Here is a 57,671-nt window from a genome sequence, read left to right as displayed (position 1 = left end):
GGTGCGGCATCATGATCGTTACGCGACCATCGCGGCTGGTGAGGCCGGTGATCCCGCGCGGCGAACCGTTCGGGTTGGCCGGGTAGGCTTCGGTGACCTTGCCGTGGTTGTCGACGAAACGCATCGCCACGCAACCGGACAGATCGGCTTCGAGCAGTGCCTCTTCGCTTTCGAATTCGGCATGGCCTTCACCGTGAGCGATGGCGATCGGCATGCGCGAACCGGCCATGCCCTGCAGGAAGATCGAGTTCGATTCCTGAACCTGAACCATCGCCACGCGCGCTTCGAACTGCTCGGAGCGGTTGCGCACGAAGTGCGGCCAGAACTCGCTGCCCGGGATCAGCTCGTGCAGGTTGGACATCATCTGGCAACCGTTGCACACGCCGAGGGTGAAGCTGTCGTTACGCTCGAAGAAGCCCTGGAACGCATCGCGGGCACGGCTGTTGAACAGTGCGGACTTGGCCCAGCCTTCACCGGCGCCGAGTACGTCGCCGTAGGAGAAACCACCGCAGGCCACCAGACCTTTGAACTCGTTCAAGTCGACACGGCCGGCCAGAATGTCGCTCATGTGCACGTCGATCGCGTTGAAACCGGCGCGGTCGAACGCGGCCGCCATTTCCACCTGACCGTTGACGCCCTGCTCACGCAGCACGGCAACCTGAGGGCGGATGCCTTTCTTGATGTAAGGCGCGGCGATGTCCTGGTTGACGTCGTAGCTCAGCTTGACGCTCAGGCCCGGATTGTCTTCTTCCAGCAGGACGTCGAATTCCTGCTGAGCACAGTCGGCGTTGTCGCGCAAACGCTGGATCTGGTAGCTGGTCTCGGCCCACTGACGCTGCAGCAGACGACGCTGGCCTTCGAACACGGTGTCACCGTTGAAGGTGATGTTGATCTGGCCGTTGTTGATCGGCTGACCGATCACGGAAACGCAGTCGCCCAGACCGGCCGCGCTGAATTGCGCGAGGATGTCCGGCGTGGCGTCCTGGCGAACCTGGATCACCGCACCCAGTTCTTCGTTGAACAGGATGGCGGCGATTTCAGCGGCGTTTTCCGCAACGCTGTCGAGGTTCAGGCTCAGGCCGCAGTGGCCGGCAAAGGCCATTTCCACCACGGAGGTCAGCAGACCACCGTCGGAACGGTCGTGGTACGCCAGCAGGTGACCGTCGGCGTTGAGGCCCTGGATCACGGCGAAGAACGCTTTCAGGTCTTCGGCATCGTCGACGTCCGGAGCCTGCTTGCCGAGCTTGCCGTGAACCTGCGCGAGGATCGAGGCGCCCATGCGGTTCTGGCCGCGACCGAGGTCGATCAGGATCAGGTCGGTGGTGCCCTTGTCCATGCGCAGTTCCGGAGTCAGGGTCTGACGGATGTCAGCCACTGGCGCGAAACCGGTCACGATCAGGGACATCGGCGAAGTAACGGTCTTGTCTTCGCCGTTGTCGTTCCAGCGGGTGGCCATGGACATGGAGTCCTTGCCCACCGGAATGGTCAGGCCCAGCTCGGGGCACAGTTCCATGCCGACCGCTTTCACGGTGTCGTACAGACGCGCATCTTCGCCCGGGTGGCCGGCAGCGGACATCCAGTTCGCCGACAGTTTGATGTCGGAGAGCTTGTTGATGCGCGAGGCGGCAATGTTGGTCAGGGTTTCGCCGATGGCCATGCGGCCCGACGCCGGAGCGTCCAGCAGCGCCAGCGGAGTGCGCTCGCCCATTGCCATCGCTTCACCGGTGTAGACGTCGAAGCTGGTGGCGGTGACGGCAACGTCGGCCACCGGAACCTGCCATGGGCCGACCATCTGGTCACGGGCCACGAGGCCGGTGATGGTGCGGTCGCCGATGGTGATCAGGAAGCTTTTGCTCGCCACGGCCGGGTGATGCAGGACGCGCTCGATGGAATCGGCGATGTCGAGGTTCGACGGATCGAAGTCATCGCCCAGCTCGGCTTCGCGAACCACCGAACGGTGCATGCGCGGCGCCTTGCCCAGCAACACTTCCAGTGGCATGTCCACCGGGTTGTTGCCGAAGTGGCTGTCGGTCACGGTCAGTTGCGGCTCGGCGGTGGCTTCACCGACGACGGCGAACGGGCAACGCTCACGTTCGCAGATCGCCTTGAAGCGCTCGAAGTCGGCCGGGCCGACCGCCAGAACGTAACGTTCCTGGGATTCGTTGGACCAGATTTCGTGCGGGGCCATGCCCGGCTCGTCGTTTGGAATGTTGCGCAGTTCGAAACGGCCACCGCGGTCGCCGTCGTTGACCAGTTCCGGGAAGGCGTTGGACAGACCGCCCGCACCCACGTCGTGGATGAAACTGATCGGGTTCTTGTCGCCCAGCTGCCAGCAACGGTCGATGACTTCCTGGCAGCGACGTTCCATTTCAGGGTTTTCACGCTGAACCGAAGCGAAGTCCAGATCCGCCGAGCTGGTGCCGGTGGCCATGGAGGAAGCGGCGCCGCCGCCCAGACCGATCAGCATCGCCGGGCCGCCGAGGACGATCAGCTTGGAGCCGACGACGATCTCGCCTTTCTTGACGTGCTCTTCACGGATGTTGCCCATGCCGCCAGCCAGCATGATCGGCTTGTGGTAACCACGAACTTCATCACCGTGCGGGGTGGTGATCGACTGTTCGAAAGTACGGAAGTAACCGGTCAGGGCCGGACGGCCGAACTCGTTGTTGAACGCTGCGCCGCCCAGCGGGCCTTCGATCATGATGTCCAGCGCATTGACGATGCGCTCAGGCTTGCCGTACGGCACTTCCCACGGCTGTTCGAAGCCCGGGATCTGCAGGTTCGACACGGTGAAACCGGTCAGGCCGGCCTTCGGCTTGGCACCACGACCGGTTGCGCCTTCGTCGCGGATCTCGCCACCGGAACCGGTGGACGCGCCCGGGAACGGAGCGATCGCGGTCGGGTGGTTGTGGGTTTCGACCTTCATCAGGATATGCACCGGCTCCTGCACCGCGCCGTACTGGCGGGTTTCCGGATCCGGGAAGAAGCGGCCGGCAACGTTGCCGACGATCACCGAAGCGTTGTCCTTGTAAGCGGACAGCACGCCTTCGCTGTGCATCTGATAGGTGTTCTTGATCATGCCGAACAGGCTTTTTTCCTGGCTCTCGCCGTCAATATCCCAACTGGCGTTGAAGATCTTGTGGCGGCAGTGCTCGGAGTTGGCCTGGGCGAACATCATCAGTTCGATGTCGTGCGGGTTGCGCTTGAGACCGTTGAAGGCATTGACCAGGTAGTCGATCTCGTCTTCGGCCAGGGCCAGGCCCAGCTCGACGTTGGCCTTCTCCAGCGCGGCGCGGCCGCCACCGAGGATGTCGATGGCGGTCAGCGGCTTCGGCTCAGCGTGGCTGAACAGACCGGCAGCCTGTTCGAGGTTGCCCAGAACGATCTGGGTCATGCGGTCATGCAGTACGTCGGCGATCTGCTGCGCCTGGGCGTCGCTGAACTGACCGGCCACATAGAACGCGATGCCGCGCTCCAGACGCTGGATCTTGCTCAGGCCGCAGTTGCGGGCGATGTCGCTGGCCTTGCTCGACCATGGCGAGATGGTGCCGAAACGCGGCAACACCAGGAACAGACGACCGGTCGGCTCTTGTACCGGAACGCTTGGACCGTACTTCAGAAGGCGCGCAAGCACCTGCTGTTCGTCGCCGGTCAGGACGCCGGTGACTTCGGCGAAGTGAGCGAATTCAGCATACAGGCCACTGACAGCTGGAACCTTCTGGCTCAGTTGCTCAAGGAGTTTGCTGTGGCGAAAGGCAGAAAGGGCAGGAGCGCCGCGCAGGATCAACATCTTCGGGACAGCCTCGGGAAGGGGTGTGCTTTGAGGCCGTGCATTCTAGCCTAAACCGACCTCAACATCACCCGAAACGCTACGCACGGTTGCACTCGGACCTCAATCTGTGTTTCTGCCTCTGAAGTCAGATTTGGAGCCTGCGGGACAACAGCTTATTTTTTCTGTCACAAAATGCTGTCCGGCCCCATTCCTGCGGGGTTGCGGGCGCTTTTTCAATCGCTAGCAGACTACCCCTCCACTGTCGAGATATGGCGCCCGTTGCGCTTTGCGTATACTGCGCACATGTTTTCCCCAACGGCTTTGCGTCCGCGGTACGCCAAATGGCTGATCGCTACCGGACTCTTCCTGATGCTCAGTGGCTGTGTTGATAAACCCAACACACTCGAGCGCGTAAAGGAGGATGGTGTGCTGCGGGTGATCACCCGTAACAGCCCCGCCACCTACTTTCAGGATCGCAGCGGCGAGACCGGCTTCGAATACGAGCTGGTGAAGCGCTTCGCCGACGATTTGGGGGTGGAACTGAAGATCGAGACCGCCGACAACCTCGACGACCTGTTCGACCAGATCGGCAAGCCCAATGGCCCGGTGCTGGCCGCCGCCGGCCTGGTCAGCAGCGATCAGCGCAAGAAGCAGGTGCGGTTCTCCCATTCCTACCTCGAAGTCACCCCGCAGATCATCTATCGCAACGGCCAGTCCCGGCCGACCGATGCCAGTGAACTGGTCGGCAAGAAGATCATGGTGCTCAAGGGCAGCACCCACGCCGACCAGCTTGCCGAGCTGAAACAGAAATATCCCGGGATCGAATACGAAGAATCCGACGCCGTCGAAGTGGTCGACCTGTTGCGCATGGTCGATGAAGGCCAGATCGACCTGACCCTGGTCGATTCCAACGAAGTGGCAATGAACCAGGTGTACTTCACCAATATCCGCGTCGCCTTCGACCTCGGCGATGCACGCAGCCAGAGCTGGGCGGTGGCCGCCGGTGAAGACAACAGCCTGCTCAACGAGATCAACAGTTATCTGGACAAGGTGCAGAAGAACGGCACCCTGCAACGTCTGAAGGACCGCTACTACGGCCACGTCGATGTCCTCGGCTACATGGGCGCCACGACCTTCGCCCAGCATTTGCAGCAGCGCCTGCCCAAGTACGAACAGCACTTCAAGACCTACGCCAAGAAAGAGAAAGTCGACTGGCGCCTGCTCGCGGCCATCGGTTATCAGGAATCGCTGTGGCAACCGGCCGTCACTTCGAAGACCGGCGTGCGCGGCCTGATGATGCTGACCCAGAACACTGCGCAGGCCATGGGCGTGTCCAACCGCCTCGATCCGAAGCAGAGCATCATGGGCGGCGCGAAGTATCTGGCGTACATGAAGGATCAACTGGATGACTCGATCCAGGAGCCGGATCGTACGTGGTTTGCACTGGCTGCCTACAACGTCGGCAGCGGCCACCTGGATGACGCGCGCAAATTGGCGTCTCGGGAAGGCCTGAATCCGGACAAGTGGCTGGATGTGAAGAAGATGCTGCCACGACTGTCGCAGAAGCAGTGGTACAGCAAGACCCGCTATGGCTACGCCCGTGGCGGCGAACCGGTGCATTTCGTAGCAAACATCCGTCGCTACTACGACATCCTGACCTGGGTGACCCAGCCGCAGCTTGAGGGCGATCAGGTCGCCGAAGGCAATCTGCATGTGCCGGGGATCGACAAGTCCAAACCGGCGCAGGAAAACCCGCCGCTCTGATAAACACTGTGGGAGCAGGCTCCCACAGTGTCTGTGTTGAGGCTTAGTGTTTGGCGGCCGCCAGAATCAACGCCTTCATCTCCGAAACCGCCGACTTGAAGCCGACGAACAACGCATGCGCCACCAGCGCGTGACCGATGTTCAGTTCATTGATGCCCTTGATCGCCGCCACGGCTTCAACGTTGTGATAGTGCAAACCGTGACCGGCATTGACGATCAGGCCCTGGGCCAGACCGAATGCCACGCCATCCGCCACACGCTTGAGCTCTTCAGCCACTTCTGTCGGCGTTTCGGCATCGGCGTAACGCCCGGTGTGCAGCTCGATAGCTGGAGCGCCGACCCGTTTCGAGGCAGCGATCTGCCGCTCGTCAGCGTCGATGAACAGCGACACTTCGCTGCCGATCTTCGACAGACGCTCCACCGCCGCCTTGATGCGTTCTTCCTGCCCCGCCACGTCCAGACCGCCCTCGGTGGTCAACTCCTGACGGGTTTCCGGCACCAGGCAAATGTGCGCCGGACGGATGCGCTCGGCGAACGCCATCATTTCTTCGGTGACGCCCATTTCGAAGTTCATGCGGGTTTGCAACACATCCTTGAGCAGCAGCACGTCGCGCTCCTGAATGTGGCGACGGTCCTCGCGCAGGTGCACGGTGATGCCGTCGGCGCCCGCCTCTTCCGCGTCCAGCGCAGCCTTGACCGGATCCGGATAGCGTGTGCCCCGAGCCTGACGCAGGGTGGCGACGTGGTCGATGTTCACGCCAAGAAGAATGCGATTGCTGGTGGTCACGGATGCGCTCCTGAAGGGAAAGATTCGGCGCACAGCATACACGGGGCTACGGTTTGCGAAACAGCTCGCGGCTCACGAGAGGACGACCGCCCAGATGCACGGCCAATGCCTGACGCATCAAGCGTTTGGCGGCGGACAACGCGCCGGGGGCTGACCAGTCGGCTTCGGCCATGGCCAGCAGCTCGGTGCCATTGAACAGGCCGGGTTGCAGCAGGTAGACCCGCTCGAGTCCGGCGTCCACCTGCAGGCGATAGAGGCCATCCGCGGCGATGGGCTCGTCGTTGATGTCGGTGTTCAGGGAGAAGCCATAACCGAGGTCGTCGAGCAGGCGCCATTCGAAGGAGCGCAGCAGGGGTTCCAGTGGCCGGCCTTCGGCGAGGGCCAGCAGCGTGGCGGCGTAATGATCGAACACTGCGGGATGCGGATCTTCGGCCGGCAGCAGGCGGATCAGCAACTCGTTGAGATAGAGACCGCTGAACAGCGCCTCGCCGATCATCCATGTCGCGTTACCGACGCTTTCCATGCGACCGACGTTCTTCAACTCACCCTTGCCCCGAAACTCCACTTCCAGCGGCACGAATGGCCGCGCCAGTGTCCCGGCCTTGCCCCGCGCGCTGCGCAACACCGCCCGCAGCCGACCTTGCGGCGTGAGGAAGTCCACCAAGGCGCTGGTTTCGCGGTAGGCGCGGGAGTGGAGGACGTAGGCGGGTTGGGCGGGAGGCGTTTGAGACATGGACTTCTCGTTGAGGGAAACGCGGTTTACTCATCACCCAAAACCAATGTGGGAGCGAGCTTGCTCGCGAAAGTGGTGCAACAGTCAACATCAATGCCGAATGTTACATCGTCTTCGCGAGCAAGCTCGCTCCCACAATGGATCGATGTATTGCTTTACAGGTCGCCGTAACCCAGCGAACGCAGCGCGCGCTCGTCGTCGGACCAGCCGCCTTTCACCTTGACCCACAGGTTGAGCATGATCTTGGAGTCGAACAGCAGCTCCATGTCCTTGCGCGCCTCGGTGCCGATGCGCTTGATGCGCTCGCCCTTGTCGCCAATGATGATTTTCTTCTGGCCGTCACGCTCGACGAGGATCAACGCATGGATGTGCAGTGTTGCACCCTGCTGCTTGAACTCTTCGATTTCCACGGTGATCTGGTACGGCAGCTCGGCACCGAGCTGGCGCATGATCTTCTCGCGCACCAGTTCGGCGGCGAGGAAGCGGCTGCTGCGGTCAGTGATCTGGTCTTCCGGGAAGAAGTGATCGTTCTCCGGCAGGTGATCGGCGATGACCTTTTCCAGCGCGTCGAGGTTGTGCCCCTGCTGTGCCGAAATCGGAATGATCTGCGCGTTCGGCAGCTGTTCCTGCAACCAGGACAGATGCGGCATCAGCTCGGCCTTGTCTTCGATGCGGTCCGTCTTGTTCAGTGCGACGATCAGCGGGCCGGTCACGTACTGCACGCGCTCCAGGACCATCTGGTCTTCTTCGGTCCACTTGGTGCGGTCCACTACGAAGATCACCACGTCAACGTCTTTCAACGCCGCCGAAGCGGTTTTGTTCATGTAACGGTTCAGGGCCTTTTCACCGCCCTTGTGCATGCCGGGAGTGTCGACGTAGATAGCCTGCACGTCGCCTTCGGTCTTGATCCCGAGCATGTTGTGGCGAGTGGTCTGCGGCTTGCGCGAGGTGATCGCGAGCTTCTGGCCGAGGATGTGGTTCAGCAGCGTGGACTTGCCCACGTTCGGACGGCCGACGATGGCAACGTAGCCACAGCGAGTTGCGTTTGTATCAGTCATTGCCATTCTCCACACCCAGGGCAATCAGTGCTGCGGCGGCCGCTACCTGTTCGGCAATACGACGGCTCACACCCTGACCCCGGCTTTTTTCATTCAATAGGACAACTTCGCACTCGACGAAGAAGGTACGGCAGTGCGGCTCGCCCTGGATATCCACGACTTCGTAGCGTGGCAGCTCGCAACCGCGCGATTGCAGGAATTCCTGCAGGCGGGTCTTCGGATCCTTGTTGGTGTCGACCAGCGTCAGACCTTCGAACTCGCCGGCCAGCCAGGCCAGGACGCGCTCGCGGGCGACTTCCATGCCGGCGTCGAGGTAGATCGCGCCGATCAGCGCTTCCAGGGCATCGGCCAGAATCGACTCACGACGGAAACCACCGCTTTTCAGCTCGCCGGAACCCAGGCGCAGGTATTCGCCCAGATCGAAACCACGGGCCAGAACGGCCAGGGTCTCGCCTTTCACCAGACGCGCACGCAAACGCGACAACTGGCCTTCGCGGGCCAGCGGGAAGCGCTCGAACAGGGCTTCACCGGCAACGAAGTTGAGGATCGCATCACCGAGGAATTCCAGACGTTCGTTGTTGCGTCCGGCAAAACTGCGGTGCGTGAGGGCCAGGACCATCAGTTCCTGGTCCTTGAAGGTGTAACCGAGCTGACGCTCGAGACGGCTGAGAGAAACGCTCACGGTTTGACCACGCTGAGTTCGTGGCTGGATTCCACCGCCATCGCCGGGATACGGCGCAGGCCTGGGACAATTAACGCTGTGTTCAAAAATGACGTCCTGAATATCGTGGCTTCATGCCCCGGAGCCGGTTGTGCCGACGCCAGAAATGCATTCGGCGCTGTGGTCAACAGCGCCGTGATTGTTTACTTGATCAGGCCGACCCGCGAGAAATTCGGCAGGTGGCTGAGTTTCGGTTCCGGCCAGCTCATCCAGACCGCGAAGGCCTTGCCGACGATGTTCTGGTCGGGAACCATGCCCAGCAGATCCTTGGGAATGTTCGGGTCATCCCAGTAGCGACTGTCGTTCGAGTTGTCGCGGTTGTCGCCCATCATGAAGTAGTGCCCGGCCGGCACGGTCCAGGTATGGTCCGGCGTGGCGCGGTAGCGGCTCATTTCCTTGCGGATCAGGTGCTCGGCGGCGCCGAGTTTTTCCTTGTAGAGCTCCGCGCTGCCGAGGGTGCCCGGCTCGGAGCCGACCAGTTGCTCGGCAATCGACTCGCCATTGACGAACAGACGCTTGTCGGCGGTGTAACGCACCGTGTCGCCCGGCAGGCCAACCACACGCTTGATGTAGTTGACGTTCGGGTCGCTCGGGTAGCGGAACACCATCACGTCGCCGCGTTGCGGATCACCGACTTCGATGACTTTCTTGTCGATCACCGGCAAGCGGATCCCGTAAGAAAACTTGTTCACCAGAATGAAGTCGCCGACGTCCAGGGTCGGTTTCATCGAGCCGGACGGAATCTGGAACGGTTCCACCAGGAACGAACGCAGCACCAGCACGATGAACAGCACCGGGAAGAACGACTTGCCGTATTCGACCAGCAGCGGTTCCTTGTTCAGCTTCTCCACCACCAGCACATCAGGCTGGCTGACGCTGCCCTGATAGGAAGCGATGGCGGCGCGCCGACGCGGTGCCAGGATCAACAGATCGAGCAACGCCAACAGGCCGCAGACGAACACGGCGATAACCAGCAACAGCGGGAAATTTAGTGACATAGGACCTGACTATTCCAACCTGAGCACAGCGAGGAAGGCTTCTTGTGGAATTTCCACGTTGCCGACCTGCTTCATGCGTTTCTTACCGGCCTTTTGCTTCTCGAGCAGTTTCTTCTTACGACTGACGTCACCGCCGTAGCATTTGGCCAATACGTTCTTTCTGAGCGCCTTGACGGTTGTCCGGGCGACGATCTGACCGCCAATGGCAGCCTGGATGGCCACGTCGAACATCTGACGAGGAATCAGTTCTTTCATCTTCTCGGTCAGCTGGCGACCTTTGAAGTGCGAATTGTCACGGTGCACGATCAACGCCAGGGCATCGACCTTGTCGCCGTTGATCAGCACGTCCAGTTTCACCAGATTAGCCGATTGGTAACGATCGAAATGGTAGTCCAGCGAAGCATAGCCGCGGCTGGTGGATTTCAGACGGTCGAAGAAGTCGAGGACCACTTCGTTCATCGGCAGGTCGTAGGTCACCTGGACCTGATTGCCGAGGAACAGCATGTCGACCTGGACACCGCGTTTTTCGATGCACAGGGTGATGACGTTGCCCAGGTGCTCCTGCGGAACCAGGATGTTGGCCCGCACGATCGGCTCGCGCATGTCTTCGATGGACGACACGTCCGGCAGCTTCGACGGGTTGTCGACGTAAATCGTTTCACCGGTTTTCAGCACCAGTTCGAAGATTACCGTCGGCGCCGTGGTGATCAGGTCCAGGTCGTATTCGCGCTCCAGGCGCTCCTGGATGATCTCCATGTGCAGCATGCCGAGGAAGCCGCAACGGAAGCCGAAGCCCAGGGCGTCGGAGCTTTCCGGGGTGTATTGCAGCGACGAGTCGTTCAGGGTCAGTTTCTGCAGCGCTTCGCGGAAATCCTCGAAGTCGTCGGAACTGACCGGGAACAGACCGGCGTAAACCTGTGGCTGGATGCGTTTGAAGCCTGGCAGCACTTCAACGTCCGGGGTGGAGCTGAGGGTCAGGGTGTCACCGACCGGCGCACCGTGAATGTCCTTGATGCTGGCGATGATGAAGCCCACTTCGCCGGCCTTCAGGTCAGCGGTAGCGGTGTGTTTCGGGTTGAAAACACCGACGCTGTCGACCAGGTGCACCTTGCCGGTGGATTTCACCAGGATCTTGTCGCCCTTCTTCACGCGGCCGTGACGCACGCGCACCAGGGAAACAACGCCCAGGTAGTTGTCGAACCAGGAGTCGATGATCAACGCTTGCAGCGGATCTTCGATGTTGCCGGTCGGCGCAGGAATGGTGGCGACCAGACGCTCGAGCACTTCGTCGACACCCAGGCCGGTCTTGGCGCTGCAGGTGACGGCGTCGGTGGCGTCGATGCCGATGATCTTCTCGATCTCGTCCTTGACGCGGTCAGGCTCGGCCTGCGGCAGGTCGATCTTGTTCAGTACCGGCATGACCTCCAGGCCCTGCTCGATCGCGGTGTAGCAGTTGGCCACGGACTGGGCTTCTACGCCCTGACCCGCGTCGACCACCAGCAAGGCACCTTCACACGCGGCCAGGGAACGGCTGACTTCGTAGGTGAAGTCGACGTGGCCCGGGGTGTCAATGAAGTTCAGCTGGTAGGTGACGCCGTCTTTGGCCTTGTAATAGAGGGTAACGCTGTGGGCCTTGATGGTGATCCCGCGTTCGCGCTCCAGCTCCATGGAATCCAGCACCTGGGCTTCCATTTCACGCTCGGCCAGGCCACCGCACATCTGGATGAATCGGTCAGCCAGCGTCGACTTGCCATGGTCAATGTGGGCGATGATGGAGAAATTGCGGATATGACTCAAATCACTCACGGATCAACACTCAAAAAGGCTGCAGGCTTGGCCCGCCGAAAAATAGCCGGGAATTGTACCTGATACACGGCGCAAGCGTCACGTTCGCCTGTCACCCGGATTGCATGCAAAAACGCCCCGGTCTGGCGACCGGGGCGTTTTTCAAGGTTGAAGCCAGGGTGAAACCTTGTTCATCAACCGGCTCGACGCAGCAACCAGACACCCGCCAGCGCACAGACGCCGGCCGGCACCAGCACCGCGAACAGCGGCGAGAAGCCGAACACCAGGCTGGATGGACCCAGCAAATCCTGGACGATCCGGAAGGTGAACCCCACCAGCACACCGGTGAACACTCGCTGACCCAGGGTCACCGAACGCAACGGGCCGAAAATGAAGGAGATCGCCATCAGCACCAGCGCAGCGGTCACCAGCGGCTGCAACACCTTGACCCAAAACGCCAGCCAGTAACGGCCGTTGCTCAGCCCCTGATCCGCCAGGTAATGGATATACCCCCACAGGCCGCTGATCGACAGCGCTTCCGGCGCCATAACCACGGTATTCAACAGCTCCGGACTGATGGAAACATCCCAGTCTTCAGTCGGTTTGTTGACGACTTCGGTGCTGCGCTCGTGGAACAGCGTGGTGGTGACATCGGTGAGCTGCCAGCGTTTGCCATCGAATTCGGCGCGCTTGGCGAAGCTCGAACTCTGCAGATGACGCTCCTTGTCGAAATGATAGCGGGTCACGCCGTACAACAGGCCATCGGGTTGAACGGCGTTGATATGGATGAACTCGTCACCCTGACGGTGCCACATGCCGTGCTTGGCGCTCTGTGCGTCACCGCTGCCCTGTGCCAGCGAACGATTGGCCTGAGCCATGCTTTCGGTGGCCGGGGCAACGTATTCACCGATCAGCACGCCGGCCAGCATCAACACCAGCATCGGCTTCATGACCGCCCAGACGATGCGTCCGATGGACACACCAGCCGCGCGCATCACGGTCAGTTCGCTGCTGCTTGCCAGACTGCCGAGACCGATCAGACAGCCGATCAGCGCCGCCATCGGCAACATGTCGTAGAGCCGGCGCGGTGCGGTGAGCAATACAAAGCTCAGCACATCGACCAGCGTGTAGGTTTCGCTGACGTCACCCATCTCGTCGATGAATGCAAACAGGGTGGCCAGGCCAAGAATGATCGCCAGCACCGCGATGATCGCAATGAATACGCTGCTGCCGATGTAGCGGTCGAGTTTAACCACGGGCCACCTCCAGCGCAGCGCTGCGACGGCTGGCCATTTTCAGGCGCAGCGGTTCCCAGTACAGCAGGCCGATACCGATGGCCAGGAAGATTGCATGCACCCACCACAGACCCAGACTCGCCGGGATCTTGCCTTTTTCGAGGGCGCCGCGGGCGGCAATCAGGATGGTCAGGTAAGCCATATAAAGAAGAATCGCCGGCAGCAGCTTGAGGAAGCGCCCCTGGCGCGGATTGACCCGCGACAGCGGCACCGCCATCAGAGTCACGATAAATACCAGCAGCGGCAGCGACAGGCGCCATTGCAGTTCGGTTTTCGCACGGATGTCGTCGCTGGCCATCAGGGTCGAGGTCGGCATCGCGTCACGATCTGTGACCTCCTCGCTGACATCAGGCTTTGGCAGCAGCACGCCATAGGTTTCGTAATGGATGGCACGGTAGTTGGCCAGCCCCGGGCTGCCGTCGTAGCGGTAGCCGTTGTGCAGGATCAGGTAACGGTTGCCGTCAGGACGGACTTCCTGCCGGCCTTTTTCGGCTACCAGCACGGAAATCCCGCGATCCGCCTGGTTGGCACCAAGGTTTTTCTGCGAAATGAACACGCTGCCCAGATTGACCCGGTCGTCGCTCAGGGTTTCGGTGTAGGTCACCCGGGTTCCGTCACGCAACGCCTGGAAACGGCCTGGCTCGAGGGTATCGAACTCGGTCAGGGCGTCCTGCTTGTTCAGCAGCAACTGGAACTGGTTGGCGCCTTGCGGGGCCAGGCTCAGGCTGAGCCAGGCCACCACCAGTGCCACCAGGGTGGCCGGGAACAGGGTCATGCGGAACAGGCGCTGCTGGCTCATGCCAGTGGCCGACAGCACGGTCATTTCGCTTTCCAGATACAACCGGCCGTACGCCAGAAGGATCCCGAGGAACAGGCCCAGTGGCAGGATCAACTGCATGAAACCCGGCAGACGGTAGCCCATGATCAGGAACAGCGATCCCGGATCGAGCTGGCCCGCAGCGGCCTGGGCAAGGTATTTGATGAAGCGACCGCTCATGATGATGACCAGCAGCACGGCGCTTACCGCACTCAGGGTCAACAGGACTTCGCGGGACAGATAACGGAAGACGATCAAACCAGACACTCCAGGGTTGTCAGGCTAAGGCGGCCAAACAAGCAAACGTATCGACAGGCCCGCAAGGCAGAGCCGTCGAAAAAAGATGCGGCATTATCCTGTGATTGAGGGCGCCTGTCACTGCGCACACTCACGCAAGCGTGCAATCCGTTGAAGATCGTACAACCGAGGGTTGTCAGGCGCGGTGAGCGAGGTTCAAACTGCCGCCTCTGTCGCAGGCACTGGCCTGCGCCTCTTCTCTCTATAAGCAGGCGACAGCGGACACCGTCGAACGCCTGCATGTTGACCATTCATTCAGGGATCCGGACATGGAACTGGTTGTAAAAAGCGTTAGCCCAGAAACGTTGAAAACCGCCACCCTGGTGGTTGCCGTCGGCGAAGGCCGCAAACTCGGCGTCGCAGCCAAGCAGGTCGACGAACTGAGCGGCGGCGCCATCAGCGCTGTCCTCAAGCGTGGCGACCTGGCCGGCAAGGTCGGTCAGAGCCTGCTGCTGCACAGCCTGCCGAACCTGAAAGCAGAACGCGTGCTGCTGGTCGGGGTGGGCAAGGATGAAGAACTGGGCGACCGCCCGTTCCGCAAGATCGTTGCCGGCATCCTCAACACTCTCAAGGGGCTGGGCGGCAGCGATGCCGTGCTGGCGCTGGATGAAATCATCGTCAAGGGCCGCGACAGCTACGGCAAGACCCGCCTGCTGGCCGAGACCCTGGTGGATGGCGAATACACCTTCGACCAGTTCAAGAGCCAGAAAGCCGAACCGCGCGCCCTGAAGAAAATCACCCTGCTGACCATCAAGGCTGCGCAAGCCGAAGTGCAACGCGCCGTGAACCACGCCACCGCGATCGCCAACGGCATGGCGTTCACCCGTAATCTGGGCAACCTGCCGCCGAACATCTGCCACCCGACGTTCCTCGGCGAACAAGCCAAGGACCTGGGCAAAGAGTTCAAGGATCTGAAAGTCGAAGTCCTCGACGAGAAGAAGATCAAATCCCTGGGCATGGGTTCGTTCTACGCCGTCGGCCAGGGCAGCGCCCAGCCGCCACGCCTGATCGTCATGCAATACAACGGCGGCAAGAAATCCGAGAAGCCATACGCGCTGGTCGGTAAAGGCATCACCTTCGACACCGGCGGCATCAGCCTGAAACCGGGCGCCGGCATGGACGAGATGAAGTACGACATGGGCGGCGCCGCCAGCGTGTTCGGCACCCTGCGTGCCGTGCTGGAACTGAAGCTGCCGATCAATCTGGTGTGCATCCTGGCCTGCGCCGAGAACATGCCGAGCGGCACCGCTTCGCGTCCGGGCGACATCGTCACCACCATGAGCGGCCAGACCGTGGAAATCCTCAACACCGACGCCGAAGGCCGTCTGGTGCTGTGCGACGCCCTGACCTACTCCGAGCGCTTCAAGCCGCAGGCAGTGATCGACATCGCCACCCTGACCGGTGCCTGCGTCGTAGCCCTGGGTGCCCACACGTCGGGCCTGCTGGGCAACAACGACGAACTGATCGAGCAACTGCTGAGCGCGGGCAAGGCTGCCGACGACCGCGCCTGGCAATTGCCGCTGTTCGATGAGTACCAGGAGCAACTGGACAGCCCGTTCGCCGACATCGCCAACATCGGCGGGCCGAAGGCCGGCACCATTACTGCTGCGTGCTTCCTGTCGCGCTTCACCAAGAACCTGAACTGGGCACACCTGGACATCGCGGGCACCGCGTGGACCAGCGGCGGCAAGGACAAGGGCGCCACCGGCCGTCCGGTTCCCCTGCTGACCCAGTACCTGCTGGATCGCGCCAAAGCCTGAAACCGATGACGGCGAGCGCCGCCCTTTTCAGGGGGCGGCGCTTGCTGCTCAGGAACCGCAATGACCAAAGTCGACTTCTACATCCTGCCCAGTGCCGACCCTTCGGCACGTCTGGATTTTGCCTGCAAGCTCACCGAAAAAGCCTGGCGCATGGGCCACCGCATCTACCTGCATTGCAGCGATGCCGCCCAGCGTGACGATCTCGATGCGCGACTGTGGGCGTTCAAGGGCGAAACCTTCGTGCCCCACGGCCCGGCCGAGAGCGAACCGGAAGGTTTGATCGTGCTTGGACTGGGGGATGACTGTGGCCAGCATCAGGATTTGCTCGTCAACCTCGACCTGAAAGTCCCGGCCTTCGCCAGCAAGTTCGCCCGGGTGGCGGAAGTGGTGGTGGAAGATCCGGTGATCCGTGCAGCTGCGCGGGAGAGTTTCCGTTTCTACCGGGAACAGGGCTATCCTCTGCAAGACCACCGTTTACAGCGACTCTGAGTACGCCGATGGACACTCCAAAACCGCTGCAAAAACCCGCGCACCTGCTGGATGACCTCGAGTCGATCCGCCAGTTGCTCGGCGATGACAACCTGCAACCGCCGCTGCTGACCGAAACGGTCGATGATGGCGAACAGGAACAGATTCCGATGCTGTTCGACTCGGTCGCCACCGAGCCACCCGCCGTCGAACCGCCGCCAGCTCCCGTCGCGAAACCCGCCATCGCGCCCGCCGCGCCTGTGGATAAAGGCCCCGACGCGCTGCTGCACCTGGACAGCGAACTGCGCGCCGCCGCGCAATTGATCATGCAAGACGTGATCGACGACTTCGCCCCGCACATTGAAACCGAGATCAAACGCCGCCTCGAGGCGCGGATGGAACGGCTTCTCGCCCAGTACGAATAATTCCCCGATCTCCTGTGGGAGCTGGCAAGCCAGCTCCCACATTTAGTTCTCCACCCAGCCTCCCCCGCTCGCCCTGCGCCCCATGCCCCGCTATACTTCCCGGCTTTTCCTGAATAAATGCCAATAGGGTCCCGCCGCGCATGGATAAGACCTACCAGCCGCACGCCATTGAAACTTCCTGGTACAACACCTGGGAGTCCGAGAACTACTTCGCCCCGCAAGGCGCGGGCGACTCCTACACCATCATGATCCCGCCGCCGAACGTCACCGGCAGCCTGCACATGGGTCACGGCTTCAACAACGCGATCATGGACGCCCTGATCCGTTTCCGCCGCATGCAGGGTCGCAACACCCTGTGGCAGCCGGGCACCGACCACGCCGGTATCGCCACGCAGATGCTGGTGGAGCGTCAACTCGAAGCCCAGGGCCAGAATCGCCACGATCTGGGCCGCGAAAAATTCCTCGAGAAAGTCTGGGAATGGAAGGATCAGTCCGGCGGCAACATCAGCCGTCAGATCCGCCGCCTCGGCTCGTCCGTGGACTGGAGCCGCGAGCGCTTCACCATGGACGACGGCCTCTCGGAAGCCGTTAAAGAAGCGTTCGTGCGCCTGCACGAAGACGGCCTGATCTATCGCGGCAAGCGCCTGGTCAACTGGGACACCAAGCTGCACACGGCGATTTCCGACCTCGAAGTGGAAAACCACGACGAGAAAGGTTTCCTGTGGAACCTGAAGTACCCGCTGGCCGACGGCGCGAAAACCGCTGAAGGTAACGACTTCCTGATCGTCGCGACCACCCGTCCGGAAACCATGCTCGGCGACTCCGCCGTCGCGGTGAACCCGAACGACGAGCGCTACAAAGCCCTGATCGGCAAGTTTGTCGAGCTGCCGCTGGTCGGCCGCCGCATCCCGATCATCGCCGACGATTATTGCGACCCTGAATTCGGCACCGGCTGCGTGAAAATCACCCCGGCCCACGATTTCAACGACTACGAAGTCGGCAAGCGCCACAACCTGCCGCTGCTGAACATCTTCGACAAGAACGCCAACGTGCTGCCTGCGGCTCAGGTGTTCAACCTCGACGGCACGCTGAACGACAGCATCGACGGCAAGATTCCGGCCGAGTACGCCGGTCTCGAGCGTTTCGAAGCGCGCAAGCAGATCGTGGCCGCGTTCGACGCCGCCGGCCTGCTGGTCAGCGTCGACGATCACAACCTGAAAGTGCCGAAAGGCGACCGCTCCGGCACCGTCATCGAGCCGTGGCTGACCGACCAGTGGTACGTGTCCACCAAGCCGCTGGCCGAGCCTGCGATTGCTGCCGTTGAAGACGGTCGCATCCAGTTCGTGCCGAAGCAGTACGAAAACATGTACTTCTCGTGGATGCGCGACATCCAGGACTGGTGCATCAGCCGTCAGCTTTGGTGGGGCCACCGGATTCCGGCCTGGTACGACGAGTCGGGCAAGGTTTACGTCGGTCGCGACGAAGCCGAAGTGCGCGCCAAGCACAACCTCGGCCCGGACGTTGCGCTGCAACAGGACAACGACGTTCTCGACACCTGGTTCAGCTCGGGCCTGTGGACCTTCTCCACCCTGGGCTGGCCGGAAAAGACCGAATTCCTGAAGAAATTCCACTCCACCGACGTGCTGGTGACGGGCTTCGACATCATTTTCTTCTGGGTTGCCCGGATGATCATGCTGACGATGCACCTGATCAAGAACGAGGACGGCACGCCGCAGGTTCCGTTCAAGACCGTTTACGTGCACGGTCTGGTGCGTGATGGCCAGGGCCAGAAGATGTCCAAGTCCAAGGGCAACGTCCTGGACCCGCTGGACATCATCGACGGTATCGAGCTCGAAACCCTGGTGCAAAAACGCACTTCCGGTCTGATGCAGCCGAAACTGGCGAAGAAGATCGAGAAGCAGACCCGCGAAGAGTTCGCCGACGGCATCGCCAGCTACGGCACCGACGCCCTGCGCTTCACCTTCTGCTCGCTGGCGTCCACCGGTCGCGACATCAAGTTCGACATGGGCCGCGTCGAAGGCTATCGCAACTTCTGCAACAAGATCTGGAATGCTGCGCGTTATGTTCTGGACAAGGGCGAAGACTGTGGCCAGAACGGCGAAGCCTACGAGCTGTCGCTGGCGGACCGCTGGATCATCTCGCAACTGCAGCGCACCGAAGCCGAAGTGACCCGTCAACTGGATCAGTTCCGTTTCGACCTGGCGGCACAAGCGTTGTACGAGTTCATCTGGAACCAGTACTGCGACTGGTACCTGGAACTGTCCAAGCCTGTGCTGTGGGACGAAAACGCGCCGGTCGAGCGTCAGCGCGGCACCCGTCGCACGCTGGTTCGCGTACTGGAAGTGGCACTGCGCCTGGCGCATCCGTTCATGCCGTTCATCACTGAAGAAATCTGGCAGCGCATCGCGCCGCTGGCCGGTATTCAGGGCAAGACGATCATGCTGCAAGCCTGGCCGGTGGCCAACGAAGAGCGCATCGATCCGGCGGCCGAAGACGACATCGAATGGCTCAAGGGCCTGATGCTCGGCACGCGCAACATCCGTGGCGAAATGAACATCGGCCCGGGCAAACCGCTGCCGATCTACCTGAAAAACGTCACCGCTGAAGACCAGCGCCGCCTGACCGAGAACGAAGCGCTGCTGAAGAAGCTGGCGCGTCTGGAATCGATCACCGTACTGGCGGCCGGCGAAGAAGCACCGCTGTCCGCCACCGCGCTGGTTGGCGAGATGGAAGTGCTGGTGCCGATGGCCGGCCTGATCGACAAGAACGCCGAACTGGCGCGTCTGGACAAGGAAATCCTGCGTCTGCAGGGCGAAGTCCAGCGGGTTGGCGGCAAGCTGTCCAACGCCGGTTTCGTTGACAAGGCTCCGGCCGAAGTCATCGAGAAGGAACGCGCCAAACTGGCCGAAGCCGAACAGGCTCTGGGCAAGCTGGCCGAGCAGCACGCGCGGATTGCCAGCCTGTAACGGCAGATCGCACTGAAAAAGGGAGGCCCGCAACGGCCTCCCTTTTTTTGTGCCCGGCACTTTTCCGGCCAACAACACGGCTCCCTGTGGGACAATAGCCGCCACTTTCAGCCCTACCCGAATGACCACGCCCATGAACGCCCCACGTACACCGAAACCTGCGCGCAAGAAGCCTGACTCCGCCACCCCGGCCAAGCCCGTGGAGCCGCGCAAAGAGGCCAGCCTGCATCCGCGCAATCGCCATCAGGGTCGTTACGACTTTCCGGCGCTGATCAAGACCACGCCGGAACTGGCGAAGTTCGTGATCACCAACCCGTACGGCAAGGAAAGCATCGACTTCGCCAGTCCCGATGCGGTGCGTGTGTTCAACCGGGCGTTGCTCAAGTCGTTCTACGGCATCCAGCATTGGGATATCCCGGCCGATTACCTCTGCCCGCCGGTGCCGGGCCGGGCCGACTACATACACTTCCTGGCTGACCTGCTGGCCAGCAACAACGACGGCGTGGTTCCGCGCGGTGCCATCGTCAATGTGCTGGATATCGGCATGGGCGCCAACTGCGTGTACCCGTTGATTGGTAACAGCGAATACCGCTGGCACTTCCTGGGCTCGGAAATCGACCCGACGGCCGTGGCCGCCGCCAGGGCCATCGTCCAGTCCAACGATCTGAGCAAAGTCATCAAGCTGCGCCAGCAAGAGAACCGCAAGCACATCCTGATCGGCCTGCTGGAGCCCGGTGAGCGTTTTGACCTGACCATGTGCAACCCGCCGTTCCACGCGTCGATGGAAGAGGCCACCAAGGGCAGCGAGCGTAAGTGGCGAGCCCTGGGCAAGGCCGATCCGAAACGCAAATTGCCGGTGCTGAACTTCGGCGGTCAGTCGGCCGAGCTGTGGTGTGAGGGCGGCGAAGCGCGTTTCGTGACGCAACTGATCGCCGAAAGCGCGACCCTTGCGCACAAGGTGTTGTGGTTCAGCACCCTGGTCTCGAAGGCCTCGAACCTGCCCGCCATCGAGACAGCGCTGAAAAAGGCCGGCGCGCTGGAAAGCCAGGTAGTGGAAATGTCCCAGGGACAGAAGCAGAGCCGCTTCGTCGCCTGGACCTTCCAGACCAAGTCCGAGCAGCAGATCTGGCGTCGTGAGCGCTGGGTTCGCAAGTAATACGTTTCAACCGGGGCGGCGCTTGATCGCAAGCAGCCGCCAGTACTGCCGAACACAATCGGCAGGCACAAAAAAACCGTGCCCGGATCACTCCGGCGCACGGTTTTTTTATCGCTGCGTCTTACTTGTTCACAGCGTCGGTCAGGCCTTTGGCCACAACCAGCTTGATCACTTTCTTGGCAGGGATTTCGATGGCAGCGCCAGTCGACGGGTTACGGCCAGTGCGGGCAGGACGCTCGGTCACTTTCAGCTTGCCGATACCTGGCAAGGTGATTTCGCCGCCGTTTTCCAGCTGATCAGCAACGATTTGGCCCAGTTGGTCCAGAGCGTTACGCGCGGTGGTTTTCGGCGCGTCGATAGCTTCAGCGATGTCGGCGATCAGTTGGTCTTTAGTAAGAGCCATGTAGTGTTCCTTCCCTATCAAATTCATATGGATTGCAGAGTGCAGTGTCAGCCATCGAGCCCGATCTTCTGGATCTGGCACCCTCGGCGATAACCACGACGAGTCGGGGTTATAGATGCCGAAATCAGGGTTTGGTTCGACCTGACAAATGCTGAATGCACGCTTAACGCAGTGACTACGCGTAAGACCGGGCAAAACTAGCACAGAGACAAGGAAATATCCGCCTCTAGCTAGCCAAATGGTCAGGTTTATTGCGCTAAATCGGTAAATAAATGCATAAGCGCCGCCCCATGACCCCGAATTGCCCTTCAGCCCGCGCCAAAACCAGTGGTTGCGGTACACTGAGCGCTTTTTCGGGGGAGCCCGCCCTCCTCCCTTTCACTTGCCGAGAAGCCCATGCCGATCCGTCATTGCATCGTCCACCTGATCGACAAAAAACCCGATGGCACGCCCGCAGTCCTGCACGCCCGTGACTCTGAACTGGCCGAGTCCGCAGCCATCGAGAACATGCTCGCCGACCTCAACGAGAGCTATAACGCCAAACAGGGTAAAGCCTGGGGCTTGTTCCATCCGGAGTCCGGTGCGTTCCCGTTCAGCGGCTGGCTGAAGGAATACATGGAAGGCGGCAAGGACTTCACCGCGTTCAGCAAAGTCGCGGTCGAGCACCTGCAAAAGCTGATGGAAGAATCGAACCTGTCCGTCGGCGGCCACGTGCTGTTCGCCCACTACCAGCAAGGCATGACCGATTACCTGGCCATCGCCCTGCTGCACCATAGCGAAGGCGTGGCAGTGACCGATCAACTGGACGTGACCCCGTCGCGCCACCTGGACCTCGGCCAATTGCACCTGGCGGCACGGATCAACGTCTCCGAGTGGCAGAACAACAAGCAGTCCAAGCAGTACATCTCGTTCATCAAGGGCAAGAACGGCAAGAAAGTCTCGGAATACTTCCGTGACTTCATCGGCTGCCAGGAAGGCGTCGACGGCCCGGGCGAGACCCGCACGCTGCTCAAGGCCTTCAGCGACTTCGTCGAGAGCGAAGACCTGCCGGAAGATTCCGCCCGCGAGAAGACCAAGACTCTGGTCGACTACGCCAGCAGCCAGGCCAAACTCGGCGAGCCAATGGGCCTGGAAGAACTGTCTGAGCTGATCGACGAAGAACGTCCGAAAGCGTTCTACGATCACATCCGCAACAAGGATTACGGCTTGTCGCCGGAGATTCCGGCAGACAAGCGCACGCTCAACCAGTTCCGCCGCTTCACCGGCCGCGCTGAAGGTTTGTCGATCAGCTTTGAAGCGCACCTGCTGGGCTCTAAGATCGAATACGACGAAGAGGCCGGCACACTGGTCATCAAAGGCCTGCCGACCTCGCTCACCGATCAGCTGAAGCGCCGCAACTGATGCTCGGCAATGTGCTGAAGAAGGTTGCGCTGGTTCTGCTGGTGGTCGTGGTCTATCAGAACTGGGGCAAGATCGAGCGGGTGTTCAACCCGTCGCAGATGGCGTCCGAGCAGGTCCGCGCCAACGCCAAGGTCGTGTTGTACACCACGGACTGGTGCGGCTACTGCAAGCAGACCAAGCGTTTTCTCGATCAGAAAGGCATTCCGTTCAAGGAATTCGACATCGAGAAGGACGCCGAGGCGCGCAAGGCCTACGAAGCGCTGGGCGGGCGCGGGATCCCGCTGATCGACGTCAATGGCACGCTGATTCGCGGATTTGATCCAGACGACATTCTCGCCGCACTGAAATGAACGAGGGAGCCAATCGGCTCCCTCTTTTTTTCAGCGCTTCTCGATCCGGAAACCGAACCGCGGGAAGTGCACATGCACCACGCCACCGCGTTCGTCTTCACGGCGCAGGATCAGCTCTTCACGACCGGCAAATACCAGCTCTCCGGCAACCGGATCAACGCCGTAGTCAGTGGCCGCGATCACGACTTGCTGGCCCGCATCGAATCCGTTCGGATCGACAAACTGCTCATCAGGCAATGCCGAAGGCGTCGAATCGCGCGCAATCTCCAGCGCCTCTTCGGAACTCATCGCACTGGCCGCACCGTGACCGAAACCCAGTACCCGCCCGAGCCACGCCGCCACCGCCGGATAGTCATCCACCAACGGTGCCGTCACATGCGTAGCCTTGAGGAACCACAGCGGATGCGCCATGGCGAAGTCGGCAATCGACGCTTCACCGAACAGGAAGTCACCGTCCTCACGCTGCAGCTGCTGCTCCAGACGCGCCATGATGGTTGGCCAATTGTGCTTGGCCTGCTCAGCCGAAATTTTGGTCGCGCTGCCACCACTGAACAGTCCGGCACGATCGGCGAGGAAGGCCTTGATCGCTTCCGGCGGCAACTTGCCGAAACGCACCGCCACTGATTCCGGCTGAAACACCAGGCTCACTGCGTGCTGGAACACCACAGAATCAGCCCAGGCGGCGAAACTGGCGGCGATCATTTCCTGACCTTCCGGGAAGAACGAAGGCTGGGCCTTTTCCTGCTCGAGACGACGGGCGATCAGCGCGGTGTCGCAATAAATGTCGGCACCGATCTGCAGCACCGGGGTCTTGCGGTAACCACCGGTCAGGGCGGTCAGATCCGGCTTCGGCATCACCGGCGAAATGTGCACCGAACGCCAGGACAAGCCCTTGAACCCCAACAGCAGCCGGGCCTTTTCGGCAAAGGGAGAGGTCGGGTAATGATGGAGGATCAACTCGGACATGCTCGGCTCCGCCGCACAGGAAGTGAACCCGCAGCTTAACGCGCAATTCGTTCGCAGCCTACGGATCCGGCTGATGGGAACTGATCAGTCAGGTTGATAAAGCACTCGAGAGTTCTCGAAAAAAACCGTCTCAGCCCAAACCGAGACGGTTTTCCCACTGCAATGGCCTTACATCAGGTCATCGAAGTGATCTCGCAGGAACTCGTAAAAGCGAAACGCTTTGAACGACCTCCATACAAGGCTCAGAGTACGCAGCAAAAGCTTCATACGTTTTGGCCTCCGGTTGGGGGCCAAACCTCCAGCGTGCTTACCGGACCACGTACGCCTTCGGAATACACGCCAATGCACCCAATGAGGCGGCCGGTTGTGATCCCCCTGAAAAATCATTCCGGCACGGGAGCAACCCCATGTCAGAGGGCATGAAACCGTTACGTCGATCAGCCCGACCTCAAAAGCTGCATTGGCATGCGAGCGGACGAATAGTAATCGGATTGCTATACCGTCATTTAAACAAATGAGCTCAAAATCGCATTCTCTGGAATGGGTGTTTCAAGGCTTGCCTGGTGACGTAAAGACGAATACTCTTGGTCTGCGCCAGTGTATCCAGTGAGATGCTAAACCCCGGCCGCAAACCGAGGTTTACCGAAAAAACCGCCTACCAGGGCGGTTTTTTCTTGCCTGTCGTTTATGCAACGTGCCGCCTCTACGGAAGGGATATCTACAAGGCTTGAAGCCTTATTCAGTCCGGCCGATAAGACGCTACCAGACATTCCTTCGCACTCTTCCTGAGCTTCTTGATCAACCGCTCCTGGCGCAACGCATCACTCTTGTCGCGGCACAGCTCGGTATAGACCAGCGCCATCGCCGGACTTGAAAGAAAGAACCGCGCGCCCTTGCCACTCTGGTGCTTGGCAAAGCGGCGCACGGGATCATCGCTGATCCCGCAGTACAGCGAACCGTTGGCGGCGCGAACGAGGTAGACGAACCAGGACTTGCTCACTGGAACGTCGGCTTCGGGAGGATTTTCGCTGAGGCTGGTCACGGGGCAATTCAGGCGCAAGGGAAACAGGTGGCGATCTTATCAGCGACTCGCCTGAAATGCCTTCAGCCCTTTCAGCGCCTGCGCGCGGACGGCGTTGCGCACCAGCGGCGTCCAGCCCAACAGCAGCCCTTTGAAACCGAGCGCCTGACGCGACCAGCGCCACAGATCGAAGTGGTCGTGGTGTTCGCAGATCTTGCCGTCGCGGAAGACGAAGCGTGCCTGGATGTCGTTGATCACGACGTTGCCGGTCTGGTTGAACAGGTAGGTCGCTACCCAGTGGGCGCCGCCGCTGCGCTCGTCGGCGCGGACGTTGTCGAAGGTCAGGGAGAAGTCCTTGGCCCGGGTGGTGAGCATGCGCCACATGTCGCCGGCATCTCGGCCGCGCAGCTCGCCGAAGGCCGGATCGCTGAACACTACGTCGTCGGTGTAGCAGGCGGCCATGGCCTCGGCGTCGAGGCGCTGGAAAGCCTGGTAGAAACGGGTGATCAGGGCGCTGTGGGCTTCTTCGCTCATGGGCAATCTCCAGGAAATGTACAGATTGCCAGCACGATAATCCGCAAACGCCCGAAACACTATCGGCATTCGCATTCCGAATACCGACAGTGTCGTGCGCGTCAGACCTTTTCGCTTTCCACCTGCACGTAAAGCGCTCGCCCGGCACCGAGGCCGGCGAGGATCGCACCGGCACCGACGATGCCGAAGATCCAGCCCACGGCGTTCCAGCCGCCGGTCCAGTCGTGCACCACGCCGACCGCGAACGGCCCCATGGACGCGAGGGTGTAGCCGAAGCCCTGGGACATGCTCGACAGGTTCGCCGCAACGTGGGAGTCCCGCGAGCGCAACACGATCAGGGTCAGCGCGAGGCTGAACGTACCGCCCTGCCCCAGCCCCAGCAGGATCGCCCAGCCCCACAGGCCTTCGATCGGCGCATAGAGGCAACCGAACAGGCCGCCGAGGGTCAGCGCCATTACCACCACGATCGCCAGCCGCTGATCCTTGCCGCGTGTGGCCAGCCACGGCGCCGCCAGCGAACTGGCGAGCTGGATGATCACCGAACCGGACAGCACCAGACCGGCCTGGGTCGGTGTCAGCCCGCGCCCGATCAGGATCGACGGCAACCAGCCGAACACGATGTAGGCCAGCGACGATTGCAGGCCCATGTACAAGGTCACCTGCCAGGCCAGCGGATCACGCAGCAAGCCGCGCACTCGGTACGCGACGTTGTGCGCGCCGTGCTTCTGGCCGATTTGTGGCAACCAGAACAGCGCCGCGACCAGCGCCGGAATCACCCAGAAGCCCAGGCCCATGGCCCAGCTGTGGTCGAAGTGTTCGCTCAACGGCACGGTCGAACCCGCCGCCATTGCCGCCCCCAGGCACAGGGCCATGGTGTAGACACCGGTCATGGTGCCGGCATGCCTGGCGAAGTCACGCTTGACGATGCCCGGCAGCAAGACGCCGATGATGCCGATACTGGCGCCGCCCAGAACGCTGCCGGCGAATAGACCGATTTCGCCAAAGTTGCTGCGCAGGATGATGCCGCCGGCCAATGTCAGAAGAATCCCCAGCACCACCCGCTCGGCACCGAAGCGTCGCGCCAGCACCGGAGCCAACGGAGCGAACAGACCGAGACACAGCACCGGCAACGTCGTCAGCAACCCCGCCTGCGCGGCAGACAAGCCGAGGCTTTTCGAGACTTCACTGAGCAGCGGCGCCATGCTCGACAGCGCCGGGCGCAGGTTCAACGCCACCAGAATCAGCCCCAGCAGCAACAGCCACGGGCGTCGCACCAGCGGATGACTTTGCTGCACCTGCTCATCGTCAGCCTCGGCATCAATCAGCAGCTCCTCCAGTTCGGCGGTGCGCTTGGGGACGTTGGAAGCTTCAGGGCGGGACATGGTTTTCTCGGTTTCAGGGTTCATTGATCAGTTGCCTCGACAGGGCTTTTGCCCGTTCCGGGTCACGCTGTTCGACGGCTTCGAACAGGGCGATGTGCAAATCGAAGACTTCCTGTCGACGAGGGACGATGTTCAGGGTCTGGCGCAATTGCGCGCCGACGATGCTGGAGAAATAGCGATACAGCTCGCTGAGGGTCGGGTTGTGCGCGGCATCTACCAGACGGCGGTGAAACACCAGGTCACAGGCGATGTAGCTGTCGAGGTCACCGTGATAGTGGCTGCCGGCAACGCCAAGCGCCTCGCGCAGGCCCGCCAGATCCTCCTCGGTGCGGCGTAGCGCCGCCAGGCCGATGGCCTCGACCTCAAGGATGTGTCGGGTTTCCCGGGCCTGGTCCAGCGAGCACTTGGACAGCGCCTTGAGCGTGTCCATCGGATCGACCACTGCCCGCAGATAGCTGCCGTCACCCTGGCGGATTTCGATCAGCCCGGAGAACGCCAATACCCGCATCGCCTCGCGCACGGTATTGCGGCTGATGCCGAGTTCGGCGCACAGCTCGGGCTCGGTCGGCAAACGCTGACCGACCTGCCAGGTGCCGTCGGTGATGCGCTGACGCAATTGATCGAGGGCCTGATCGACCAGGGATCGCTTAATCAACAAAGAGTTTTCAGACATGGAATTCGCCCTGTCATCCAATCATGGGATGAATTTGCTGACAGGGTAGTCAGATTCTTCAAACAGGGCAATCGGTAAAATCCGGGCAAAAATAAACCCGGAACTGAGTCCGGGTTTATTTTCAATGCCTGAAAACGATCAATGCAGAATCTGACTCAGGAACAACTTGGTCCGATCATTCTGCGGATTGTCGAAGAAGTCGTTCGGTGCCGCCTGCTCGACGATCTCGCCCTTGTCCATGAAGATCACGCGGTTGGCCACGGTGCGGGCGAAGCCCATTTCGTGGGTTACGCAGAGCATGGTCATTCCGTCCTCGGCCAAGCCGATCATGGTGTCGAGAACCTCTTTCACCATCTCCGGGTCGAGTGCCGAGGTCGGTTCGTCGAACAGCATGATTTTCGGCTTCATGCACAGCGCACGGGCGATCGCCACACGCTGCTGCTGACCGCCGGACAGTTGCCCCGGAAACTTGTGCGCCTGCTCCGGAATGCGTACGCGCTCCAGATAGTGCATGGCGATTTCCTCCGCCTTGCGCTTGGGCATCTTGCGCACCCACATCGGCGCCAACGTGCAGTTCTGCAGAATGGTCAGGTGCGGGAACAGGTTGAAGTGCTGGAACACCATGCCGACTTCACGACGGATCGCTTCGATCTGCTTGAGGTCGTTGGTCAGCTCCACGCCGTCGACCACGATGCGGCCCTGCTGGTGTTCTTCCAGACGGTTCAGGCAGCGGATGGTGGTGGACTTGCCGGAACCCGACGGGCCGCACAGCACGATACGCTCGCCCTGCCTGACGTTGAGGTTGATGTCTTTCAGCACGTGGAACTGGCCGTACCACTTGTTCACGCCCTGCATCTGAATGATGCCTTCAGAACCCACTGGCTTTTTGATTGCTTCGCTCATCGAAAAAACTCCTAACGCTTGTGGCCAGTGTCGAGCTTGCGTTCCAGATGCATGGAATAGCGCGACATGCCAAAACAGAAAATCCAGAACACCAGGGCGGCGAACACGTAGCCTTCGGTGGCCATGCCCAGCCATTTCGGATCGGCAGCGGCTTGCTTGACGCTGTTGAGCAGGTCAAAGAGGCCGATGATGATCACCAGGCTGGTGTCCTTGAACAGCGCGATGAAGGTGTTGACGATGCCGGGAATTACCAGCTTCAGGGCTTGCGGCAGAATAACCAGGCCCATGGCGCGCCAGTAACCGAGGCCCATCGCGGCCGCGGCTTCGTACTGGCCTTTGGGGATCGCTTGCAGACCGCCACGCACCACTTCGGCAACGTAGGCCGACTGGAACAGGATCACGCCGATCAGCGCCCGCAGCAGCTTGTCGAAGTTCATGCCTTCAGGCAGGAACAGCGGCAGCATCACCGACGACATGAACAGCACGGTGATCAGCGGCACGCCGCGCCAGAACTCGATGAACGTCACGCAGACCACACGAATGGCCGGCATGTTCGAACGGCGTCCCAGGGCCAGCATGATCCCCAGCGGCAACGCGCCGGCGATACCGACGGTGGCGATCACCAGAGTCAGCATCAGGCCGCCCCACTGGCTGGTGGCAACGGCGCTCAGGCCGAACACGCCGCCATGCAGCAGGCACCAGGCAACAATCGGATAGATCACCAGGAAGCTCAGCCCGTATACCGCTTTGCGCGGCACGCGCTTGATGAACAGCGGCGCCACGCCGATCACCGCCAGCCACACGGTCAGGTCTACGCGCCAGCGCAGGTCCGCCGGGTAGTAGCCGTACATGAACTGGCCGAAACGCTGCTCGATGAACACCCAGCAGGCGCCCGCCTTGGTGCAGTCGGCGCGGGTGGTGCCGACCCAGTTGGCATCAAAGATCGCCCAGCTGAGCAACGGCGGAATCACCAGGTAGATCAGGTAGAACGCAAACAGGGTCAGCAGGGTGTTGAGCCAGCTGGAGAACATGTTCGCGCGGATCCACGCCATCGGGCCGAAAACCTTGGCCGGCGGTGGCATGTCGGGTTTGAAAGTATGAGTACTCATGCGCTATTCCTTACCGCTCGATCAGCGCAATGCGCTTGTTGTACCAGTTCATCAGCAGGGAAATGCTGATACTGATCGCCAGGTACACGCTCATGGTGATGGCAATGACTTCGATCGCCTGGCCTGTCTGGTTCAGCACGGTGCCGGCGAACAGCGAAACCATTTCCGGGTAACCGATACCGGCCGCCAGCGAGGAGTTCTTCGCCAGGTTCAGGTATTGGCTGGTCAGCGGCGGAATGATCACGCGCAGCGCTTGCGGAATGATCACCTTGCGCAGGGTCGGGCCGTTGCGCAGGCCGAGGGAGCGGGCCGCTTCGGTCTGGCCGTGGCTGACCGACTTGATCCCCGAACGCACGATCTCGGCGATGAACGCCGCGGTGTACACGGTCAGGGCCAGGGTCAGGGCCAGCAGTTCCGGGATCAATACCCAGCCGCCGACGAAGTTGAAGCCTTGCAGCTTCGGCATTTCCCAATGCAGCGGAGCGCCGAAGATCAGCGCACACAGCGTCGGGATCACCAGGAACATCGCCAGGCCGACCCAGAACTTGTGAAACGGCTCGCCGGTTTCCTCGAAACGTTTGTTGGCCCAGCGGCTCATCAGCACGATGGCAATGATCGCCACCACGATGCTGACCACGAACGCCCAGAAGCCGTCAGCCATCTGCGCGGCCGGCATGTTCAGGCCACGGCTGCTGACGAAGAAGGTGTCGCCGAAGTTGTGACTGTTGCGCGGCCCCGGCATGGTCAGGAACACCGCGAAATACCAGAACAGGATTTGCAGCAGCGGCGGAATGTTGCGGAAGACTTCCACATACACGGTCGCCAGTTTGCTGATGATCCAGTTCGGCGACAGCCGCGCCACACCGATGATGAACCCCAGCAAAGTCGCCAGGATCACGCCGATGAAGGTCACCAGCAAGGTGTTGAGCAGGCCGATCACGAACACGCGGGCATAGCTGTCCGCTTCGGTGTAGGAGATCAGGTGTTGAGCGATGCCGAACCCGGCACTGCGCTCCAGAAAGCTGAACCCGGACGTGATGCCCCGGTGCTGCAGGTTGGTCTGGGTGTTGTCGAACAGATACCAGCCCATGGCGACCACCGCCACGACGGTGATGATCTGGAATAGCCACGCACGCACACGCGGATCGCTGAGGCTGAACCTCTGCTTTGGTGCGCCGATTGAATTTTGCATGAAGTGCCCCGCAAGAAATGGAACAGAACATCACCCGGCGGTTGGCCCGCCGGGTGATAGAACCATTAGCGCACTGGTGGTGCGTACTGAATGCCGCCGTTGTTCCACAGCGCGTTCAGGCCACGGTCGATTTCCAGCGGAGTGCTCTTGCCGAGGTTTTTCTCGAAGATTTCGCCGTAGTTACCTACCTGGGAAACGATTTTCACCACCCAGTCCTTCGGCAGTTTCAGATCCTTGCCGTACTCGCCGTCGCCACCCAGCAGACGGGCAACGTCCGGGTTCTTGGTGGACTTGGCTTCTTCGAGTACGTTTTTCGAAGTGATGCCGGCTTCTTCAGCGTTGAGCAGCGCGTAGCCGACCCAGCGCACGATGGCCAGCCACTCGTCGTCGCCGTTACGCACGACCGGGCCCAGAGGTTCCTTGGAAATGGTTTCCGGCAGAACCACGTAATCCTTCGGCGAAGCCAGCTTGCTGCGCTGGGCGAACAGTTGAGACTTGTCGGAGGTCAGCACGTCGCAACGACCGGATTCCAGCGACTTGGCGCTTTCATCGGAGGTGTCGAAAGTGATCGGGGTGTACTTCAGGCCATTGGCGCGGAAGTAGTCGGAGACGTTCAGCTCGGTGGTGGTACCGGCTTGAATGCAGATAGTCGCGCCGTCGAGTTCCTTGGCACTTTTCACGCCCAGCTTGTTGTTGGCCAGGAAGCCCACGCCGTCGTAGTAAGTGATGAAGCCAGGGAATTTCAGGCCCATGCCCGCGTCACGGGAGCTGGTCATGGTGGTGTTGCGCGACAGGATGTCGATCTCGCCGGACTGCAGCGCGGTGAAGCGCTCCTTGGCGTTCAACTGACTGAACTTGACCTTGGTCGCATCGCCGAACACGGCAGCGGCCACGGCACGGCAGACGTCGGCGTCGATGCCGAGGATCTTGCCGGTCGAATCCGGTACGGAGAAGCCTGGCAGACCGTCGCTCACGCCACACTGCACGAAACCTTTCTTCTGTACCGCATCCAGGGTTGCACCCGCCTGAGCGAACCCGCTGACACCCAGTACTGCAGCAGCAGTCACGATCGCCAGCGTGGATTTCAACATCTTCATTCAAACCTCCAGTTTTGCTCTTGTTGTGTCGGAGCTTGAGTCCAGTCGCACCCTTTTGAGGCGTTGTTGACCCGTGTTGGCTTTTTATAGGGTCAACCGACGCAGGACCTTCGCTATGAGTCTAGTAGGAGAAAATCCACATCATGGACAACTCACTTCTCACCAGTCGGCCGAACGGGCGGTAGCCCTTTCACGTTCGCGAAGCCCGTTGCGGCCATTGGCGAACATCCATCACCGGATTCTTTGCTATCCCGTCGCCGGGCGTTCACTGATAGTGTTACCGCCAGGCGCGAGATCGATTGCACGACTACCTCATAGCAAAGCCCGTACCACACCGCTCGCTGAAGCGATTGAGCGACAGGTCAATAGCAAAACTTGTAGCCTTGCGACATCTTCTTAACGGATCAACCGGGCGCGCACCCCAATCACGCACTTAATGAGAGCGCCCGCACATTTTTGGAGCAGCCATGACCGAGCCCTTGATTCTTCAGCCTGTTAAGGCAGCCGACGCCTGCGTGATCTGGCTGCACGGCCTCGGCGCCGACCGCTATGACTTCCTGCCGGTGGCCGAGGCCCTGCAGGAAAGCCTGCTGAGCACGCGCTTCGTCCTGCCTCAGGCGCCGACCCGCCCGGTGACCATTAATGGCGGATATGCCATGCCGAGCTGGTACGACATCAAGGCCATGAGTCCGGCCCGGGCCATCGACCGCGATGAGCTGGAAGCGTCCGCCGATCAGGTCATCGAATTGATCGAACAACAGCGCGCCAGCGGAATAGACGCTTCGCGGATTTTCCTCGCCGGTTTTTCCCAGGGCGGCGCCGTGGTCTACCACACCGCTTTTCTGAAATGGCAGGGACCGCTGGGCGGCGTGCTCGCGTTGTCGACCTACGCGCCGACCTTCAGCGACGAACTGGAGCTGTCCGCCAGCCAGCAACGGATTCCGGCGCTGGCGCTGCACGGCCAGTTCGACAACGTGGTGCAGAACTCCATGGGCCGCACGGCGTATGAGTATCTGAAGGCCCATGGTGTCACCGTGACATGGCAGGAATACCCAATGGAGCACGAAGTGTTACCCGAAGAAATTCGCGACATCGGCGTATGGCTGAGCGAACGCCTGCGCTGATCGTCCGGGGCTCGATTTTCCGGTGGTCGGGCCCCTTTGATCATCCCACTACGCCGCGCCCGTTTCTTGCATTACACTGGCCGGCGTACATTCCTTAACCAATTGATGAGATGACCGTGCTCAAAGCACTCAAGAAGATGTTCGGAAAAAGCGAGGCTGAGCAGCTCGCGCCCGCTCCCAGTGCGCCGTCGCACGCCCCCGGCCATCGCAGCGATGGCAAACAGGCCGACCGCCAGGCTCCCGTAGCCACACCGAAACGCGAACCGAAAACCGAGCCTGTCGCCGCACCGGTCACTGAACCGGCCCGCAGCGAAGCACCCAAACCGGCCAAGCCTCGCCGCGAACCGAAGCCCAAGGCGCCGGTCATTCCATGGAAACTCGAAGATTTCGTCGTCGAGCCACAGGAAGGCAAGACCCGTTTCCACGATTTCAAGCTCGCCCCGGAACTGATGCACGCCATCCAGGACCTGGGTTTCCCGTATTGCACGCCGATCCAGGCCCAGGTGCTGGGTTTCACCCTCGCCGGCAAAGACGCCATCGGCCGCGCCCAGACCGGTACCGGCAAGACCGCCGCGTTCCTGATTTCGATCATCACCCAGCTGTTGCAGACCCCGCCGCCGAAAGAGCGCTACATGGGCGAGCCACGGGCGCTGATCATCGCGCCGACCCGTGAACTGGTGGTGCAGATCGCCAAGGACGCCGCCGACCTGACCAAGTACACCGGCCTCAACGTCATGACGTTCGTCGGCGGCATGGACTTCGACAAGCAGCTCAAGCACCTCGAAGCCCGCCACTGCGACATCCTCGTCGCGACCCCGGGCCGTCTGCTCGACTTCAACCAGCGCGGCGACGTGCATCTGGACATGGTCGAAGTGATGGTGCTGGACGAAGCCGACCGCATGCTCGACATGGGCTTCATCCCGCAGGTACGGCAGATCATTCGCCAGACCCCGCCGAAAAGCGAACGCCAGACCCTGCTGTTCTCCGCGACCTTCACCGATGACGTGATGAACCTCGCCAAGCAGTGGACCACCGATCCTGCAATCGTCGAAATCGAGGTCACCAACGTGGCCAACGAAAACGTCGAGCAGCACATCTATGCGGTGGCCGGTGCCGACAAATACAAACTGCTCTTCAACCTGGTCAACGACAACGGCTGGGAGCGGGTCATCGTGTTCGCCAACCGCAAGGACGAAGTGCGCCGCATCGAAGAACGTCTGGTGCGCGACGGCATCAACGCCGCGCAACTGTCCGGCGACGTGCCACAGCACAAGCGGATCAAGACCCTGGAAGGCTTCCGCGAAGGCAGGATCCGCGTGCTGGTTGCCACTGACGTGGCCGGTCGCGGCATCCACATCGACGGTATCAGCCACGTGATCAACTTCACTCTGCCGGAAGTGCCGGACGACTACGTGCACCGCATCGGCCGTACCGGTCGCGCGGGCGCCGATGGCGTTTCGATCAGCTTCGCCGGCGAAGACGACTCCTATCAGTTGCCGTCCATCGAAGAAAAACTCGGTCGCAAGATCAGCTGTGAAACGCCACCGACCCATCTGTTGCGGGCGGTTGAGCGCAAGCGTCCACAGTAAGCGACGCCATAAAGAGAAGCGCAGCCGGCAACGGACTGCGCTTTTTTTTCGCCCGGATATTGTTCAACAAAACTAAAAGTCCATAATGGACAAATTAGTTTAGAAGCAGTCTCCGGAGTCCGACATGACCAGTACGCCTCACGTGATCGACCAAACCCAGGCCCGCGAGCTGTTGGCCCGGATCGATGTGCCGCAGATCCTGCGCAAGCTGTTCCGCGATCTGGCGGCCGGGCATGCGGTGCAACCGGCACAGCAACTGGTGGAATTTCCCCAGGGCGCCGGGGACTTCATCAACTATCTGGGAGTGCTGGCCGAAGACTGCGTGTACGGGGTCAAGACTTCGCCCTACATCGTTCGCGAGCAAGGCCCGCTGGTGACGGCGTGGACGCTGCTGATGTCGATGCAGACCGGCCAACCGCTGCTGCTCTGCGATGCCGGCGAACTGACCACCGCCCGTACCGCTGCGACCACCGCCGTCGCGGTCGATGCCCTTGCCCCGTTGAAAGCCGCGCGTCTGGCAATCATCGGCAGCGGCAAGGTCGCCCAGGCGCACCTGCATTACGTCAAAACGTTGCGCGACTGGCAGAGCATCCGTGTGTACTCGCCTACCTTGAGCGAAGACCCGGCAATCATCCGCCAACTGCAAGCCCTCGACCCACGGGTGAGCATCGCCGACAGCCGCGAAACCGCCATCGCCGAGGCCGACGTGATCATGCTCTGCACCTCGTCCGCTGGCCCCGTGATCGACCCGGCAACTTTAAGCAAACCGGCGCTGATCACCTCGATCAGCACCAACGCACCGCGCGCCCACGAAGTGCCGCCGCAAAGCCTCAACGACATGCAGGTGTTCTGCGACTATCGTCTGACCACCCCGGGCTCGGCCGGCGAGATGCTGATCGCCCGCGAACAACACGGCTGGGACAACAGCGCGATCCTCGGCGACCTGGCGGATCTGCTCAGCGAAAAAGTGCAGCGTCCCGATTACAACCGTCACGTGTTTTTCCGCTCCATCGGCCTGGGCCTGGAAGACATCGCCCTGGCCAACGCCGTCTATCAATTGCAGCGCTGACACCGGAGATTTTCATGAGTCATGCAGATTTCATCATCATCGGCGGCGGAATTGCCGGCGCGTCTACCGGTTTCTGGCTGTCGCAGCACGGCAAGGTCGTGGTGCTGGAGCGCGAATCGCACCCGGCCTATCACTCCACCGGGCGTTCAGCCGCGCTCTTCACCGCCGCTTATGGCACTCCGCAGGTTCGGGCGCTGACCCAGGCCAGCCGGGCGTTTTTCGATCACCCGCCCAGTGGCTTCTGCGAACATCCGCTGCTGACCCCACGCGGTGAAATGACCGTGGATTTCACCGGTGACGCCGCCGAGCTGAACAATCAATACCTCAGCGCCAAAGCCACAGTGCCGGAGATGCAATTGCTCAGCGCCGAAGAAGCCTGCGTGCGGCTGCCGATCCTGCGTCGGGAAAAAGTCCACGGTGCGATCTACGACCCGACCGCCAGCGACATCGACACCGATGCGCTGCATCAGGGCTATCTGCGCGGTATCCGTCGCAACAACGGGCAAGTCCTGACCGATTGCGAAGTGCTTGGGCTGAGCCGTGACGCCGAGGGCGTCTGGCAAGTGCAGACCAACGGCCAGGCGTTCAGCGCGCCCATCGTGATCAACGCGGCAGGTGCCTGGGCCGACAAAATCGGCGCTCTCGCCGGTGCGCGGGCGCTGGGCCTGCAACCGAAACGCCGCGCCGCGTTCATCTTCGCCGGCCCCGAAGGCGTGGATATCCATCACTGGCCGATGCTGGTCAGCCTCGACGAATCGTTTTACATGAAGCCCGATGCCGGGATGTTCCTCGGCTCTCCGGCCAACGCCGACCCGGTCGAGCCTCACGACGTGCAGCCGGAAGAGCTGGACATCGCCATGGGCATTTACCAGATCGAGGAAGCGACGACCCTGACCATCCGCCGCCCGACCCGCACCTGGGCCGGTCTGCGCAGCTTCGTCGCCGACGGCGATTTGCTGTCCGGGTTCGATCCGCAGGTGCCGGGGCTGTTCTGGGTCGCGGCCCAGGGTGGATACGGCATCCAGACTTCACCGGCGATGGGCATGGCCAGCGCAGCGCTGGTGCGCGGTGAGTCGCTGCCGGAACACCTCAAGCAGTTTGGCCTGAACGCCGCCATGCTCTCCCCCGCCCGCCTGTCCTGACCGCCCACCCGGATGACTCGCCCAACGGATTGCGGCACACTCGCAACGCCCCCGGACCACGGGGGCGTTGACGTTGCCTGGAGCTCCACAGTTATGACCGCCCCCGAACAAACGCCCGAGCCGAATGACGCCGCGCTGGATAACTACCACGCCATCGCCGATGCCATCGCCACCCTGTTCTTTCCCCACGCCGAAGTGGTGCTGCATGACCTGCGCACGCAGAAGGTCGACTACATCGCCAACAACCTGTCGAAACGGGTGATCGGTGATGAATCGTCACTGGAAGACATGCTCAGCGACGACGTCAGCGAACGGAACATCGGTCCGTACGAAAAGCTCAACTGGGACGGCCAGAAGATTCGCAGCCTGAGCACCGTGCTGCGCGACAGCGAAGGGCGTCCGCTGGCCGTGCTGTGCATCAACCTGAATATTTCGCTGTTCGAGAACGCCAAGGCTGCGCTGGATCTGTTCCTCTCGCCGAGCAAGCTGATCCCGCAACCGGACTCGCTGTTTCGCGATGACTGGCAGGAGCGCATCAACACCTTCCTGCACGCATGGCTACGGGAGCGACAACTTAGCCTGAATCTGCTGACCCGCGATCACAAACGCGAACTGGTGCTGGCGCTGCACGCCGAGGGAGCGTTCAAGGGCAAGAGCGCCTCGAACTACGTGGCCAATGTGCTGAACATGGGACGGGCGACGGTGTACAAGCATTTGAAGGAATTGAAGGGCTGAAAGCGTGCAGCCTGCGATGGCAGGCTGCACATTTTGAAACTCAGTCGCCGTAGATGTCCGACTTGAAGTACTTCTCGGAAATCTTCTGATACTCGCCACTGGCACGAATACCGTCGATGGCAGTGTTCAACTGGCTGACCAGCTCGGTGTTGCCCTTGCGTACCGCGATCCCGGCGCCCTCGCCCACGTATTTCGGATCCTTCAGTTCCGGCCCGACAAAGGCGTAACCCTTGCCGCGTGGCATCGACAGGAAATCGGTCAGCGGAATGGTGTCGGCAAAAATCGCGTCGAGACGGCCGGCCGCCAGGTCCATGTAGATTTCTTCGTTGTTGCCATAGCGCTTGACGTTGATGCCCTTGGGCTCGAACACCTCGGTGGCATAACGGTCGGTGGTGGTCGCACGCTGCACGCCGACGGTCTTGCCCTTGAGGCTGGCGTACTGATCATCCACCGTGGCGCCTTCCTTCATCACCAGCCGCGACGAGGTGAAATAGTACTTGTGGGTGAAGTCCACGGACTTCTTGCGGTCTTCGTTGATGGTCATGGACGACAGCGCCATGTCGATTTTCTTCACTTTCAGGGAAGGAATCAGACCATCGAACTCGCCCTCGACCCACACACATTTGACCTGCATCTGCGCGCACAAGGCATTGCCGATGTCGTAGTCGAAACCGACGATTTCACCCTGGTCGGTCTTTGAGGCGAAGGGTGGATACGCCGCTTCGATACCGATGCGCAGGGTTTTCTCGGCGGCAAACACGCTGCTGCACGCCAACAGGCTCAGCGCCAGACCGGTGATGAGGGGGAGTTTCTTCATGTTCGTTCTCTCGCGGGTTGTTGTTGGTTTGGCAAGACAGAAGAAAGAGCTGAAACGGGAAACGCTTTATTTGTACTTGTAAATCCATACTGGACTTTTACGTACAAACCGTCAATTGGGCGAGATAGAACATTTCCGGCCGATGGTCGGGGAGGCAAATCTCAGGGAATGGGTGATTCGGATGGCCTCTTCGCGAGCAAGCTCGCTCCCACAAGGATCATCGCAAACCTGTGGGAGCGAGCTTGCTCGCGAAGAGTGACACCAGGCCGACAGAGGCGTTACTGCTTCCAGCGATCCGCCGCCGCATGATCGCTGTCACGGCCTTCGACCCAGCGCGGGCCGTCGCTGGTGTTCTCTTTCTTCCAGAACGGTGCACGGGTTTTCAGGTAATCCATGACAAAGGCGCAGGCGTCGAATGCCGCCTGACGATGGGCGCTGGCGGCGCCGACGAACACGATCGGTTCACCCGGCTCCAGCGCGCCGATGCGGTGCAGCACTTCCAGCTTCAACAGCGGCCAGCGCTGTTCGGCCTCGATGGCGATCTTGCCCAAGGCCTTTTCGGTCATGCCCGGATAGTGTTCGAGAAACATTCCGGCGACATCGAGGCCATCGTTGAAGTCGCGTACGTAACCGACAAAACTCACCACCGCGCCGACGCCGACATTGGCCGCGTGCATCGCGTTGACTTCAGCACCGGGATCGAACGCGGTGGACTGCACACGAATCGCCATGTCTCAGCCTCCGGTCACAGTCGGGAAAAACGCCACTTCGTCGCCATCGACCACTGGTTCGTCGAGCTGGCACAAATCTTCGTTGCGCGCGCACATCAGGTTCTGTTCGCTCAGCACCTCGGCGCCGTCACGCTTGGCGAGCAAGGCGCGTACGTCTTCCACCGTCGCGAAATCCCCCTCTACCTTCACCGAATCCACGCCCAGCGCCTCGCGGTAACGGGCAAAAAACTTCACGGTCAGGTTCATGGCTGCTCCGCCTGGAAATGCCCGCTCTTGCCGCCGACTTTCTCCAGCAGGCGCACGCTTTCGATGGTCATGCCGCGATCCACGGCTTTGCACATGTCGTAGATCGTCAATGCGGCGACGCTGGCGGCGGTCAGCGCTTCCATCTCGACGCCGGTCTGCCCGGACAGCTTGCAACGGGCCACGATGCGCACCGCGTCGTCGCCTTCGGCGCAGAGTTCGACCTTGACGCCGGTGAGCATCAACGGATGGCACAGGGGAATCAGGTCACTGGTTTTCTTCGCCGCCTGGATGCCGGCGATGCGCGCCACGGCGAACACGTCGCCCTTGGGATGGCCGCCGCTGACGATCATCTGCAGAGTGTCGGGCAGCATGCGCACCAGCGCTTGGGCCGTCGCCTCGCGGAACGTCACGGCTTTTTCGGTGACGTCGACCATGTTGGCGCGACCTTGGGAATCGAGATGAGTCAGCACGGGATTACTCCTGATCAGGAGCGCCGATTGTAAACCCGAGGGTCAGAATTGCGCACACAAAAAACCGGGCGACTTTGCAGTCGCCCGGTTCCTTTGTAAGGGTTACAGATGGGATTCGGCGTATTCGGCCAGAATCGAGCGAGGCACCCCTTGCAGCGTAATGTGTACGCCGTTGGGGAAGTCTTTGAAACGTTCGGTCAGATAGGTCAGCCCGGAACTCGTCGCGGACAGGTAAGGGGTATCGATCTGTGCCAGGTTGCCCAGGCACACCACTTTGGAACCGGCGCCGGCCCGGGTGATGATGGTTTTCATCTGGTGCGGCGTAAGGTTCTGGCATTCGTCGATCAGGATCAGGCTCTGCTGGAAGCTGCGACCGCGAATGTAGTTGAGCGATTTGAACTGCAACGGCACTTTGCTGAGGATGTAGTCGACGCTGCCATGGGTGTTTTCGTCATCCATGTGCAAGGCTTCGAGGTTGTCGGTGATGGCGCCCAGCCAGGGCTCCATTTTTTCCGCTTCGGTGCCGGGCAGGAAGCCGATTTCCTGATCCAGGCCCTGCACGCTGCGGGTGGCGATGATGCGGCGATAACGCTTGCTGACCATGGTCTGCTCGATCGCAGCGGCCAGCGCCAGGATGGTCTTGCCGGATCCGGCGGCGCCGGACAGGTTGACCAGATGAATGTCCGGGTCGAGCAAGGCGTACAGCGCCAGGCTCTGATAGATGTCACGCGGCTTGAGGCCCCAGGCTTCCTGATGCAGCAGTGGTTCCTGGTGCAGATCGAGGATCAGCAGACGGTCCTCTTCAATCTCCTTGATCCAGCCGACAAAGCCCTGCTCATCGATGATGAACTCGTTGATGTGCACGGCCGGCAGGTTGTCAATCAATTGCACCTGGTGCCAGGTGCGGCCATGGTCCTGACGGGTTTCGACCTTGCTCACGCGGTCCCAGAAGGAGCCGGTCATGTTGTGGTAGCCGTTGGGCAACAGGGACACGTCATCGACCAGTTGGTCGGTGCTGTAGTCCTCGGCGTCGATCCCGCAGGCCCGCGCCTTGAGACGCATGTTGATGTCTTTGGTGACCAGCACCACCGGTTTCTTCGGATCGCGGGTGTGCAGATCGATCAACTGGTTGATGATTTTGTTGTCGTTCAGGTGCTCGGGCAGAATCAGGTTCGACTCTGCCTGTTTGCTCATCAGAATTGACAGCAACCCCTTCGGCCCGCCCTTTCCGCGCTGGATCGGCACCCCTTGCTCGACGTCTTCGGGCGAGGCATCGCCCAACGTCTTGTCGATCAGCCGGATGGCCTGGCGGCATTCGGCGGCCACGCTGTGATGCCCGCTCTTGAGCTTGTCCAGCTCTTCAAGCACGGTCATCGGGATCGCGACGTGGTGTTCTTCGAAATTCAGCAGGGCGTTTGGATCGTGAATCAGTACGTTGGTATCGAGTACATAAAGGATTGGCTGGTTGGAGGAAGGGCTACGTCCGTGATCATCCATACTCGGTCACCTTTGTGGGAGCCATTCGACGCAATACCTGGGCGGTGCTGCGCCTCGAAGTGACTGCCGAATCCACCTGCGAAGCTTTTGTTCGGAATAGCAGGTGAATTGCACACAAAATGGGTCTTGGAAGACGCCACCTGTGTTGCAGGTTTCGGCTGTCTGACTTCGTAATACTCCAAAACCCGTGACAGAAAAAAGCACTTTGACGCTTTTTTGAAGTTTATTTTGCAAAGTGACGAAAAGCCCTTGGCGGACCGCCCTGCCCCCGTTAGAGTCGGAAGTCCGCCTGCATCGAATCCTGCAAAAAAATTACCCCAAGCCCAATGTTTCCGGGCTCTTGCCGTTTGTCAGCGAAAAGCGTCCTGACAGTCTTCCCAGCCGATGCCGCTTTGCGCGGTTTGCGTGATCAGCCACGGCAACGCCGTCTTCACCGCGTCCTGCTTCATGTTGAAATTGATCACTCCGTGCCGCCACAACAGCATCAGGGTCAGCACCCGCTGCGCGCTGGGATTGCCCTTGAGCTTGCCGGCGCCGTCCTGGGCATCGATGTCCCACAGCGCCACTTGCAGGCCCTGATTGCGCAAGAAACTGCCGGCATCACTGCGGCGCTGCCCCTCCGGTGGACGGAACAGCGGTACGTAGTTTTCCGGCAGCTTGCTCTTCACCAGATCACTGCTGCGGCGCACCGAATCCTGCCAGTCCTGCCAGTGGCTGTGGGAGCGGAATTCCCAGCCCTGCACGCCCACGCAGAGTTTCGAGAATTCCGCTTGCAGGTTGTTCACCGAGCGATCCGCCAGTCGCGCCTGCACATCCTTGCCCAGCAAAAAGAAGGTGCCGCTCAGACTGGATTTGCGCAGATAGTCGGCGATCCAGTCGGTGTTGTCCGGCTGCAGGTTGGCGGCGCTGTCGAAACTCAGCAGGAACAAACGGTCATGCATGTCGTCGCCATTGCGCTCGTAGTCACCGAAATGATCGACTTCGCTGGTGGTCTGCGGCGACAGTGCCGCCTTGCGCAGCAGTTCATCCAGATACTGCTGATGGAAGATCCGGCTCGGCTCGGCCCACTTGGTGTAATAGCTTTCATCGCTGACCACGAACTTGGCCGCCTGCTCGCGCAGGGTCGGCAGGTCTTCGACGAGGAAGCAGAAGGAGGCGTCCTGATCGCAGCTCTGCTGGGCGTAGTTGTAGCTGGTCAGCAACCGCTGCCACAGACGCTCGCGCAGACTGTTGATCGCCTCCAGATTGACCGTGCGCAGCCCCAGACGCTGGGCCAGCGCGGCCTCATCCAGTGCTTCACTGCCCAGCAGGCCCCGGGCGAACATCAGGACTTCCGCCCGGGAGGCAACGTCGAACAGGGTCGGGTTGTCGAGTTTCTCCGGCCAGGTGCTGCGATCAAGCGTGGCAATATCGCCCGGCGCCGCGACGGCCCCGAAGCTCAACAGCCACACGGTGAATAAAAGAACAATGCGCAAAGGGGTGTCTCCATAACAAAACCCGCGCGGCACTATAGCCGATCCGGCTGGCGAACCGCCGATCACCTATGGACCTGATAGCTGGAGTCATCCGTCCCAACCCCCTAGAATCGCCCCCACGATTAAAGGAGACGACTTCATGCTGATGGTGATTTCCCCCGCCAAGACCCTCGATTACGAAACACCGCCGGCGACCCAGCGCTTCACCCAGCCGCAATACCTCGACCATTCCCAGGAGCTGATCCAGCAGTTGCGCGAGCTGACGCCTGCCCAGATCAGCGAACTGATGCACGTCTCCGACAAGATCGGCGGCCTCAATGCTGCACGCTTCGGCAGCTGGACACCGGCGTTCACCCCGGCCAACGCCAAACAGGCACTCCTGGCCTTCAAGGGTGACGTCTACACCGGGCTCGACGCCCAGAGCTTCAGCGAAGCCGATTTCGACTACGCGCAACAGCACCTGCGCATGCTCTCCGGCCTCTACGGCCTGCTGCGCCCGCTCGACCTGATGCAGCCGTATCGGCTGGAAATGGGCACCAAACTGGCCAACTCCCGGGGCAAGGACTTGTACGCGTTCTGGGGCACCCGCATCAGCGAATGGTTGAACGAAGCGCTGGCCGACCAAGGCGATGACGTGTTGCTGAACCTGGCGTCCAACGAGTACTTCTCGGCGGTCAAGCGCACAGCCCTGAACGCGCGGATCATCAACACCGAGTTCAAAGACCTGAAGAACGGCCAGTACAAGATCATCAGCTTCTACGCCAAAAAGGCTCGAGGCCTGATGAGCCGCTTCGTGATCCAGGAACGCATCAACGATCCGGCGGCCCTCAAACAGTTCGATGTGCAGGGTTATCGCTTCAGCGCCGAGCAATCAAAACCGGACAATCTGGTGTTTCTGCGCGATCACGCACCCGAATAAAGCATGCCCATTGCACGACTCTTTATATAAAGAGTCGTGCACCTCGCACGACGTCAAAAAAACCTCCCTTCTTTTCGCCGTTTTCTTGGCGCCATAAAAACATCACCTCCATTTCTATCTTTTCTTTCACTCGACAGTTGTCATTTTTTTCAGTAGTGGCACCTGAAATTTTTCCGGGTAGTGGCACAAAACCATCTAACGCGATTATCTGCCTATTAATAAAGGGCGAAATGGAAAGTGCTATCAATATGAGAGCAGTGCCATCTTTCTCAATATTTCAAAAAATTTCAGATTTCGCGATGAGCGGACAGGAACTATGTCCAAATGCATAGCTCATACCACCGGTAACGATTCTCGCCGAATATGTACGAGATAACTTACGCAGAGATCAAAACCATGTAACCAAGTTGTCACAGCAACTTGCCTGAATGGATAACAACTCTGGACAACTAGCGAAGGACAGGAGATACGCACCATCAATATCCCCTACAAGGCCAAGGCCGCGCCCTTATAAACGTGCTCGCCTGAGCACCCAACCGCCCGATCTACAGGCCTGCGCCTGACATCGGGCGCGCAATACGAGATTGCACAAGAGTCCTCTTGCCAGAGGATCCGCTGCATAACAGGGCATGTCACAACAATAAGGCCTGGTTGCGCACATCTTGAGTGCACTTATTTAGACACTCGAAACTTAGTATGCCTGCACACGGCATTGTGACGCCTGCAAGTCACACTTTCGAGTGCACTAAGACCGCTGAACACCATTAACTCCGGCCCTCTAACGGCCTGATATATACAGAGGTAATTGCGATGCGCATCAGCATATTTGGTTTGGGTTACGTCGGTGCAGTCTGTGCCGGTTGCCTGTCTGCACGGGGCCATGACGTGGTTGGCGTCGATGTTGCCAAAGACAAGATCGACATGATCAACGCTGGCAAATCCCCCATTGTCGAACCGGGCCTGGGCGAGTTGCTGGCGCAAGGGATCGAGACCGGTCGTCTGCGCGGTACGACCAACTTCGCCGAGGCGATTCGCGACACCGACCTGTCGATGATCTGCGTCGGCACGCCAAGCAAGAAGAACGGCGACCTGGAACTGAACTACATCGAAGCGGTGTGCCGCGAGATCGGTTTTGTCCTGCGTGAAAAATCCACCCGTCACACCATCGTCGTGCGCAGCACCGTGCTGCCGGGCACCGTCGCCAACGTGGTGATCCCGATTCTCGAAGACTGCTCCGGCAAGAAGGCCGGCGTTGATTTCGGTGTGGCCGTGAACCCCGAGTTCCTGCGTGAATCCACCGCGATCGCCGACTACGACCTGCCACCGATGACCGTCATCGGCGAGTTCGACAAGGCTTCGGGTGACGTTCTGCAATCGCTGTACGAAGAACTCGACGCGCCGATCATCCGCAAGGACATCGCCGTCGCCGAGATGATCAAGTACACCTGCAACGTCTGGCACGCGACCAAAGTGACCTTCGCCAACGAGATCGGCAACATCGCCAAAGCGGTGGGCGTCGATGGCCGTGAAGTAATGGACGTGGTCTGCCAGGACAAGACCCTCAACCTGTCCCAGTACTACATGCGTCCGGGCTTCGCCTTCGGCGGCTCGTGCCTGCCAAAGGACGTACGCGCCCTGACCTACCGCGCCGGCTCCCTGGATGTGGAAGCACCGCTGCTCAACTCGCTGATGCGCAGCAACGAATCGCAAGTGCAGAACGCCTTCGACATCGTTGAGAGCCACGACAAGCGCAAAGTCGCCCTGCTCGGCCTGAGCTTCAAGGCCGGCACCGACGACCTGCGCGAAAGCCCGCTGGTGGAACTGGCCGAGATGCTGATCGGCAAGGGTTACGACCTGAGCATCTACGACAGCAACGTCCAGTACGCCCGTGTCCACGGCGCGAACAAGGATTACATCGAGTCGAAGATCCCCCACGTGTCGTCCCTGCTCAATGCGGATTTCGACTCGGTGATCGACAACTCCGACGTGATCATCCTCGGCAACCGCGACGAGAAGTTCCGCTCCCTGGCTCAACAGGCGCCACACGGCAAACAGGTCATCGACCTGGTCGGCTTCATGGCCAAGGCCACCGATGCCGGCACCCGCACCGAAGGGATCTGCTGGTAACGCAGCAGCAAGCCTCGAGCTTCAAGCCGCACGCCGTGAATCGGCGGGCGGCCTGAAGCCCCCATCACCTTCGGATGACGGTCATGTCCAAGCTCAAACATTTTTTTCTGCAATCCGCCGGCTGGCTTTTGTTTCTGAGCCTGCTGATGGGCCTGGCCCTGATGCTGCCCGAGTCCACGTTCGACTCCGAGTCGAAGGACTTCATTTTCCTGATTGGCGCCGTGGGTATCTGGCGCTACTCGATGGGTGCCACGCACTTTGTGCGCGGCATGATTTTTCTCTACATCGTCTACCCGCACCTGCGCCGCAAGGTTCGCAAGCTGGGCAAGGCGGCGGCCCCGTCCCATGTGTTTCTGATGGTCACCAGTTTCCGCATCGACGCGTTGACCACCGCGCAGGTCTACAGCTCGGTGATCCGCGAAGCCATCGACTGCGAACTGCCGACCACCGTGGTCTGCTCCATCGTCGAAATGTCCGATGAACTGCTGGTCAAGGCACTGTGGGCGCGGATGAATCCGCCGGACCGGGTCAAGCTCGACTTCGTGCGCATTCCCGGCACCGGCAAACGCGATGGCCTGGCTTACGGCTTCCGTGCGATCTCCCGTCACCTGCCGGACGACCGCGCCGTGGTGGCCGTGATCGACGGCGACACCGTGCTCGCCGAAGGCGTGGTGCGCAAGACAGTGCCGTGGTTCCAGATGTTCGGCAACGTCGGCGGCCTGACCACCAACGAATTCTGCGAAGTGCGCGGCGGCTACATCATGAGCGAGTGGCACAAACTGCGTTTCGCCCAGCGCCACATCAACATGTGCTCGATGGCCCTGTCCAAGCGCGTGCTGACCATGACCGGTCGCATGTCGGTGTTCCGTGCCTCCGTGGTGACCAATCCGGACTTCATCGCCGACGTCGAAAGCGACTCGCTGCAACACTGGCGCCTGGGCCGTTTCAAGTTCCTGACCGGCGACGACAAGTCGAGCTGGTTCAGCCTGATGCGCCTGGGCTACGACACCTTCTACGTGCCGGACGCGGCGATCAACACCGTTGAACACCCGCCGGAAAAGAGCTTCATCAAGGCCAGTCGCAAACTGATGTTCCGCTGGTACGGCAACAATCTGCGGCAGAACTCACGAGCCCTGGGCCTGGGTGTGAAACGCCTCGGCGCCTTCACCTCGGTGGTGCTGTTCGACCAGCGCGTATCGATGTGGACCTCGCTGCTGGGCCTGACCGTAGCGATCATCGCCAGCTTCAAATACGGCGGTGCGTTCATCCTCGCGTACCTGCTGTGGATCGGCATCACCCGCCTGATTCTGACGCTGCTGCTGTCGTGCTCCGGCCACCGCATCGGCCCGGCCTACCCGGTGATTCTCTATTACAACCAGATCGTCGGTGCGCTGGTGAAGATCTACGTGTTCTTCCGCCTCGACCAGCAATCCTGGACTCGCCAGCCCACTTCCCTGACCCGTGATCTCGCCAGCTTTCAACGTTGGTTCAACACCTGGTCGTCTCGGACCATGACCTTCTCCGCCGGCAGCATTTTCGTCGCCGTGCTGCTGATGATGGTCTGACCTGCCCCTCTTGAATTAACAAGGAAATCGCCCCCATGAATACCGCCGTCAACGTCAACGTAGTGCATGAATCCGAAGCCCAGCGCCAGCACGCCCGGGTGAAAATCCCGGCCAAGCTGCGGTTCTTCGGCCCTGACCGCACACCGGTCGAAGCGCGGGTCATCGACCTGTCCGCCGGTGGTCTGGCGTTCAACGCCGGGCAACTGCCGCTGACCGTCGGCCAGGTGTACAAGGCGCGCCTGCAATTCGTCATCGACAACCTCGGCATCGCCATGGACGTTGAACTGCAAGTGCGTTCCTACGACCGCCAGACCGGCCGCGCCGGTTGCCAGTTCCAGAACCTCGAGCCGCAGGATATTTCCACCCTGCGCCACCTGATCACTTCGCACCTGGCCGGCGACATCGTCAGCATCGGCGAAGTGCTGGCGACCCTGCAGCGCGACAACTTCACCAAGGCACGCAAGACCAAGGACAGCGGCCACGGCATGACCCCGTTCGGGCGTCTGAAAGCCGTGACCTTCAGCGCCGGTATCTTCGCGATCGGTCTTGTGGCAGCGGGTTTCGTTTTCAAATCGGTATACAGCATGTACTTCGTCAGCCACGCCCAGGCCGGTCTGGTCAGCGTACCGGGCATGAACATCACCATGCCGCGCGACGGCACTGTGCAGAGCCTGGTGAAATCCGACGGTGTTGCCGCCAAGGGTGCACCGCTGGCGACTTTCAGCACCAGCATGCTCGACGTGCTCAAGGGCCATCTGGACGAAGATCAACTGCAACCGGCCAAGGTTGAAGAACTGTTCGGCAAGCAGATGACCGGCACCCTCACCTCGCCGTGCGATTGCACCGTGGCCCAGCAACTGGTGGCTGACGGTCAGTACGCGAGCAAGGGCGACGTGATCTTCACTCTGGTACCGCGCAACACCCAGGCCACCGTCGATGCGCGCTTCTCCTATCGCCAGTTCGGCGACGTGCGCCCGGGTACTCCGGTGAGCTTCCAGATCGCCGGCGAAGACAAGACCCGCACCGGCAAGATCATCAGCAGCACCAGCCTGAAAAGCGCCGACCTGTCCTCCGACATCCGCGTGCAGATCCAGCCGGACGAGCCGCTGGACAGCACCTTCGCCGGCCGTCCGGTGGAAGTGAACAGCGACCGTGGTCCGAACCTGAACTGGCTGATCGACAAAGCCATGGCTGCCGGTCTTTAAGTCGAGGACATGCCCGTGACGAGCCCTATCAGAATCCTGCCGGTCCCGCTGACGCTGGCCATGGCAATCGCTTTGGCCGGTTGCGCCGGCCTGCCCGACCAGCGTCTGGCCAACGAAGCGCTGAAGCGCGGCGACACCGCGACCGCCGCGCAGAACTACCGTGCGCTGGCCGATCTGGGTTACAGCGAGGCTCAGGTTGGTCTCGCCGACATCCAGGTCGACAGCCGCGACCCTGCGCAGATCAAACAGGCCGAGGCGACCTATCGCGCAGCCGCCGATGTGTCGCCGCGTGCCCAGGCCCGACTCGGTCGCTTGCTGGTGGCCAAGCCCGGCTCCACCGAAGCCGAGCATCACGAAGCCGAAACCCTGCTGAAGAAAGCCGCTGCCAACGGCGAAGGCAACACGCTGATCCCGCTGGCGATGCTGTACCTGCAATACCCGCACAGTTTCCCGAACATCAACGCCCAGCAGCAGATCGACCAGTGGCGCAAATCCGGTTACCCGGAAGCCGGCCTGGCGCAGGTGCTGCTGTATCGCACCCAGGGCACTTACGACCAGCATCTGGATGACGTGGAAAAGATCTGCAAGGCCGCGCTGCACACCACCGACATCTGCTACGTCGAACTGGCCACGGTCTATCAGAAACGTGCCCAGCCAGACCAGCAAGCCGAGCTGATCAAGCAACTGCAGGCCGGTTACAGCCGTGGCAGCGTCACGGCCCAGCGCGTGGACTCCGTTGCCCGTGTGCTCGCCGACTCGACCCTCGGCAAGACCGACGAAAAAACCGCGCAATCGCTGCTCGAACCGATCGCACCGGGCTACCCGGCCTCGTGGGTGACGCTGGCACAACTGCTCTACGACTTCCCGGAACTGGGCGATATCGACCAGATGATGAAGTACCTGGACAACGGCCGCGCCGCCGATCAGCCCCGCGCCGAGCTGTTGCTGGGCAAGCTCTACTACGAAGGCAAACTGGTGCCGGCCGACGCGAAAGTCGCCGAGGAACATTTCCAGAAAGCCGTCGGCCGCGAAGTCGCCGCCGACTACTACCTCGGCCAGATCTACCGCCGTGGCTACCTGGGCAAGGTCTATCCGCAGAAGGCTCTCGACCATCTGCTGACTGCTGCGCGCAACGGCCAGAACAGCGCCGACTTCGCCATCGCCCAACTGTTTTCCCAAGGCAAGGGCACCCAGCCCGATCCGCTCAACGCCTACGTGTTCAGCCAGCTGGCCAAGGCCCAGAACACGCCGCAAGCCGATGAGCTGGCGACCACCCTCGCGGCGCAATTGCCCCCCGAGCGCCTGGCCGAAGCCCAGCGCCTGTTGCAACAGGAACAGGCCAGCCGTGGCGCCCTGAATCAGAACACGCTGCAACTGCACGCCCTGCAAGAAGAAGACGGCGAGGAAAAATTATGAAGTTGAATCCATTCGTGAAGGCTGGCATTGGCCTTACGTTCGCGCTGATCTGGTCTTGCCCGACACTGGCCGCGATCACTGAAACCAAGAACTTCGGCCTCGAAGTGAAAATCACCGGCCAGTCCGAAGACGACCGCGATCTCGGCACCGCGCCCGGTGGCGACGTCAACGGCGTCGGCCTCGACCTGCGTCCGTGGATCTACGGCGAAAGCGGCGCGTGGAGTGCCTACGCCATGGGCCAGGCCGTGACTTCGACCGACATCATCGAGACCGACACCCTGCAACAGTCCGACGGCGCCGAAACCACCGACAGCGGTGATCGCAAGACCAAGAAGAACTACCTGGCGATGCGCGAATTCTGGGTCGGCTACAGCGGCCTGACACCCTACCCCGGCGAGATCCTCAAGTTCGGTCGCCAGCGCCTGCGCAACGACGACGGCCAGTGGCGCGACACCAACATCGAAGCGCTGAACTGGACCTTCGACACCACCCTGCTGCGCGCCAACGCCGGTGTCGCCGAACGCTTCAGCGAATACCGAACCGACCTGAAAGAGCTGGCGCCGAAAGACAAGGATCGCCTGCACGCCTACGCCGATGCAGCGTATCAGTGGACACCGGGCAACTGGGTCGGCATTCGCGGCCATCACACCCACGATAACGGCAAACTCGATTACGCCGAGCCGGGCGTGCCCCGCGACACCCTCGACAAAACCCAGAACGGCGACATCAGCTGGCTCGGCCTGACCGCCGACAGCGACGCCTACAACTGGCGCAACACCAACACCGTCAACTACTGGGGCAGCATCACCGGCATGAGCGGCGACCGCGACACGGTCAACCCGCTGAACGCCGACGGCACCCGCCCGGCGCAAGCCAAGCGCAGCGAAGACATCAACGGCTGGGCCACCGACATCGGCGTGCGCCTGCGCCTCGATCCGCAGTGGCAGGTCGGTGCGGCCTATGCCCGCGCCAGCGCCAATTACCAACAGAACGGCCTGGAAAGCAACCGCTCCAACTACACCGGTACCCGCTCGCGGGTGCATCGTTTCGGCGAGGCTTTCCGTGGCGAAATGAACAACATGCAGACCGCCACGCTGTTCGGTTCCTGGATGCTCAACGACCAGTACGACGCCAGTCTGATCTACCACAAGTTCTGGCGCGTGGACGGCAACAAGCCGGTGGGCAGCAACGGCATCAACGCTGTGGAAAACAACACCGACGACGTGACCGGCGCAATCCTCTCCAGCACCTCGTTGCCACTGCAGGACGGCAACAAGGATCTGGGCCAGGAGATGGATCTGGTGGTCACCAAGTACTTCAAGCAAGGCCTGCTGCCGGCGGCGTTGAGCCAGTCGATCGACGAGCCTTCGGCCCTGGTGCGTTTCCGTGGCGGCGTGTTCAAGCCGGGTGACGCCTATGGCAGCCAGGTCGATTCGTACATGCACCGCGCGTTCATCGACGTGATCTGGCGCTTCTGATGCAAACCGCGAAGGGAGTGCCCGACATGAACAACCCAAGGAAAGGCTCGCTCAGCCTGTTGGCCGGCGCAATGCTGCTGGCCTCGACTGGCGCCTTCGCCACGGTCGAACCGGCGGCCCCTCAGCCAGGCAAGCCGGTCACCATCGCCAAGGAGCTGCAACAGGCCAAGACCTACACCGTCAGCAGCGCGCCAACCGAGGCGCTGGAACTGGCCAAGCCGAAACTGCCCGACCTCTCCGGCTTCACCGCCGAGGCCGCTGCCGCGAAGATCGTGCGCAGCAAACCGGGCAAGATCAGCGTGCGCCGGATGATGCAGGAAGACGCCCTGAAGGACTTCATCGGCGGCGACAACAAGATGGCCGAATGGGTGGTGCGTCAGCACGGCATCCCACAGGCGATCTTCGTCGACGACGGCTACATGAATCTGAAAGAGCTGGCGCAGAAACTGCCCAAGCAGTACTTCAGCGAAACCTCGCCGGGCGTGTACCTGGCCAAGTTGCCGATCGTCGTGGGCCGCAAAGGTATCCTCGAAATCGATGGCCAGACCCAGGAATTGCGCCTGTCCCAGGAGGCCGGTTCGTTCCTGGTCAACGACGGTCAGTTGTTCGTGCGTGACACCAAAGTCACCGGCTGGCGCGAGAAGGACAACGGCCCGGCGACCTTCCGTTCGCCGAAGGAATTCCGCCCGTTCCTGCTGGCCTGGGGCGGCACCGAGACCTACATCGTCAACAGCAGGATGGCCAGCTTCGGCTACGCCAACAGCAAGTCCTACGGCGTGAGTATTTCCCAGTACACGCCGAACATGGCCAAGGTGCTCAAGCGTCCCGAGCCGACCGGCTGGATCGTCGGTTCCGAGTTCTCGGACATGTGGTACGGCTTCTACTGCTACGAGACCCGCGACTTCGTGGTCAAGGGCAACACCTACAAGGACAACATCGTCTACGGCATTGACCCCCACGACCGTTCCCACGGTCTGATCATTGCCGAGAACACCGTCCACGGTACGAAGAAGAAGCACGGGATCATCATTTCCCGAGAGGTGAACGACAGCTTCATCTTCAACAACAAGAGTTACAACAACCACCTCTCGGGGCTGGTGATCGACCGTAACAGCGTGAACAACATCGTTGCCTACAACGAGATCTACAAGAACCATACCGACGGCATCACGCTTTACGAGTCCGCCGACAACCTGCTGTGGGGCAACAAGGTCATCAGCAACAAGCGCCACGGCATCCGCATTCGTAACAGCGTGAACATCCGCCTCTACGAAAACATCGCCATGGCCAACGGCCTGACCGGCGTCTACGGCCACATCAAGGACCTGACCGACACCGACCGCGACATCAAGCTCGACCCGTTCGACGCCCAGGTTTCGCTGATCGTGGTCGGCGGCGAACTGGCGGCCAACGGCAGCGGCCCGATGGCCATCGACTCGCCGCTGAGCGTCGAGCTGTACCGCGTGTCGATGCTGGCGCCGACCAAATCCAGCGGCATCAGCTTCAACGGCGTCCTGGGTGACCGACAGGATGAAATTCTTGACCTGCTGGTGCGCCAGCAGAAAGCCGTGCTGATCGACCCCGTCGAACGCCAGACCGAAATGCGGGACTGAGGATAATTTTATGCACCCACACCTGATCAAATTACTCAGCCTGTCGGCCCTGACCGTGGGCATTCTGGCGGCCAGCAACGGCGCCCGCGCGGATGAAGTCCAGCCACCGAAATTCACCGCCGAACCTTGCTGCAGCCTGTGTCCGGCCGCCCATGACGCGAAGAACTACACCACGCGTTATCAGCAGAACTTCACCACCCTGGTGCAAGCCCAGGGCGACTGGTTGTTCCGGACCCAGGAAGACCTGCGCACCGAATTCAACACCACCCCGGCCGGCTACAAGCGCCTGCAACAGTTGCACGATGCGTTCAAGGCCAAAGGCGTCGAACTGGTGATCGTCTATCAGCCGACCCGTGGCCTGGTGAACCGCAACAAGCTCAACCCGGCGGAAAAAGCCGCGTTCGATTACGAGAAAGCGCTGGGCAACTACAAGACCATGCTCGGCCGTTTCGCGCAGATGGGTTACGTGGTGCCGGACCTGTCGCCGCTGACCAACGAATCGCTGCCCGACACCCTGCCCGCCCACGATTTCTACTTCCGTGGCGACCAGCACTGGACGCCGTACGGTGCTCAGCGCACGGCGAAAATCGTCGCCGAGAAGGTCAAGCAGATCCCGGCCTTCGCCGACATTCCCAAGCGTGAATTCGAGACCAAACGCTCCGGGCGCATGGGCAAGACCGGCACTCTGCACAACATGGCCGGGCAACTGTGCGGCACCAGTTACGCGATCCAGTACATGGACCAGTTCACCACCGAGCCGAAAGGCGAAGCCGGTGACGGTGATCTGTTCGGCGATTCCGGTAATCCGCAGATCACCCTGGTCGGTACTTCCCACAGCGGCAAGAACTACAACTTCGCCGGCTTCCTCGAAGAAGCCATCGGCGCCGACATTCTCAACGTCGCCTTCCCCGGCGGCGGCCTGGAAGGTTCGATGCTGCAGTACCTGGGCAGCGACGAATTCCAGAAGACCCCGCCGAAAATCCTCATCTGGGAATTCTCGCCGCTGTACCGCCTCGACCAGGAAACCATCTATCGCCAGATGATGTCCCTGCTCGACAACGGCTGCGAAGGCAAAGACACGCAAATGTCCGCCAGCACCACGCTCAAACCCGGCGGCAAACAGGAACTGCTGGTCAACAGCAAGAACCTGAACCTGCAGAACAGCGGCCATCAGGTCGACATCCGCTTCGCCGACCCCTCGGTGAAGAAACTGCAAGCCACCCTCTGGTACATGAACGGTCGCCACGAGGACATCAAGATCGAGAAACCGGAAACCTCCGACACCGACGGTCGTTTCGCCTTTGAGTTGCGCACGGACGAAGACTGGGCCTCGCAGAACCTGCTGGCGGTCGAAGTCCAGGGCCCGGATGCGGGCACCGCGCCACAGAAAGTCGAAGCGAAAATCTGCAAACGCAACGTATTCCCGGGTGCTGGGCAACAAACCGCTCAGGTCGGGCAATGAGGTCTGCCATGCGAAACCGAACGATCAAACACCTGCTTGCGCCTTCCCTGCTGACCCTGGCGATGTTCGCCGGGGCCACTCAGGCCGCCGCGCCACTGCGTCCGCCCCAGGGCTACTTCGCCGCTGTGGATAAATTCAAGACCGGCGACAAGAGCGAAGGCTGCGATGCGATGCCGGCGCCCTACACCGGGCCGCTGCAATTTCGCAGTAAATACGAAGGCTCGGACAAGGCCCGCGCCACGCTGAACGTGCAGTCGGAAAAAGCCTTTCGCGACACCACCAAAGACATCACCACGCTGGAGCGCGGCACCGCCAAGCGGGTGATGCAGTTCATGCGCGACGGTCGCCCGGAGCAGCTCGATTGCACACTCAACTGGCTGACTGCTTGGGCCAAGTCCGACGCGTTGATGTCCAAGGACTTCAACCACACCGGCAAGTCGATGCGCAAATGGGCGCTGGGCAGCATGGCCTCTTCGTACATTCGCCTGAAGTTCTCCGACTCCCATCCGCTGGCCCAGCACCAGCAGGAAGCGCAGTTGATCGAAGCCTGGTTCAGCAAGATGGCCGATCAGGTGGTCAGCGACTGGGACAACCTGCCGCTGGAAAAAACCAACAACCACTCCTACTGGGCCGCGTGGTCGGTGATGGCGACATCCATCGCCACCAACCGCCGCGACCTGTTCGATTGGGCGGTCAAGGAATACAAGGTCGGCGTCAATCAGATCGACGCCGACGGCTACCTGCCGAACGAACTCAAGCGCCAGCAACGCGCCCTCGCCTACCACAACTACGCCCTGCCGCCGCTGGCGATGATCGCCAGTTTCGCCCAGGTCAACGGTGTGGATCTGCGTCAGGAAAACAATGGCGCGCTGAAACGCCTGGGTGACCGGGTGCTGGCCGGGGTGAAAGATCCCGGGGACTTCGAGAAGAAGAACGGCAAGGAACAGGACATGACCGATCTGAAAGAGGACATGAAATTCGCCTGGCTCGAGCCGTTTTGCTCGCTCTACACCTGTTCGCCGGACGTGCTGGAGAAGAAGCACGGGATGCAGCCGTTCAAGACGTTCCGCCTCGGCGGCGACCTGACCAAGGTCTACGACCCGTCCCACGAGAAAGGTAACAAGGGCAGTTAGTCGCAGATCGTTTCACCCCTCCAACACCACGGGGGGTTTGGGGGGGCTTTGGCCCTTGACTGTTGGTTCAAACATGGAGAGATCGGGATGGTATTTTCATCCAACGTGTTCCTGTTTCTGTTCTTGCCGATCTTTCTCGGCTTGTACTACCTGAGCGGGCAACGCTATCGCAACCTGCTGCTGCTGATCGCCAGCTACGTGTTCTATGCGTGGTGGCGGGTGGACTTCCTGGCGCTGTTCGCCGGCGTCACCCTGTGGAACTACTGGATCGGCCTGAAAGTCGGCGCCGCCGGCGTGCGCACCAGACCGGCCCAGCGCTGGCTGCTGCTCGGCGTGGCGGTGGATCTGTGCATCCTCGGCTACTTCAAGTACGCCAACTTCGGCGTCGACAGCATCAACGCGATGATGACGTCGGTCGGTCTCGAGCCGTTCATCCTGACCCACGTGCTGCTGCCGATCGGTATCTCGTTCTACATCTTCGAGTCGATCAGCTACATCATCGACGTGTATCGCGGCGACACCCCGGCGACCCGCAACCTGATCGACTTCGCGGCGTTCGTGGCGATCTTCCCGCACCTGATCGCCGGTCCCGTGCTGCGTTTCCGTGACCTGGCCGACCAGTTCAACAACCGCACCCACACCCTCGACAAGTTCTCCGAGGGCTGCACCCGGTTCATGCAGGGTTTCATCAAGAAGGTGTTCATCGCCGACACCCTGGCCGTGGTCGCCGACCATTGCTTCGCCCTGCAAAACCCGACCACGGGCGATGCCTGGCTCGGCGCGCTGGCCTACACCGCGCAGCTGTATTTCGACTTCTCCGGTTACAGCGACATGGCGATTGGTCTGGGCCTGATGATGGGTTTCCGCTTCATGGAAAACTTCAAGCAGCCGTACATCAGCCAGTCGATCACCGAGTTCTGGCGCCGCTGGCACATCAGCCTGTCGACCTGGCTGCGCGACTACCTCTACATCACCCTCGGCGGCAACCGCAAAGGCACGCTGATGACCTATCGCAACCTGTTCCTGACCATGCTGCTCGGTGGTCTGTGGCACGGTGCGAACATCACCTACATCGTCTGGGGTGCGTGGCACGGCATGTGGCTGGCGATCGAGAAAATGCTCGGCCTCAACACCTCGCCGCGCAGCCTCAACCCGATCCGCTGGGCGCTGACCTTCCTGCTGGTGGTCATGGGCTGGGTGATCTTCCGCGCCGAGAACCTGCACGTTGCCGGGCGCATGTACGGCGCGATGTTCAGCTTCGGCGACTGGTCGCTGTCGGAACTCAACCAGGCCAGCCTCACCGGCCTGCAAGTCGCGACCCTCGTTGTGGCTTACGTGACCCTGGCGTTCTTCGGCCTGCGTGATCTGTACACCAGCAAGCCTCCGGTGAAGACCAAACCTGCGGTCAACGTCGAGAGCGACGGGCCTGCCGGCGCGCAACCGGGCCTGATCAAGGCAGCCCCGGGCGAAAACCCGGCGAGCATCCACGAGCCTGGCTACACCGTCGGCGTCGACGCCCAGGTGCAACCGGCGTACTGGACGGCGGACTGGTCGCGCTACGTGATGCGCGGGCTGATCCTGCTGCTGTTCATCGCCTCGATTCTCAAACTCTCGGCGCAAAGCTTCTCGCCGTTCCTTTACTTCCAGTTCTGAGGGATCTGACATGACCCGCTCATTACGCATCTTCTACATCGCGCTGTTTCTGGTGACCCTGCTGGTGCTCGGTCTGTGGTCGGTGCGCAGCTTCTTCGGCTTCAGCACCAACGCCGACGCGACGGTGCTCAACGGTCGCTGGACCAAAGCCGTGGAAACCCACTACGACGATGAATTCCCGATCAAGCGTCTGGGCACTAACCTCTGGGCCGCGCTGGATTTCAAACTGTTCAACGAAGGTCGTCCGGGCGTGGTGCTCGGTCGCGATCAGTGGTTGTACAGCGATGAGGAATTCAACCCGATCGTCAATGAAGAGCTGAACCTGCAAGGCAACTACGCGCTGGTCGAAGG

49 protein-coding genes (2 of these 49 running past the window's edge) are annotated in these 57,671 nt (G+C 61.0%); 24 read left to right on the top strand and 25 right to left on the bottom strand.

The features are described 5' to 3' along the window. Nucleotides 1-3,790, bottom strand: partial view of a phosphoribosylformylglycinamidine synthase gene (gene purL / locus ACKLNA_RS18725; protein ID WP_305836761.1) — the 5' portion only. 107 nt of this gene lie to the left of the window's left edge; only the first 3,790 of its 3,897 coding nucleotides appear in the window; its start codon is at nucleotides 3,788-3,790; its stop codon lies beyond the left edge, outside the window. A gap of 285 nt (nucleotides 3,791-4,075) precedes the next feature. Between purL and mltF the strand changes: the two genes are divergently transcribed. Next, a complete protein-coding gene (mltF, locus tag ACKLNA_RS18720; RefSeq protein ID WP_305836762.1) occupies nucleotides 4,076-5,536 on the top strand; it encodes a membrane-bound lytic murein transglycosylase MltF in 1,461 nt (486 codons plus the stop codon). Nucleotides 5,537-5,579: 43 nt separating this feature from the next. Here the strand turns inward: mltF and pdxJ are convergent, their stop codons facing one another. The 8 genes from pdxJ to lptF all read right to left on the bottom strand — a co-directional run bounded on the left by pdxJ (nucleotide 5,580) and on the right by lptF (nucleotide 13,988). After that, nucleotides 5,580-6,323: a pyridoxine 5'-phosphate synthase gene (gene pdxJ, locus ACKLNA_RS18715; protein WP_038357694.1), complete on the bottom strand. Its 744-nt coding sequence runs from the start codon at nucleotides 6,321-6,323 to the stop codon at nucleotides 5,580-5,582. 46 nt (nucleotides 6,324-6,369) lie between these two features. Next, complete coding sequence (gene recO, locus ACKLNA_RS18710; RefSeq protein WP_408986702.1) at nucleotides 6,370-7,056, bottom strand: DNA repair protein RecO; 687 nt, start codon at nucleotides 7,054-7,056, stop codon at nucleotides 6,370-6,372. A gap of 155 nt (nucleotides 7,057-7,211) precedes the next feature. After that, a complete protein-coding gene (gene era, locus ACKLNA_RS18705) occupies nucleotides 7,212-8,114 on the bottom strand; it encodes a GTPase Era (RefSeq protein ID WP_011332590.1) in 903 nt (300 codons plus the stop codon). Beyond that, nucleotides 8,107-8,796, bottom strand: coding sequence for a ribonuclease III (gene rnc, locus ACKLNA_RS18700; protein ID WP_085711665.1), 690 nt, complete (start codon nucleotides 8,794-8,796; stop codon nucleotides 8,107-8,109). The genes era and rnc overlap by 8 nt, the downstream gene beginning before the upstream one ends. A 182-nt stretch (nucleotides 8,797-8,978) precedes the next feature. Then, a complete protein-coding gene (lepB, locus tag ACKLNA_RS18695) occupies nucleotides 8,979-9,833 on the bottom strand; it encodes a signal peptidase I (protein ID WP_065261873.1) in 855 nt (284 codons plus the stop codon). Between the two features lie 9 nt (nucleotides 9,834-9,842). Further along, nucleotides 9,843-11,639 carry a translation elongation factor 4 gene (gene lepA / locus ACKLNA_RS18690; RefSeq protein ID WP_085711666.1) on the bottom strand — a complete coding sequence of 599 codons (1,797 nt, stop codon included), beginning with the start codon at nucleotides 11,637-11,639 and terminating at the stop codon, nucleotides 9,843-9,845. 173 nt (nucleotides 11,640-11,812) lie between these two features. Next, nucleotides 11,813-12,874 (bottom strand): LPS export ABC transporter permease LptG, encoded by a 1,062-nt coding sequence (lptG, locus tag ACKLNA_RS18685; RefSeq protein ID WP_305836765.1) that lies wholly within the window; start codon nucleotides 12,872-12,874, stop codon nucleotides 11,813-11,815. Further along, on the bottom strand, nucleotides 12,867-13,988 hold the full coding sequence (lptF, locus tag ACKLNA_RS18680; protein ID WP_265812240.1) for an LPS export ABC transporter permease LptF: 1,122 nt from the start codon (nucleotides 13,986-13,988) through the stop codon (nucleotides 12,867-12,869). The genes lptG and lptF overlap by 8 nt, the downstream gene beginning before the upstream one ends. A gap of 308 nt (nucleotides 13,989-14,296) precedes the next feature. On the opposite strand from lptF, the gene ACKLNA_RS18675 reads away from it, so the two are divergent. The 5 genes from ACKLNA_RS18675 (at nucleotide 14,297) to rlmF (ending at nucleotide 20,823) form a co-directional block, all read left to right on the top strand. Beyond that, nucleotides 14,297-15,787, top strand: a complete 1,491-nt coding sequence (locus ACKLNA_RS18675) for a leucyl aminopeptidase (RefSeq protein WP_114881502.1) — start codon at nucleotides 14,297-14,299, stop codon at nucleotides 15,785-15,787. A 60-nt stretch (nucleotides 15,788-15,847) separates the two neighbouring features. Then, the gene (locus tag ACKLNA_RS18670; protein WP_119429046.1) at nucleotides 15,848-16,276 is read left to right on the top strand and encodes a DNA polymerase III subunit chi; all 429 of its coding nucleotides are present in this window, start codon (nucleotides 15,848-15,850) and stop codon (nucleotides 16,274-16,276) included. 8 nt (nucleotides 16,277-16,284) lie between these two features. Further along, on the top strand, nucleotides 16,285-16,680 hold the full coding sequence (locus ACKLNA_RS18665) for a DNA polymerase III subunit chi (protein ID WP_408986701.1): 396 nt from the start codon (nucleotides 16,285-16,287) through the stop codon (nucleotides 16,678-16,680). Nucleotides 16,681-16,820: 140 nt separating this feature from the next. After that, a complete protein-coding gene (locus ACKLNA_RS18660; protein WP_134825574.1) occupies nucleotides 16,821-19,667 on the top strand; it encodes a valine--tRNA ligase in 2,847 nt (948 codons plus the stop codon). A 133-nt stretch (nucleotides 19,668-19,800) separates the two neighbouring features. Then, a complete protein-coding gene (gene rlmF / locus ACKLNA_RS18655; protein ID WP_305836769.1) occupies nucleotides 19,801-20,823 on the top strand; it encodes a 23S rRNA (adenine(1618)-N(6))-methyltransferase RlmF in 1,023 nt (340 codons plus the stop codon). Nucleotides 20,824-20,944: 121 nt separating this feature from the next. Here the strand turns inward: rlmF and ACKLNA_RS18650 are convergent, their stop codons facing one another. Further along, complete coding sequence (locus tag ACKLNA_RS18650; RefSeq protein ID WP_003221909.1) at nucleotides 20,945-21,226, bottom strand: HU family DNA-binding protein; 282 nt, start codon at nucleotides 21,224-21,226, stop codon at nucleotides 20,945-20,947. A 396-nt stretch (nucleotides 21,227-21,622) separates the two neighbouring features. On the opposite strand from ACKLNA_RS18650, the gene yejK reads away from it, so the two are divergent. Together yejK and ACKLNA_RS18640 are read left to right on the top strand one after the other, a co-directional pair. Further along, nucleotides 21,623-22,627 (top strand): nucleoid-associated protein YejK, encoded by a 1,005-nt coding sequence (gene yejK / locus ACKLNA_RS18645; protein WP_007957356.1) that lies wholly within the window; start codon nucleotides 21,623-21,625, stop codon nucleotides 22,625-22,627. After that, nucleotides 22,627-22,977, top strand: a complete 351-nt coding sequence (locus ACKLNA_RS18640; RefSeq protein WP_085729721.1) for a glutaredoxin family protein — start codon at nucleotides 22,627-22,629, stop codon at nucleotides 22,975-22,977. The genes yejK and ACKLNA_RS18640 overlap by 1 nt, the downstream gene beginning before the upstream one ends. 30 nt (nucleotides 22,978-23,007) lie before the next feature. Here ACKLNA_RS18640 and ACKLNA_RS18635 read toward each other — a convergent pair whose 3' ends face one another. From ACKLNA_RS18635 to ACKLNA_RS18595, 9 genes are all read right to left on the bottom strand, one after another. Further along, the gene (locus tag ACKLNA_RS18635; RefSeq protein ID WP_408986700.1) at nucleotides 23,008-23,943 is read right to left on the bottom strand and encodes a glutathione S-transferase family protein; all 936 of its coding nucleotides are present in this window, start codon (nucleotides 23,941-23,943) and stop codon (nucleotides 23,008-23,010) included. Between the two features lie 739 nt (nucleotides 23,944-24,682). After that, nucleotides 24,683-24,985 carry a GIY-YIG nuclease family protein gene (locus ACKLNA_RS18630; protein ID WP_248738238.1) on the bottom strand — a complete coding sequence of 101 codons (303 nt, stop codon included), beginning with the start codon at nucleotides 24,983-24,985 and terminating at the stop codon, nucleotides 24,683-24,685. 39 nt (nucleotides 24,986-25,024) lie between these two features. Continuing rightward, nucleotides 25,025-25,498 carry a nuclear transport factor 2 family protein gene (locus ACKLNA_RS18625; RefSeq protein WP_408986699.1) on the bottom strand — a complete coding sequence of 158 codons (474 nt, stop codon included), beginning with the start codon at nucleotides 25,496-25,498 and terminating at the stop codon, nucleotides 25,025-25,027. A 101-nt stretch (nucleotides 25,499-25,599) separates the two neighbouring features. Next, complete coding sequence (locus ACKLNA_RS18620; protein WP_408986698.1) at nucleotides 25,600-26,904, bottom strand: CynX/NimT family MFS transporter; 1,305 nt, start codon at nucleotides 26,902-26,904, stop codon at nucleotides 25,600-25,602. Next, complete coding sequence (locus tag ACKLNA_RS18615) at nucleotides 26,894-27,553, bottom strand: FadR/GntR family transcriptional regulator (RefSeq protein WP_408986697.1); 660 nt, start codon at nucleotides 27,551-27,553, stop codon at nucleotides 26,894-26,896. The genes ACKLNA_RS18620 and ACKLNA_RS18615 overlap by 11 nt, the downstream gene beginning before the upstream one ends. A gap of 138 nt (nucleotides 27,554-27,691) precedes the next feature. After that, nucleotides 27,692-28,456 (bottom strand): amino acid ABC transporter ATP-binding protein, encoded by a 765-nt coding sequence (locus ACKLNA_RS18610; protein ID WP_408986696.1) that lies wholly within the window; start codon nucleotides 28,454-28,456, stop codon nucleotides 27,692-27,694. 11 nt (nucleotides 28,457-28,467) lie between these two features. Continuing rightward, the gene (locus tag ACKLNA_RS18605; RefSeq protein ID WP_085729716.1) at nucleotides 28,468-29,565 is read right to left on the bottom strand and encodes an amino acid ABC transporter permease; all 1,098 of its coding nucleotides are present in this window, start codon (nucleotides 29,563-29,565) and stop codon (nucleotides 28,468-28,470) included. 10 nt (nucleotides 29,566-29,575) lie between these two features. Beyond that, a complete protein-coding gene (locus ACKLNA_RS18600) occupies nucleotides 29,576-30,757 on the bottom strand; it encodes an amino acid ABC transporter permease (RefSeq protein ID WP_408986695.1) in 1,182 nt (393 codons plus the stop codon). Between the two features lie 65 nt (nucleotides 30,758-30,822). Beyond that, a complete protein-coding gene (locus tag ACKLNA_RS18595; RefSeq protein ID WP_085711685.1) occupies nucleotides 30,823-31,854 on the bottom strand; it encodes an amino acid ABC transporter substrate-binding protein in 1,032 nt (343 codons plus the stop codon). 467 nt (nucleotides 31,855-32,321) lie between these two features. On the opposite strand from ACKLNA_RS18595, the gene ACKLNA_RS18590 reads away from it, so the two are divergent. The 5 genes from ACKLNA_RS18590 to ACKLNA_RS18570 all read left to right on the top strand — a co-directional run bounded on the left by ACKLNA_RS18590 (nucleotide 32,322) and on the right by ACKLNA_RS18570 (nucleotide 37,513). After that, the gene (locus tag ACKLNA_RS18590) at nucleotides 32,322-32,978 is read left to right on the top strand and encodes an alpha/beta hydrolase (protein ID WP_408986694.1); all 657 of its coding nucleotides are present in this window, start codon (nucleotides 32,322-32,324) and stop codon (nucleotides 32,976-32,978) included. A gap of 110 nt (nucleotides 32,979-33,088) precedes the next feature. Then, nucleotides 33,089-34,567: an ATP-dependent RNA helicase RhlB gene (gene rhlB, locus ACKLNA_RS18585; protein WP_408986693.1), complete on the top strand. Its 1,479-nt coding sequence runs from the start codon at nucleotides 33,089-33,091 to the stop codon at nucleotides 34,565-34,567. Nucleotides 34,568-34,691: 124 nt separating this feature from the next. Next, on the top strand, nucleotides 34,692-35,636 hold the full coding sequence (locus tag ACKLNA_RS18580; protein WP_408986692.1) for an ornithine cyclodeaminase family protein: 945 nt from the start codon (nucleotides 34,692-34,694) through the stop codon (nucleotides 35,634-35,636). Between the two features lie 14 nt (nucleotides 35,637-35,650). After that, a complete protein-coding gene (locus ACKLNA_RS18575; protein ID WP_408986691.1) occupies nucleotides 35,651-36,778 on the top strand; it encodes an NAD(P)/FAD-dependent oxidoreductase in 1,128 nt (375 codons plus the stop codon). A gap of 93 nt (nucleotides 36,779-36,871) precedes the next feature. Continuing rightward, nucleotides 36,872-37,513, top strand: a complete 642-nt coding sequence (locus tag ACKLNA_RS18570) for a transcriptional regulator (RefSeq protein ID WP_085711690.1) — start codon at nucleotides 36,872-36,874, stop codon at nucleotides 37,511-37,513. Nucleotides 37,514-37,553: 40 nt separating this feature from the next. Here ACKLNA_RS18570 and ACKLNA_RS18565 read toward each other — a convergent pair whose 3' ends face one another. From ACKLNA_RS18565 to ACKLNA_RS18540, 6 genes are all read right to left on the bottom strand, one after another. After that, nucleotides 37,554-38,330 carry an ABC transporter substrate-binding protein gene (locus ACKLNA_RS18565; protein ID WP_085711691.1) on the bottom strand — a complete coding sequence of 259 codons (777 nt, stop codon included), beginning with the start codon at nucleotides 38,328-38,330 and terminating at the stop codon, nucleotides 37,554-37,556. A 278-nt stretch (nucleotides 38,331-38,608) separates the two neighbouring features. After that, nucleotides 38,609-39,061 (bottom strand): molybdopterin synthase catalytic subunit MoaE, encoded by a 453-nt coding sequence (gene moaE, locus ACKLNA_RS18560; protein ID WP_408986690.1) that lies wholly within the window; start codon nucleotides 39,059-39,061, stop codon nucleotides 38,609-38,611. 3 nt (nucleotides 39,062-39,064) lie between these two features. Then, complete coding sequence (gene moaD / locus ACKLNA_RS18555; protein ID WP_114881486.1) at nucleotides 39,065-39,307, bottom strand: molybdopterin converting factor subunit 1; 243 nt, start codon at nucleotides 39,305-39,307, stop codon at nucleotides 39,065-39,067. Then, nucleotides 39,304-39,777 carry a cyclic pyranopterin monophosphate synthase MoaC gene (gene moaC / locus ACKLNA_RS18550; RefSeq protein ID WP_408986689.1) on the bottom strand — a complete coding sequence of 158 codons (474 nt, stop codon included), beginning with the start codon at nucleotides 39,775-39,777 and terminating at the stop codon, nucleotides 39,304-39,306. The genes moaD and moaC overlap by 4 nt, the downstream gene beginning before the upstream one ends. 102 nt (nucleotides 39,778-39,879) lie before the next feature. Beyond that, nucleotides 39,880-41,274, bottom strand: a complete 1,395-nt coding sequence (locus ACKLNA_RS18545) for a PhoH family protein (RefSeq protein ID WP_085711694.1) — start codon at nucleotides 41,272-41,274, stop codon at nucleotides 39,880-39,882. 350 nt (nucleotides 41,275-41,624) lie between these two features. Continuing rightward, complete coding sequence (locus ACKLNA_RS18540; protein WP_408986688.1) at nucleotides 41,625-42,749, bottom strand: polysaccharide deacetylase family protein; 1,125 nt, start codon at nucleotides 42,747-42,749, stop codon at nucleotides 41,625-41,627. 139 nt (nucleotides 42,750-42,888) lie between these two features. On the opposite strand from ACKLNA_RS18540, the gene yaaA reads away from it, so the two are divergent. The 11 genes from yaaA to ACKLNA_RS18485 all read left to right on the top strand — a co-directional run. Further along, nucleotides 42,889-43,668: a peroxide stress protein YaaA gene (gene yaaA / locus ACKLNA_RS18535; protein WP_408986687.1), complete on the top strand. Its 780-nt coding sequence runs from the start codon at nucleotides 42,889-42,891 to the stop codon at nucleotides 43,666-43,668. 810 nt (nucleotides 43,669-44,478) lie between these two features. After that, nucleotides 44,479-45,795: a nucleotide sugar dehydrogenase gene (locus ACKLNA_RS18530; RefSeq protein WP_085711697.1), complete on the top strand. Its 1,317-nt coding sequence runs from the start codon at nucleotides 44,479-44,481 to the stop codon at nucleotides 45,793-45,795. 83 nt (nucleotides 45,796-45,878) lie between these two features. After that, nucleotides 45,879-47,360 carry a mannuronan synthase gene (gene alg8, locus ACKLNA_RS18525; RefSeq protein WP_408986686.1) on the top strand — a complete coding sequence of 494 codons (1,482 nt, stop codon included), beginning with the start codon at nucleotides 45,879-45,881 and terminating at the stop codon, nucleotides 47,358-47,360. A 35-nt stretch (nucleotides 47,361-47,395) separates the two neighbouring features. Beyond that, the gene (locus tag ACKLNA_RS18520; RefSeq protein ID WP_119429974.1) at nucleotides 47,396-48,565 is read left to right on the top strand and encodes an alginate biosynthesis protein Alg44; all 1,170 of its coding nucleotides are present in this window, start codon (nucleotides 47,396-47,398) and stop codon (nucleotides 48,563-48,565) included. Nucleotides 48,566-48,574: 9 nt separating this feature from the next. Then, nucleotides 48,575-49,981, top strand: coding sequence for an alginate biosynthesis TPR repeat lipoprotein AlgK (algK, locus tag ACKLNA_RS18515; RefSeq protein WP_192552925.1), 1,407 nt, complete (start codon nucleotides 48,575-48,577; stop codon nucleotides 49,979-49,981). Continuing rightward, nucleotides 49,978-51,459 carry an alginate export family protein gene (locus ACKLNA_RS18510; protein ID WP_408986685.1) on the top strand — a complete coding sequence of 494 codons (1,482 nt, stop codon included), beginning with the start codon at nucleotides 49,978-49,980 and terminating at the stop codon, nucleotides 51,457-51,459. The genes algK and ACKLNA_RS18510 overlap by 4 nt, the downstream gene beginning before the upstream one ends. Nucleotides 51,460-51,485: 26 nt before the next feature. Then, complete coding sequence (gene algG, locus ACKLNA_RS18505; protein ID WP_408986684.1) at nucleotides 51,486-53,072, top strand: mannuronan 5-epimerase AlgG; 1,587 nt, start codon at nucleotides 51,486-51,488, stop codon at nucleotides 53,070-53,072. A 10-nt stretch (nucleotides 53,073-53,082) separates the two neighbouring features. After that, nucleotides 53,083-54,534: an alginate O-acetyltransferase gene (locus ACKLNA_RS18500; RefSeq protein ID WP_085711703.1), complete on the top strand. Its 1,452-nt coding sequence runs from the start codon at nucleotides 53,083-53,085 to the stop codon at nucleotides 54,532-54,534. 8 nt (nucleotides 54,535-54,542) lie between these two features. Beyond that, the gene (locus ACKLNA_RS18495) at nucleotides 54,543-55,667 is read left to right on the top strand and encodes a mannuronate-specific alginate lyase (protein WP_408986683.1); all 1,125 of its coding nucleotides are present in this window, start codon (nucleotides 54,543-54,545) and stop codon (nucleotides 55,665-55,667) included. A gap of 87 nt (nucleotides 55,668-55,754) precedes the next feature. Then, nucleotides 55,755-57,320: an MBOAT family protein gene (locus ACKLNA_RS18490; RefSeq protein WP_192552923.1), complete on the top strand. Its 1,566-nt coding sequence runs from the start codon at nucleotides 55,755-55,757 to the stop codon at nucleotides 57,318-57,320. A 10-nt stretch (nucleotides 57,321-57,330) separates the two neighbouring features. Continuing rightward, on the top strand, nucleotides 57,331-57,671 hold the 5' portion of the coding sequence (locus ACKLNA_RS18485; RefSeq protein ID WP_134825555.1) for an alginate O-acetyltransferase. 835 nt of this gene lie beyond the right edge of the window; only the first 341 of its 1,176 coding nucleotides appear in the window; it begins with the start codon at nucleotides 57,331-57,333; the stop codon falls past the right edge of the window.

The organism is Pseudomonas sp. UV AK001, assembly GCF_046097675.1.
GTDB classification, from domain to species: Bacteria; Pseudomonadota; Gammaproteobacteria; order Pseudomonadales; family Pseudomonadaceae; genus Aquipseudomonas; species Aquipseudomonas kribbensis.
The sequence above is the reverse complement of the archived record's forward strand: the minus strand, read 5'-3'. Positions and strand labels throughout refer to the sequence as shown.

What these genes read in the sequence shown, in the direction of transcription:
- ACKLNA_RS18635 (WP_408986700.1), bottom strand. Translation starts at nt 23,943, where the DNA reads ATGTCCGAGTTGATCCTCCATCATTACCCGACCTCTCCCTTTGCCGAA.
- ACKLNA_RS18660 (WP_134825574.1), top strand. Translation starts at nt 16,821, where the DNA reads ATGGATAAGACCTACCAGCCGCACGCCATTGAAACTTCCTGGTACAAC.
- era (WP_011332590.1), bottom strand. Translation starts at nt 8,114, where the DNA reads ATGACTGATACAAACGCAACTCGCTGTGGCTACGTTGCCATCGTCGGC.
- rhlB (WP_408986693.1), top strand. Translation starts at nt 33,089, where the DNA reads ATGACCGTGCTCAAAGCACTCAAGAAGATGTTCGGAAAAAGCGAGGCT.
- ACKLNA_RS18600 (WP_408986695.1), bottom strand. Translation starts at nt 30,757, where the DNA reads ATGCAAAATTCAATCGGCGCACCAAAGCAGAGGTTCAGCCTCAGCGAT.
- ACKLNA_RS18590 (WP_408986694.1), top strand. Translation starts at nt 32,322, where the DNA reads ATGACCGAGCCCTTGATTCTTCAGCCTGTTAAGGCAGCCGACGCCTGC.
- algG (WP_408986684.1), top strand. Translation starts at nt 51,486, where the DNA reads ATGAACAACCCAAGGAAAGGCTCGCTCAGCCTGTTGGCCGGCGCAATG.
- moaD (WP_114881486.1), bottom strand. Translation starts at nt 39,307, where the DNA reads ATGAACCTGACCGTGAAGTTTTTTGCCCGTTACCGCGAGGCGCTGGGC.
- ACKLNA_RS18665 (WP_408986701.1), top strand. Translation starts at nt 16,285, where the DNA reads ATGGACACTCCAAAACCGCTGCAAAAACCCGCGCACCTGCTGGATGAC.
- ACKLNA_RS18500 (WP_085711703.1), top strand. Translation starts at nt 53,083, where the DNA reads ATGCACCCACACCTGATCAAATTACTCAGCCTGTCGGCCCTGACCGTG.
- ACKLNA_RS18675 (WP_114881502.1), top strand. Translation starts at nt 14,297, where the DNA reads ATGGAACTGGTTGTAAAAAGCGTTAGCCCAGAAACGTTGAAAACCGCC.
- lepB (WP_065261873.1), bottom strand. Translation starts at nt 9,833, where the DNA reads ATGTCACTAAATTTCCCGCTGTTGCTGGTTATCGCCGTGTTCGTCTGC.
- ACKLNA_RS18605 (WP_085729716.1), bottom strand. Translation starts at nt 29,565, where the DNA reads ATGAGTACTCATACTTTCAAACCCGACATGCCACCGCCGGCCAAGGTT.
- ACKLNA_RS18565 (WP_085711691.1), bottom strand. Translation starts at nt 38,330, where the DNA reads ATGAAGAAACTCCCCCTCATCACCGGTCTGGCGCTGAGCCTGTTGGCG.
- alg8 (WP_408986686.1), top strand. Translation starts at nt 45,879, where the DNA reads ATGTCCAAGCTCAAACATTTTTTTCTGCAATCCGCCGGCTGGCTTTTG.
- ACKLNA_RS18490 (WP_192552923.1), top strand. Translation starts at nt 55,755, where the DNA reads ATGGTATTTTCATCCAACGTGTTCCTGTTTCTGTTCTTGCCGATCTTT.
- yejK (WP_007957356.1), top strand. Translation starts at nt 21,623, where the DNA reads ATGCCGATCCGTCATTGCATCGTCCACCTGATCGACAAAAAACCCGAT.
- moaE (WP_408986690.1), bottom strand. Translation starts at nt 39,061, where the DNA reads ATGGCGATTCGTGTGCAGTCCACCGCGTTCGATCCCGGTGCTGAAGTC.
- ACKLNA_RS18545 (WP_085711694.1), bottom strand. Translation starts at nt 41,274, where the DNA reads ATGGATGATCACGGACGTAGCCCTTCCTCCAACCAGCCAATCCTTTAT.
- ACKLNA_RS18520 (WP_119429974.1), top strand. Translation starts at nt 47,396, where the DNA reads ATGAATACCGCCGTCAACGTCAACGTAGTGCATGAATCCGAAGCCCAG.
- ACKLNA_RS18580 (WP_408986692.1), top strand. Translation starts at nt 34,692, where the DNA reads ATGACCAGTACGCCTCACGTGATCGACCAAACCCAGGCCCGCGAGCTG.
- recO (WP_408986702.1), bottom strand. Translation starts at nt 7,056, where the DNA reads ATGTCTCAAACGCCTCCCGCCCAACCCGCCTACGTCCTCCACTCCCGC.
- ACKLNA_RS18570 (WP_085711690.1), top strand. Translation starts at nt 36,872, where the DNA reads ATGACCGCCCCCGAACAAACGCCCGAGCCGAATGACGCCGCGCTGGAT.
- ACKLNA_RS18595 (WP_085711685.1), bottom strand. Translation starts at nt 31,854, where the DNA reads ATGAAGATGTTGAAATCCACGCTGGCGATCGTGACTGCTGCTGCAGTA.
- ACKLNA_RS18495 (WP_408986683.1), top strand. Translation starts at nt 54,543, where the DNA reads ATGCGAAACCGAACGATCAAACACCTGCTTGCGCCTTCCCTGCTGACC.
- ACKLNA_RS18650 (WP_003221909.1), bottom strand. Translation starts at nt 21,226, where the DNA reads ATGGCTCTTACTAAAGACCAACTGATCGCCGACATCGCTGAAGCTATC.
- rlmF (WP_305836769.1), top strand. Translation starts at nt 19,801, where the DNA reads ATGAACGCCCCACGTACACCGAAACCTGCGCGCAAGAAGCCTGACTCC.
- yaaA (WP_408986687.1), top strand. Translation starts at nt 42,889, where the DNA reads ATGCTGATGGTGATTTCCCCCGCCAAGACCCTCGATTACGAAACACCG.
- ACKLNA_RS18620 (WP_408986698.1), bottom strand. Translation starts at nt 26,904, where the DNA reads ATGAACCCTGAAACCGAGAAAACCATGTCCCGCCCTGAAGCTTCCAAC.
- ACKLNA_RS18640 (WP_085729721.1), top strand. Translation starts at nt 22,627, where the DNA reads ATGCTCGGCAATGTGCTGAAGAAGGTTGCGCTGGTTCTGCTGGTGGTC.
- ACKLNA_RS18670 (WP_119429046.1), top strand. Translation starts at nt 15,848, where the DNA reads ATGACCAAAGTCGACTTCTACATCCTGCCCAGTGCCGACCCTTCGGCA.
- ACKLNA_RS18575 (WP_408986691.1), top strand. Translation starts at nt 35,651, where the DNA reads ATGAGTCATGCAGATTTCATCATCATCGGCGGCGGAATTGCCGGCGCG.
- ACKLNA_RS18530 (WP_085711697.1), top strand. Translation starts at nt 44,479, where the DNA reads ATGCGCATCAGCATATTTGGTTTGGGTTACGTCGGTGCAGTCTGTGCC.
- ACKLNA_RS18610 (WP_408986696.1), bottom strand. Translation starts at nt 28,456, where the DNA reads ATGAGCGAAGCAATCAAAAAGCCAGTGGGTTCTGAAGGCATCATTCAG.
- ACKLNA_RS18625 (WP_408986699.1), bottom strand. Translation starts at nt 25,498, where the DNA reads ATGAGCGAAGAAGCCCACAGCGCCCTGATCACCCGTTTCTACCAGGCT.
- ACKLNA_RS18510 (WP_408986685.1), top strand. Translation starts at nt 49,978, where the DNA reads ATGAAGTTGAATCCATTCGTGAAGGCTGGCATTGGCCTTACGTTCGCG.
- ACKLNA_RS18615 (WP_408986697.1), bottom strand. Translation starts at nt 27,553, where the DNA reads ATGTCTGAAAACTCTTTGTTGATTAAGCGATCCCTGGTCGATCAGGCC.
- algK (WP_192552925.1), top strand. Translation starts at nt 48,575, where the DNA reads ATGCCCGTGACGAGCCCTATCAGAATCCTGCCGGTCCCGCTGACGCTG.
- mltF (WP_305836762.1), top strand. Translation starts at nt 4,076, where the DNA reads ATGTTTTCCCCAACGGCTTTGCGTCCGCGGTACGCCAAATGGCTGATC.